This window comes from Faunimonas sp. B44 (assembly GCF_052655945.1).
Genome location: NZ_JBQYEX010000003.1, coordinates 280,236 through 335,075, shown reverse-complemented (window position 1 = coordinate 335,075; position 54,840 = coordinate 280,236). Strand labels below are relative to the sequence as shown.

54 protein-coding genes, 1 pseudogene and 1 riboswitch (2 of these 56 running past the window's edge) are annotated in these 54,840 nt (G+C 70.1%); of the genes and pseudogenes, 26 read left to right on the top strand and 29 right to left on the bottom strand.

The genetic code is table 11. The annotated features are described in order from the left end of the window. Nucleotides 1–200 carry the 3' end of a ribonuclease HI gene (gene rnhA, locus ACUN0C_RS07715; RefSeq protein ID WP_445465751.1) on the top strand. It extends 277 nt beyond the left edge of the window, so only the last 200 of its 477 coding nucleotides appear in the window; its start codon lies off the left edge, out of view; its stop codon occupies nt 198–200. A gap of 4 nt (nt 201–204) precedes the next feature. Here rnhA and ACUN0C_RS07710 read toward each other — a convergent pair whose 3' ends face one another. Together ACUN0C_RS07710 and ACUN0C_RS07705 are read right to left on the bottom strand one after the other, a co-directional pair. After that, nucleotides 205–690: a peroxiredoxin gene (locus ACUN0C_RS07710; RefSeq protein WP_445465750.1), complete on the bottom strand. Its 486-nt coding sequence runs from the start codon at nt 688–690 to the stop codon at nt 205–207. A gap of 73 nt (nt 691–763) precedes the next feature. After that, complete coding sequence (locus tag ACUN0C_RS07705; RefSeq protein WP_445465749.1) at nt 764–1,570, bottom strand: protein-disulfide reductase DsbD domain-containing protein; 807 nt, start codon at nt 1,568–1,570, stop codon at nt 764–766. Nucleotides 1,571–1,677: 107 nt separating this feature from the next. On the opposite strand from ACUN0C_RS07705, the gene ACUN0C_RS07700 reads away from it, so the two are divergent. Beyond that, the gene (locus ACUN0C_RS07700; RefSeq protein WP_445465748.1) at nt 1,678–2,277 is read left to right on the top strand and encodes a YqgE/AlgH family protein; all 600 of its coding nucleotides are present in this window, start codon (nt 1,678–1,680) and stop codon (nt 2,275–2,277) included. Here the strand turns inward: ACUN0C_RS07700 and ACUN0C_RS07695 are convergent, their stop codons facing one another. From ACUN0C_RS07695 to thrC, 4 genes are all read right to left on the bottom strand, one after another. Continuing rightward, complete coding sequence (locus tag ACUN0C_RS07695) at nt 2,278–5,154, bottom strand: EAL domain-containing protein (protein ID WP_445465747.1); 2,877 nt, start codon at nt 5,152–5,154, stop codon at nt 2,278–2,280. 91 nt (nt 5,155–5,245) lie between these two features. Continuing rightward, nucleotides 5,246–5,842 carry a GNAT family N-acetyltransferase gene (locus ACUN0C_RS07690; RefSeq protein ID WP_445465746.1) on the bottom strand — a complete coding sequence of 199 codons (597 nt, stop codon included), beginning with the start codon at nt 5,840–5,842 and terminating at the stop codon, nt 5,246–5,248. 4 nt (nt 5,843–5,846) lie between these two features. Beyond that, a complete protein-coding gene (locus tag ACUN0C_RS07685; RefSeq protein WP_445465745.1) occupies nt 5,847–7,115 on the bottom strand; it encodes a M16 family metallopeptidase in 1,269 nt (422 codons plus the stop codon). Between the two features lie 6 nt (nt 7,116–7,121). Next, complete coding sequence (gene thrC, locus ACUN0C_RS07680; RefSeq protein WP_445465744.1) at nt 7,122–8,528, bottom strand: threonine synthase; 1,407 nt, start codon at nt 8,526–8,528, stop codon at nt 7,122–7,124. Between the two features lie 194 nt (nt 8,529–8,722). On the opposite strand from thrC, the gene ACUN0C_RS07675 reads away from it, so the two are divergent. The 3 genes from ACUN0C_RS07675 (at nt 8,723) to ACUN0C_RS07665 (ending at nt 10,818) form a co-directional block, all read left to right on the top strand. Then, nucleotides 8,723–9,403: an HAD family hydrolase gene (locus tag ACUN0C_RS07675; RefSeq protein WP_445465743.1), complete on the top strand. Its 681-nt coding sequence runs from the start codon at nt 8,723–8,725 to the stop codon at nt 9,401–9,403. Beyond that, entirely contained in the window at nt 9,382–9,912 is a 531-nt protein-coding gene (locus ACUN0C_RS07670) for a 2'-5' RNA ligase family protein (RefSeq protein WP_445465742.1), read from the top strand. Before ACUN0C_RS07675 ends, ACUN0C_RS07670 begins: the two co-directional genes overlap by 22 nt. A gap of 72 nt (nt 9,913–9,984) precedes the next feature. Continuing rightward, the gene (locus ACUN0C_RS07665; RefSeq protein WP_445465741.1) at nt 9,985–10,818 is read left to right on the top strand and encodes a hypothetical protein; all 834 of its coding nucleotides are present in this window, start codon (nt 9,985–9,987) and stop codon (nt 10,816–10,818) included. Nucleotides 10,819–10,875: 57 nt separating this feature from the next. Here ACUN0C_RS07665 and ACUN0C_RS07660 read toward each other — a convergent pair whose 3' ends face one another. From ACUN0C_RS07660 to ACUN0C_RS07630, 7 genes are all read right to left on the bottom strand, one after another. Further along, the gene (locus tag ACUN0C_RS07660; protein WP_445465740.1) at nt 10,876–11,097 is read right to left on the bottom strand and encodes a hypothetical protein; all 222 of its coding nucleotides are present in this window, start codon (nt 11,095–11,097) and stop codon (nt 10,876–10,878) included. An 8-nt stretch (nt 11,098–11,105) separates the two neighbouring features. Continuing rightward, nucleotides 11,106–12,677 (bottom strand): aminomethyl-transferring glycine dehydrogenase subunit GcvPB, encoded by a 1,572-nt coding sequence (gcvPB, locus tag ACUN0C_RS07655; RefSeq protein WP_445465739.1) that lies wholly within the window; start codon nt 12,675–12,677, stop codon nt 11,106–11,108. Between the two features lie 2 nt (nt 12,678–12,679). Continuing rightward, nucleotides 12,680–14,023, bottom strand: coding sequence for an aminomethyl-transferring glycine dehydrogenase subunit GcvPA (gene gcvPA / locus ACUN0C_RS07650; protein WP_445465738.1), 1,344 nt, complete (start codon nt 14,021–14,023; stop codon nt 12,680–12,682). Nucleotide 14,024: 1 nt separating this feature from the next. After that, complete coding sequence (locus ACUN0C_RS07645) at nt 14,025–14,507, bottom strand: OsmC family protein (protein ID WP_445465737.1); 483 nt, start codon at nt 14,505–14,507, stop codon at nt 14,025–14,027. Between the two features lie 7 nt (nt 14,508–14,514). Further along, nucleotides 14,515–14,883, bottom strand: coding sequence for a glycine cleavage system protein GcvH (gene gcvH, locus ACUN0C_RS07640; protein WP_445465979.1), 369 nt, complete (start codon nt 14,881–14,883; stop codon nt 14,515–14,517). A 17-nt stretch (nt 14,884–14,900) separates the two neighbouring features. Next, entirely contained in the window at nt 14,901–16,025 is a 1,125-nt protein-coding gene (gcvT, locus tag ACUN0C_RS07635; protein ID WP_445465736.1) for a glycine cleavage system aminomethyltransferase GcvT, read from the bottom strand. Nucleotides 16,026–16,179: 154 nt separating this feature from the next. After that, a riboswitch (glycine riboswitch) is annotated at nt 16,180–16,279 on the bottom strand. 79 nt (nt 16,280–16,358) lie between these two features. After that, a complete protein-coding gene (locus ACUN0C_RS07630) occupies nt 16,359–16,913 on the bottom strand; it encodes a hypothetical protein (RefSeq protein ID WP_445465735.1) in 555 nt (184 codons plus the stop codon). A gap of 180 nt (nt 16,914–17,093) precedes the next feature. On the opposite strand from ACUN0C_RS07630, the gene ACUN0C_RS07625 reads away from it, so the two are divergent. Next, on the top strand, nt 17,094–18,221 hold the full coding sequence (locus tag ACUN0C_RS07625; RefSeq protein WP_445465734.1) for a site-specific DNA-methyltransferase: 1,128 nt from the start codon (nt 17,094–17,096) through the stop codon (nt 18,219–18,221). 18 nt (nt 18,222–18,239) lie between these two features. Here ACUN0C_RS07625 and ACUN0C_RS07620 read toward each other — a convergent pair whose 3' ends face one another. Genes ACUN0C_RS07620 through mutY form a run of 3 tightly spaced genes read right to left on the bottom strand, consistent with a single transcriptional unit; the run spans nt 18,240 to nt 20,406 of the window. After that, on the bottom strand, nt 18,240–18,560 hold the full coding sequence (locus ACUN0C_RS07620) for a DUF718 domain-containing protein (RefSeq protein WP_445465733.1): 321 nt from the start codon (nt 18,558–18,560) through the stop codon (nt 18,240–18,242). A gap of 59 nt (nt 18,561–18,619) precedes the next feature. Continuing rightward, nucleotides 18,620–19,291: an HAD family hydrolase gene (locus ACUN0C_RS07615; RefSeq protein ID WP_445465732.1), complete on the bottom strand. Its 672-nt coding sequence runs from the start codon at nt 19,289–19,291 to the stop codon at nt 18,620–18,622. Next, nucleotides 19,288–20,406, bottom strand: coding sequence for an A/G-specific adenine glycosylase (mutY, locus tag ACUN0C_RS07610; protein WP_445465731.1), 1,119 nt, complete (start codon nt 20,404–20,406; stop codon nt 19,288–19,290). The genes ACUN0C_RS07615 and mutY overlap by 4 nt, the downstream gene beginning before the upstream one ends. A 55-nt stretch (nt 20,407–20,461) precedes the next feature. On the opposite strand from mutY, the gene ACUN0C_RS07605 reads away from it, so the two are divergent. The 8 genes from ACUN0C_RS07605 (at nt 20,462) to ACUN0C_RS07570 (ending at nt 28,004) form a co-directional block, all read left to right on the top strand. Beyond that, a complete protein-coding gene (locus tag ACUN0C_RS07605; protein WP_445465730.1) occupies nt 20,462–20,929 on the top strand; it encodes a DUF721 domain-containing protein in 468 nt (155 codons plus the stop codon). A gap of 90 nt (nt 20,930–21,019) precedes the next feature. After that, nucleotides 21,020–21,679: a DsbA family protein gene (locus ACUN0C_RS07600; RefSeq protein ID WP_445465729.1), complete on the top strand. Its 660-nt coding sequence runs from the start codon at nt 21,020–21,022 to the stop codon at nt 21,677–21,679. Nucleotides 21,680–21,715: 36 nt separating this feature from the next. Then, nucleotides 21,716–25,174, top strand: a complete 3,459-nt coding sequence (gene smc / locus ACUN0C_RS07595) for a chromosome segregation protein SMC (protein ID WP_445465728.1) — start codon at nt 21,716–21,718, stop codon at nt 25,172–25,174. Between the two features lie 208 nt (nt 25,175–25,382). Then, a complete protein-coding gene (locus ACUN0C_RS07590) occupies nt 25,383–25,772 on the top strand; it encodes an AtpZ/AtpI family protein (RefSeq protein ID WP_445465727.1) in 390 nt (129 codons plus the stop codon). Nucleotides 25,773–25,805: 33 nt separating this feature from the next. Further along, nucleotides 25,806–26,579, top strand: a complete 774-nt coding sequence (locus ACUN0C_RS07585) for a F0F1 ATP synthase subunit A (RefSeq protein WP_445465726.1) — start codon at nt 25,806–25,808, stop codon at nt 26,577–26,579. Between the two features lie 56 nt (nt 26,580–26,635). After that, on the top strand, nt 26,636–26,863 hold the full coding sequence (locus tag ACUN0C_RS07580; protein WP_161140049.1) for a F0F1 ATP synthase subunit C: 228 nt from the start codon (nt 26,636–26,638) through the stop codon (nt 26,861–26,863). Nucleotides 26,864–26,928: 65 nt separating this feature from the next. Beyond that, nucleotides 26,929–27,510 (top strand): F0F1 ATP synthase subunit B, encoded by a 582-nt coding sequence (locus ACUN0C_RS07575; protein ID WP_445465725.1) that lies wholly within the window; start codon nt 26,929–26,931, stop codon nt 27,508–27,510. A gap of 2 nt (nt 27,511–27,512) precedes the next feature. Then, a complete protein-coding gene (locus ACUN0C_RS07570) occupies nt 27,513–28,004 on the top strand; it encodes a F0F1 ATP synthase subunit B family protein (protein WP_445465724.1) in 492 nt (163 codons plus the stop codon). 85 nt (nt 28,005–28,089) lie between these two features. On the opposite strand, the gene ACUN0C_RS07565 is transcribed toward ACUN0C_RS07570, so the two are convergent. Both ACUN0C_RS07565 and ACUN0C_RS07560 read right to left on the bottom strand, forming a co-directional pair. Next, entirely contained in the window at nt 28,090–28,728 is a 639-nt protein-coding gene (locus ACUN0C_RS07565) for a ribonuclease HII (protein ID WP_445465723.1), read from the bottom strand. A gap of 43 nt (nt 28,729–28,771) precedes the next feature. Beyond that, nucleotides 28,772–29,911 (bottom strand): PA0069 family radical SAM protein, encoded by a 1,140-nt coding sequence (locus ACUN0C_RS07560; RefSeq protein ID WP_445465978.1) that lies wholly within the window; start codon nt 29,909–29,911, stop codon nt 28,772–28,774. Between the two features lie 108 nt (nt 29,912–30,019). On the opposite strand from ACUN0C_RS07560, the gene ACUN0C_RS07555 reads away from it, so the two are divergent. Then, nucleotides 30,020–30,514: a glycosyl transferase family 2 gene (locus ACUN0C_RS07555; RefSeq protein WP_445465722.1), complete on the top strand. Its 495-nt coding sequence runs from the start codon at nt 30,020–30,022 to the stop codon at nt 30,512–30,514. 1 nt (nt 30,515) lies between these two features. Here the strand turns inward: ACUN0C_RS07555 and moaB are convergent, their stop codons facing one another. Both moaB and ACUN0C_RS07545 read right to left on the bottom strand, forming a co-directional pair. Beyond that, entirely contained in the window at nt 30,516–31,070 is a 555-nt protein-coding gene (gene moaB / locus ACUN0C_RS07550) for a molybdenum cofactor biosynthesis protein B (protein ID WP_445465721.1), read from the bottom strand. A 48-nt stretch (nt 31,071–31,118) separates the two neighbouring features. Beyond that, nucleotides 31,119–31,991: a uracil-DNA glycosylase family protein gene (locus ACUN0C_RS07545; protein ID WP_445465977.1), complete on the bottom strand. Its 873-nt coding sequence runs from the start codon at nt 31,989–31,991 to the stop codon at nt 31,119–31,121. Nucleotides 31,992–32,154: 163 nt separating this feature from the next. Between ACUN0C_RS07545 and ACUN0C_RS07540 the strand changes: the two genes are divergently transcribed. Then, complete coding sequence (locus ACUN0C_RS07540; RefSeq protein WP_445465720.1) at nt 32,155–33,816, top strand: 4Fe-4S dicluster domain-containing protein; 1,662 nt, start codon at nt 32,155–32,157, stop codon at nt 33,814–33,816. A 10-nt stretch (nt 33,817–33,826) separates the two neighbouring features. On the opposite strand, the gene ACUN0C_RS07535 is transcribed toward ACUN0C_RS07540, so the two are convergent. The 5 genes from ACUN0C_RS07535 to ACUN0C_RS07515 all read right to left on the bottom strand — a co-directional run bounded on the left by ACUN0C_RS07535 (nt 33,827) and on the right by ACUN0C_RS07515 (nt 38,752). Continuing rightward, nucleotides 33,827–36,343 (bottom strand): glycogen/starch/alpha-glucan phosphorylase, encoded by a 2,517-nt coding sequence (locus ACUN0C_RS07535; protein ID WP_445465719.1) that lies wholly within the window; start codon nt 36,341–36,343, stop codon nt 33,827–33,829. Nucleotides 36,344–36,625: 282 nt separating this feature from the next. Continuing rightward, nucleotides 36,626–36,808 (bottom strand): hypothetical protein, encoded by a 183-nt coding sequence (locus ACUN0C_RS07530; RefSeq protein ID WP_445465718.1) that lies wholly within the window; start codon nt 36,806–36,808, stop codon nt 36,626–36,628. 10 nt (nt 36,809–36,818) lie between these two features. Then, nucleotides 36,819–37,661, bottom strand: a complete 843-nt coding sequence (locus tag ACUN0C_RS07525; RefSeq protein WP_445465717.1) for a S49 family peptidase — start codon at nt 37,659–37,661, stop codon at nt 36,819–36,821. An 87-nt stretch (nt 37,662–37,748) separates the two neighbouring features. Continuing rightward, on the bottom strand, nt 37,749–38,525 hold the full coding sequence (locus tag ACUN0C_RS07520) for a tRNA1(Val) (adenine(37)-N6)-methyltransferase (RefSeq protein ID WP_445465716.1): 777 nt from the start codon (nt 38,523–38,525) through the stop codon (nt 37,749–37,751). Continuing rightward, the gene (locus ACUN0C_RS07515) at nt 38,522–38,752 is read right to left on the bottom strand and encodes a putative signal transducing protein (RefSeq protein WP_445465715.1); all 231 of its coding nucleotides are present in this window, start codon (nt 38,750–38,752) and stop codon (nt 38,522–38,524) included. Before ACUN0C_RS07515 ends, ACUN0C_RS07520 begins: the two co-directional genes overlap by 4 nt. Before the next feature lie 136 nt (nt 38,753–38,888). Here ACUN0C_RS07515 and ACUN0C_RS07510 point away from each other — a divergent pair, with 136 nt between their 5' ends. From ACUN0C_RS07510 to ACUN0C_RS07470, 9 genes are all read left to right on the top strand, one after another. After that, nucleotides 38,889–39,905, top strand: a complete 1,017-nt coding sequence (locus ACUN0C_RS07510) for a polyprenyl synthetase family protein (protein WP_445465714.1) — start codon at nt 38,889–38,891, stop codon at nt 39,903–39,905. 76 nt (nt 39,906–39,981) lie between these two features. Next, a complete protein-coding gene (locus tag ACUN0C_RS07505) occupies nt 39,982–41,922 on the top strand; it encodes a tetratricopeptide repeat protein (protein ID WP_445465713.1) in 1,941 nt (646 codons plus the stop codon). Between the two features lie 7 nt (nt 41,923–41,929). After that, nucleotides 41,930–42,805, top strand: coding sequence for a 4-(cytidine 5'-diphospho)-2-C-methyl-D-erythritol kinase (locus ACUN0C_RS07500; protein ID WP_445465712.1), 876 nt, complete (start codon nt 41,930–41,932; stop codon nt 42,803–42,805). Nucleotides 42,806–42,929: 124 nt separating this feature from the next. Further along, complete coding sequence (locus tag ACUN0C_RS07495; RefSeq protein ID WP_445465711.1) at nt 42,930–43,829, top strand: glycine--tRNA ligase subunit alpha; 900 nt, start codon at nt 42,930–42,932, stop codon at nt 43,827–43,829. A 95-nt stretch (nt 43,830–43,924) separates the two neighbouring features. Beyond that, the gene (locus tag ACUN0C_RS07490) at nt 43,925–44,476 is read left to right on the top strand and encodes a LemA family protein (RefSeq protein WP_445465710.1); all 552 of its coding nucleotides are present in this window, start codon (nt 43,925–43,927) and stop codon (nt 44,474–44,476) included. A gap of 14 nt (nt 44,477–44,490) precedes the next feature. Beyond that, nucleotides 44,491–46,443 carry a DUF2207 domain-containing protein gene (locus ACUN0C_RS07485; protein WP_445465709.1) on the top strand — a complete coding sequence of 651 codons (1,953 nt, stop codon included), beginning with the start codon at nt 44,491–44,493 and terminating at the stop codon, nt 46,441–46,443. A gap of 108 nt (nt 46,444–46,551) precedes the next feature. Beyond that, nucleotides 46,552–48,795, top strand: a complete 2,244-nt coding sequence (gene glyS, locus ACUN0C_RS07480; protein WP_445465708.1) for a glycine--tRNA ligase subunit beta — start codon at nt 46,552–46,554, stop codon at nt 48,793–48,795. A gap of 771 nt (nt 48,796–49,566) precedes the next feature. Further along, nucleotides 49,567–50,232, top strand: coding sequence for a dienelactone hydrolase family protein (locus ACUN0C_RS07475; protein WP_445465707.1), 666 nt, complete (start codon nt 49,567–49,569; stop codon nt 50,230–50,232). Beyond that, nucleotides 50,229–50,909: a phosphoribosyltransferase gene (locus tag ACUN0C_RS07470; RefSeq protein WP_445465706.1), complete on the top strand. Its 681-nt coding sequence runs from the start codon at nt 50,229–50,231 to the stop codon at nt 50,907–50,909. The genes ACUN0C_RS07475 and ACUN0C_RS07470 overlap by 4 nt, the downstream gene beginning before the upstream one ends. 7 nt (nt 50,910–50,916) lie before the next feature. Here ACUN0C_RS07470 and ppa read toward each other — a convergent pair whose 3' ends face one another. Beyond that, entirely contained in the window at nt 50,917–51,453 is a 537-nt protein-coding gene (gene ppa / locus ACUN0C_RS07465) for an inorganic diphosphatase (RefSeq protein ID WP_445465705.1), read from the bottom strand. Between the two features lie 66 nt (nt 51,454–51,519). Here ppa and ACUN0C_RS07460 point away from each other — a divergent pair. Further along, nucleotides 51,520–52,521: pseudogene (locus ACUN0C_RS07460) on the top strand (LLM class flavin-dependent oxidoreductase); the annotation flags it as partial. Between the two features lie 42 nt (nt 52,522–52,563). Here the strand turns inward: ACUN0C_RS07460 and ACUN0C_RS07455 are convergent. The 3 genes from ACUN0C_RS07455 to ACUN0C_RS07445 form a co-directional block, all read right to left on the bottom strand. Further along, entirely contained in the window at nt 52,564–52,806 is a 243-nt protein-coding gene (locus ACUN0C_RS07455; RefSeq protein WP_445465976.1) for a DUF1127 domain-containing protein, read from the bottom strand. A 395-nt stretch (nt 52,807–53,201) separates the two neighbouring features. Then, the gene (locus ACUN0C_RS07450) at nt 53,202–53,711 is read right to left on the bottom strand and encodes a GNAT family N-acetyltransferase (RefSeq protein ID WP_445465704.1); all 510 of its coding nucleotides are present in this window, start codon (nt 53,709–53,711) and stop codon (nt 53,202–53,204) included. A 106-nt stretch (nt 53,712–53,817) separates the two neighbouring features. Further along, nucleotides 53,818–54,840: the 3' portion of a TRAP transporter substrate-binding protein gene (locus tag ACUN0C_RS07445; protein ID WP_445465703.1), read on the bottom strand. Its footprint extends 72 nt past the window's final position; the window shows 1,023 of its 1,095 coding nt (coding positions 73–1,095); its start codon lies beyond the right edge, outside the window; it ends in the stop codon at nt 53,818–53,820.

Sequence of the window (54,840 nt, the reverse complement as noted above, 5' to 3'; positions counted from 1 at the left end):
CGGCGGACCGAAAGCCGGTCAAGAATTCGGACCTCTGGCAGGCGCTCGAGGCGCTGCTCGCCGAGCACGAGGTCAGCTGGCACTGGGTGCGCGGCCATGTCGGCCACGACCTCAACGAGCGCGCCGACGAACTCGCCCGGCGCGGCATGAAGCCGTTCCTGAAGAAGGCCGGCGGGCGCCCGCCCGCGGCGGCGGGCTAAGCTCCTAGAGCTGTTCCAGGATGCGCGCGGCGCTGCTCCTGACCGCCTCGCCGGAATTGTCCTCGACATCGAGGGTGCGCACGACGCCGTCCTCGACGATCATCGCGAACCGCTTCATGCGCGTGCCGCGGCCGACCCCGCTGCTGTCCTGGTCGAGGCCGGTCGCCGTCGCGAAATCGGCATTGCCGTCGGACAGGTAGCGGATGCGGCCCTTGCCGCCGGTGGACTCCGACCAGGCGTCCATCACGTTGGCGTCGTTCACGGCGACGACCACGATCTCGTCGACGCCCTTCTCCAGAATTGCGTCGTGCTGCTCCAGGAAGCCCGGCAGGTGGTTGAGCGAGCAGGTCGGCGTGAAGGCGCCGGGCACGCCGAAGAGAACCACCTTGCGCCCGGCGAAGATCTCGCGGGACGAGATCTTCTGCGGGCGCCCGTTGTTCAGGACGAAGAAATCGGTCTCCGGCAGGCGCTCGCCAACGGCAATCGTCATCGCTTCCTCTCGCTGCAGTGAATCGCACGGGCGTGCAAGGTAAGCGCAATCGCGACGCGGTCCAGAGGAACGGTCAGCGAATCGTTTCGGTCTTCTCGATCGCGCTGCCGGCAGACGTCGCCACGAACCGGATCGTCCGGGCGCCTTCAGCAGTCGGGCGGCCGTTGATGGCGATCGTGTAGCGGAACCGCTCGCCATCCTGAGCCACGCGCTCCGGCTGGCCCAGGAACCAGTCGGACGGGCCATCAACGAACAGTTCGGGATCGGCCCCGGCCGGGGCGATAACCTCGACGGAGATGGCATCCGGGCCGACCGTGATCCCGCCGATGTCGAACTGCCCCGGCTTGGGGCCGCCCGGCACCATCCGTTCGAACAGCGCCAGCTGCGCCTTGGCCACGGGATCTCCGGCCGACTCCGCGGCCAGGGTGACCTCCGCCTCCGCATCCGTCGGAATGCAGATCTCGGCGCAGACGCCCAGCATCGCGGACATCTTCAGTGTGACGGCTCCGGCACGGCGCGGGCTGATCGCGAGCGGAATCACGACGTGGTCCCGGTAGACTGCGGACACGCTGGTGCCGTCGTCGTAGCGCTCCGGCGCCGGGAAGCGGACCTCCACGCGCTCCACGTTTGCCGAGCCGGAGAAGTCGAACTGCGGCGGCACGCCGGCGTCACCGGGATTGCGCCAGTAGGTGTGCCAGCCGGGCTCGAGAGCGATCTCCACGCCGCCCTTCAGCTCGTCGCCCGGGCCGCGCACGAGGAGCAGCCTCAGCTTGCCTTCCGGGATGGGAGTCCAGGCCGATTGCGCGGCCGAAGCCGGCGCCGCCGGCGCCACGGCGAGCATGAGAGCGAATAGAAGCGCGCGATGGATCGTGTTCGACATCATTTCGTTTCCCGGGAAGCGGGCGGGCTGGGAGCGGTCTCGATCATGTCGGCGAGTCCTCATGCGTGCCGCTACCAAAGCAGGCGGATGGTTGATACGATTTCCCCATGGCGAAGCGCAGCGCACCCGAAGGGTTCCTCGACGGCCAGCTCCTGATCGCTATGCCCGGCATGGCGGATCCCAGGTTCGCGCGCTCCGTCGTCTATATGTGTGCACATTCTGCCGACGGCGCCATGGGGATCATCATCAACAAGATCGCGCCGGACATCCAGTTCAGCGATCTGCTCGTGCAGCTCGAGATCATTCCTCCCGGCGAGGAGAGCCAGCTTCCCCGCTCCGCCCAGACCGTTCGCGTGCATCGCGGCGGACCGGTCGAGACCGGGCGCGGATTCGTCCTGCATTCGGCCGACTTCTTCCTCGAGAACGCGAGCCTGCCGATCGCCGACGGCGTCTGCCTGACGGCGACGCTGGAAATCCTGCGGGCGATCGCGGAAGACCGCGGCCCCGGGCGGGCGATGCTCGCGCTCGGCTATGCCGGCTGGGGCGCCGGACAGCTCGAGCAGGAGATTCAGGCCAATGGCTGGCTGAACAGCCCGGCCGACCGGGCGATCCTGTTCGACGAGGATCTCGACAGCAAGTACGAGCGCGCGCTGGCGAAGATCGGCGTCGCTGCCGCCATGCTGTCGGCGGAAGCCGGCCACGCCTGATCAGCTCGCGCGGGCCATCGGCTCCGCCCGGCGCAGGATCTGCTGGACCATCTGGCTCGGCATCGCCCGGCCGTAGAGGAAGCCCTGCGCGAAGTCGCAGCCGATCTCCTTCAGCTCGCGCGATTCCGCCTCGCCTTCCACGCCTTCGGCCACCACGGTCATGTTGAGATCGTGGGCGAGCTGGACGATCGCGCGCAGGATGATCGGCCGCGCCGAGGAGCCGTTCGGCCGCACGAAGGAGCGATCGACCTTCAGCGTGTCGAACGGGAAGCGCTGCAGATAGGCGAGGCTCGAATGGCCGGTGCCGAAATCGTCGAGGGCGAGGCTCGCGCCGAGGTCCCTGATGCGGCCGAGCACCTTCGCTGCGAATTCCGGGTTCTGCATGACCAGCGATTCGGTGATCTCCAGCTTCAGCGTCTCCGGCGCGATGCCGGTGCGCGTGAGGACCGCCTTGATGTCGTTGATGAGATCGTGCCGGAAGAGCTGCCGGCTGGAGACGTTGATCGAGACGAAGGGCGACGCCGCCGGATCCATGCCGCTCTGCCAGCCGGCGAGTTCTCTCGCCGCACGGTCGAGCGCGAAGACGCCGAGCTGGACGATGAGGCCCGTTTCCTCGGCGATCGGGATGAAGTCCTGGGGCGGAATCGGGCCGAGCTTGGGGTGTTCCCAACGCATCAGCGCCTCGAAGCCGGCGACCGAGCCGTCCGACAGGCGGATCACGGGCTGGTAGTGGAGCTCGATCTCGCCGCCGTCGAGCGCTCGCCTGAGATCCGCGGCAAGATCGGAACGCGGCTCTCTGGCCATCGTGCCTGGGACGAGGCGGTGCAGCCGGTCGCCGCCTTCGCGCTTGGCCTCGTAGACGGCGGCCTCGGCCTCGCGCAAAAGGTCGGCCGCGGTGCCGCCCGAACCGGTCGCCAGGCCGGCCGAAGCAGTGACGAGCGCCTCGCTGTCGCCGATCGTGATCGGGGCCTTCACGACCGACACGAATTCCTCGGCCAGGTGCTCGACCCGATCCGGTTCGAGCTCCGAAAGGATGATGGCGGCAAACGAGTCCCCCTGCAGCCGTGCCAGGGTGTCCTGTTCGCGAAGGAGGCGGGAGAGGCGGCGGGCAATGGCAAGCAGTGCCGAATCGCCGACCGAATATCCGAAGGCTTCGTTCACCCCCTTGAAATGGTCGAGGTCGAGGACGAGCACGCTCGGAAGAGCGAGCTGGTCGATCCGGCTGCGCGTCAGCGCCGCGTTGAGGCGGTCGAGGAACAGCTCGCGGTTGGGCAGCCCGGTGAGATTGTCGTAGACGGCGTCCTGGAGAAGCCGCTCCTCCGCGACCTTCTCGTCCGTGATGTCGGTGACGGTGCCGGTGCAGCGCATCACCTCGCCGTCGGTGCCGATGATCGGGCGCGCCACCAGCTCGAACCACAGGAAGTGACCGTCGGCTGCCCGCATCCGGAACGTCTGGTGAATGCGCCCGCGGCGGTTCCGGGTGACGGTCTCGAGCACGGCCTCGAACCGTGGGCGATCTGCAGGATGCATCGCGTCGAGCCAGGTCCGGACCGGACCTTCGAGCGCGCCGCGTTTGCAGCCGAGGAGCCGGTCCACCTCGCGTCCGGTCTCGACGCGGTCGCGCGCAACCTCCCAGTCCCAGATCGCGTGGCCGGCGCCCACCAGCGCAAGGGCCTTCTGCTCGGCATCGCTGATCAGGCCCTGGGCGAGCGCGCCGCCGGCAAAGGCGTGCTGCATGACCGTGAACGCGACCAGCATGACGATCAGCACGAGGCCGCCGGCGAGCGCGGGCTGGAGGGCGGCGTGGTCGGTCCGCCCGGAGACCGCCAGCCATGCCGCCAGGACCCAGAACAAGAGGACCGCCCAGGTCGGGATCAGCATGATAGCCCGATCGAAGCCGCGGAAGGCGAGCACCAGGATGACCAGCATCCCGACCGCCGCGGTGAGGCCAAGCGAAATGCGGGCGATGCCCGAGGCGAGGCTCGGGTCGAACACGGTAACGCCGGCAAGGATCGCGAGCCCGAACATCCAGCCGATCGCGACGTGGCTGTAGCGGACGTGCCAGCGGTGCAGATGGAGGTAGGTGTAGAGGAAGACGACGAGCGCGCCGGCGAGCACGACCTCCGTGCCGGCACGCCAGTAGGGCTCGCTCGAAACCGCGATCGGGAAGGCGCGGTGCCAGAAGCCGAAATCGATCGAGATGTAGGCGAGGACCGCCCAAGCGAGGGCTGCCGTCGCCGGGAACATGGCCGTGCCCTTCACAACGAAGAGCACGCTCAGGAAAAGCGCGAGCAGGCCCGCAATGCCGAGGACGATGCCGCGGTAGAGCGTGTAGCTGTTGACCGTCTCCTCGTGCGCGTCCGGCTCCCACAGATGAAGCTGCGGGAGGTTGGGCGAGCCCATCTCGGCGACGTAGGTCACGATGGCGCCCGGATCGAGCGTGATCCGGAAGATGTCGGCCTCCGCCGAGGCGATGCGTTCGGGTGCGAAACCCTCGCTCGGCGTCACGGCGGCAATCCGGATCGCGCCGAGATCGGGCCAGATGATCCCGGAACCGACCAGCCGGTAGTGCGGCGCCACGATCAGGCGGTCGATCTGCTCATCCGTCGGGTTCGCGAGGGCGAACACGATCCAGTCGGACGCGCCCGCTCCCGCTTCGGAGCGAACCTCGATCCGGCGGACGATGCCGTCCGGCCCGGGTGCCGTCGAGACCTGCAGCCGCTCGTTGGGGCTCGTGTAGTGCTCGACCGTATCGGACAGGTCGAGCGTCTTCGCCGCGGGCGGCACCGGCACCGCCTCCAGAGCGGAGGCGGGAGCAACGAAGGCCAGCAGTGCGAACGCGACGAAGAGGCGCTTTAGGAACTCGCCCGCGCGCACGGCAGATCCTCCGGATCGGATGTCTAAAGCTTAACCAGTAAAGTTATGCAGCCGGCACCTCAAGCCCGCCAAAGCGGCATCACGATGGCATTCACCCGCCGGCCGGCTTGGGGTCCTCGGCGAGCAGCCCGTACAGCACGTGGTCCTGCCAACGGCCATTGATGCAGACCAGGCCCCGCGCAAGCCCTTCCTCGCGGAAGCCGACCTTTTCGAGGAGATGCCGCGAAGGCTTGTTGTGCGGCAGGCATGCCGCCTCGAGCCGGTGGAGATGAAGGATGCCGAAGGCGAATGGCACGAGTGCGGTCAAGGCCGCGGTCATGTAGCCGCGGTTGGCGTAGCGTTCGCCCATCCAGTAGCCGATGGTGCCGGTCTGCGTCATCCCGCGGGTCACATTGGAGAGCGTGAGTCCGCCGACGAGAATGCCCGAGCCGGCCTGGAAGACGAAGAAGGGATAGGCCCGGTCGTCCCGGATTTCCTGCTGATAGCGCCGAATCCGGCGTCTGAAGGCGGCGCGGGTCAGGTCGTCGGCTGGCCAGGTCGGCTCCCAGGGCGTGAGGAAGCTGCGGCTTTCGCCTCTGAGGCTCGCCCAGTCCGAATAGTCGGCATGGGCCGGGCTCCTGAGGAACACGCCTCGCCCGGCAATGACCGGCGCGGGATCGTAGGCGGACGTGCTGCGCAGGAACGCCATCGCGTCAGGCTCCCAGCCTGGCGAGCTGGTCGGCGATCGCGGCGGCGCCGGGCAGCGGCCTGATCGGGCCGATGCCGGCGAGCGTCGGCGGCGATTTCAGCATCGCCTCGGCCGCCTCGCCGATCTCCGCCGGCGTCACCCTGTCGATGGCCGCCACGATCTCGGCGAGCTCGAGCGGCCGGCCATGGATGAGCACGTGTCGCGCCATCTGTCCGGCGCGCGCGAGCGGGCTTTCCAGTGCCATCAGGAGGCCCGCCCGCATCTGCGCCTTCGCCCGGTCGAGCTCGGCCTGCATGATGCTGTCGCCGAGCCGCGCCGTCTCGCTCAGGATGACCTGGACGAGCGCCTCGATGTCCGCCTCCGACGTAGCGGCCTGGATGCCGAAGATCCCGGTGTCGATGAAGGGCCAGTGAAAGGAGTAGATCGAGTAGCAGAGCCCGCGCTTCTCCCGCGCCTCCTGGAACAGGCGGGAGGCCATGCCGCCACCGAGGACCGACGACAGGAGCATGGCCGCGTGGTAGCGCGGGTGGCGGAATGAAGGCGCCTCGAAGCCGAGCAGGATCTGCGCCTCTTGCAGCTTCTTCCGCTTCAGCCACTGGCCGCCGCGATAGGTGCCCGGCTCCTCCGCGGGTCCCGAGGCCGCCGGTACGGAGGCGAGGCTGCGCTCCGCCGCAGCGACCAGGCCGTCGTGGTCGATCGCGCCGGCGGCGGAAACCACCATGCCCGGTCCGCGGTAATGCATCCCCAGGAAGCGCGTGAGGTCGGCGGGGCCGAGCGCCTTCACGGAAGCGGGCGTGCCGAGGATGCTCCGGCCGATCGCCTGCCCCGGATAGGCCGCTTCCTGGAAATAGTCGAAGACGATGTCCTCGGGCGTGTCGAGGGCGGCTCCGATCTCCTGCGCGATGACGTGCTGCTCGCGCGTGAGTTCCTCCGCATCGAACAGGGAATCCGTGAGGATGTCGGCGAGAACGTCAAGACCGAGCAGAACGTCCTCTTTCAGCACGCGGACGTAATAGACCGTGTGATCGACGCTCGTCTCGGCGTTCATCTCGCCGCCGACGGCCTCGATCGTCTCCGCGATCTCGCGCGCGGAGCGCCGCCGCGTGCCCTTGAAGGCCATGTGCTCGAGGAGGTGGGACACGCCGTGCTCGTGAACGGCCTCCGAGCGCGCGCCGGCGCCGACCCATACGCCGAGCGCCACGCTCTCCAGCTGCGGCATGCGGTGGCTGACGACCGTGATGCCGTTGGCGAGCCGTGAGACTTCGATCGTCATGCGCCGTCAGACCGCCATGCGCGCGGCGCGGGAATGCTGCTCGACGGCCGCCTCGACCCGCGCCAGGTCCGCCGGGAGAACCTCATAGCGCTCGCGCCTGGTCAGGATCGGCCTCGCCCACTCGGGCAGCTCCGGATGGATCCCGGTGGCGAGTTCCACCGCCTCCGGGAACTTGGCCGGATGCGCGGTGGCGAGCGTCACCATCGGCACGTGCTGGTCCAGATTGTGCTCGGCGACCGCGATGGCGACGGCGGTGTGCGGATCGACCAGCATCCCCGTCTCCCGCAGCGTGCGCCGGATCGTCGCCGCGGTTTCCGGCTCGCCGCAGGCGCCGGAGGTGAAGAGCGGGCGGATGGCCTCGCGCGCACGCGGCTCGAGCGTGAAGGCCCCGGACTGCGACAGCCCCGACATCAGCCGCTGCACATCGCCGGGCTCGCGGTCCTCGGCATCGAAGATGAGCCGCTCGAAATTCGACGAGACCTGGATGTCCATCGAAGGCGAGGAGCTCGGCGTCACCCCCCGCACCTCGTAGCGCCCGGTCCGGATCGTGCGGTCGAGGATGTCGTTGACGTTCGTCGCGACGACCAGCTTCGCGATCGGCAGCCCCATCCTGTGCGCCACGTAGCCGGCGAAGACGTTGCCGAAATTCCCCGTCGGCACGGTGAAGGCGACCGGCCGGTGCGGCGCGCCGAGGGCGACGCCGGCGTAGAAATAGTAGACGGCCTGCGCGACGATCCGCCCCCAATTGATGGAGTTCACGGCGGCAAGCGACACGCGGTCGCGGAACGCGAAGTCGTTGAACATCGCCTTCACGAGCGCCTGGGCATCGTCGAACGTGCCCTTGACTGCGATCGCGCGGACATTGTCGTCGTCGGCGGTCGTCATCTGCCGGCGCTGGACCGGCGAGACGCGGCCGTCGGGGAAGAGGATGGCGATGTCGATGCGCTCCCGGCCGCGGAACGCCTCGATCGCCGCGCCGCCGGTATCGCCCGACGTCGCGGCGACAATGGTCGCGCGCGAGCCGCGCTCGGCGAGGCAATGGTCCATCAGGCGCGCGAGCACCTGCATGGCGACGTCCTTGAACGCCAGCGTGGGGCCGTGGAAGAGCTCGAGCACGAAATGGTTCGGAGCGATCTGCACGAGCGGCGTCACGGCCTTGTGCCGGAACGTGCCGTAGGCCTCCTCGAGGATCCGCCGCAGCGTGCCGTCGTCGATCTCGCCGCCCGTGAACCGGCCGATGATCCGGGCGGCGACCTCCGCATAGGGCAGGCCGGCGAGATCGGCGATCTCCTCGGGGGCGAGCCGGGGCCAGGTCTCGGGCACGTAGAGCCCGCCGTCCCGCGCCAGGCCCGTCAGCACGACGTCGCGGAATCCGAGAACGGGCGCTTCCCCGCGCGTGGAAACGTAGCGCAACAATTCGCTCCTTGATCCGAAGGGGCGGACACTATCCCCCGGCCCGCCCACCGGCAAGCGCGCGCATGTCGCGCGGGCGGCATGAAGGAAGCGCCGGGTGACACGCGGCGGGGCGGGAGGTCACGGGAACGCGGCGGCGCCGCTTCGCGCGCCCGCCGCTTGTGCCACATCCCCCGGGGCCCTAAGTGGCGCGGATGCTCGTCATATTCGATTGCGACGGTGTTCTCGTCGATTCCGAGATCATCGCCGCCCGCGTCGACGCTGAGATCCTCACCGAGGCCGGCTATCCGATCACGGCCGAGGAGGTGGCCCACCGCTTCGCCGGCCTGACGACCGAACGCATCTTCGAGATCGCCGCCGAGGAACTCGGGCGCGGCATTCCGGATGCGCTCGTCCGGCGCGCCGAGGAGGAAACGGACAGCCGTCTCGAGCGCGAGGCCGTCCCCGTCCGGGGCGCCGACGCGATGCTCGACCGGCTCGACTGGCCGCGCTGCATCTGCTCCAACTCCCGGCCGGAACGGCTGCGCATGACGCTCGAAGTGGCCGGCCTCTACGAGCGGTTCCGCCCGTACGTGTTCTCGGCGCGGGACGTGGGCGACGGCCGCGGCAAGCCGGCTCCCGACGTCTTCCTGCATGCGGCCGCCGTGCTCGAGACCGATCCGGCCGACGCGATCGTCGTCGAGGATTCCGTGTCCGGTGTTGCCGGCGCGGTCGCCGCAGGCATGCGCGTCATCGGCTTTGTCGGTGCCTCGCACAGCTGGCCGGGGCACTCCGAGGCTCTGATGGACGCGGGCGCGCTGACCGTCGTCCGCCGGCTGTCGGAGCTTCCGGCCACCGTCGAAGCGCTCAGCGAATGGTCGCCGGACCTGGTCTGAACGGCACCCGGCCGTTCGTCCTCACCCTCGAGATGGACGGCGAGTCCTTCGCCCGGCTCGATGCGCTCCGGCGCCGGCATTATCCGCCGGACCGCAACCAGGTGCCGGCGCACGTCACGCTGTTCCATCAGCTGCCGGGCGATCGCGCCCGCGAGATCAAGGGGCTCCTCCAGGCCTGCGCGCGCGGACAGCGCCCGTTCGAGCTCCGCGCCGTCTCCGTGAAGTCGATCGGGACGGGCGTCGCCTATTTTCTGGAGTCGCCGCAGCTCTCCGCGCTGCGCAACGGTCTGGCCGCCGAATGGTCCCACTGGCTCGTCGACCAGGACCGCATGGGCTTCCGCCCGCACGTCACGATCCAGAACAAGGTGACGCCGAAGGAGGCGGAACGCCTTCAGCGGGAACTCGCAGCCGGGTTCCGGGCCTTCTCCGTCAGGGGTGTCGGCCTCCATCTCTGGCGCTACCAAGGCGGGCCGTGGGAAAGCGTGCAGCTGTTCCGGTTTGGGGCCTGAACAAATGCAACCTGGAGTTACTTCGCGGAGTACGGTAAACTATTACTTGTCCTAAGATGTTGGGGGCAAGCCATGACACATGTTCCTGTCGACGACCCGGATGGAGGAATTCCGCTGCCGGGCGACCCTGCAGAAGCCCATCCCATTCCGCTTCTCGTCTTCGTGGCTCTCATCGGAGGAGCCGCGCCTTTCCTCGTCCGTATCGCCTCGCAACTGGCGACGGCGGGGCTGGATGGCAAGGAGGCGGCCATTCCCGCGCTGGGGGTCTGGATGGGCGTTGGAATTTTTGCGGTGCTGGGGCTCGCGACTTCCGTCGCCACCGCCGATCGGAATGCAAGACAGTACTTCATCGCCGCGATGATGGCCCCTGCCTTGATCGCGAATGTCTCAATCGGTGTGCAAGCAGGGCAGAAGACCAGGAGTGCCGCCGAACCGGAGGCGGCTTCGCGGGCTGACCCGACCGGGCTGTTCGCGAGCACGGCCTTCGCCCAAGCCGCGATCGCGCCGGCTGCCGCGACGGATCCGGATCGTCCGAGCAGTGCGCCTACGGGTGCGGGCACCGAGATCCAGGTGATGATCGACGTTCGGAACGCTGCTGCGATCAGCGGCGGGGGCGACCTGAATATCCAGGCGGCTGGCGCGGAAGGGGCGAATGTGCAGGCGGCCTGTCCGATCGTCTCCGGGACGAACTGCTCGATCTGGGTACCGAGCGATACCGAACTCGTGACCTTGAATGCCGCCGGCCGCTCCGCCGAAATCCGGCTGGAGCCTGACACGAAGGCTATTGGAGTGGCGATTGAAACCGCTCCGACCGTCACCCAGCAGTTCTACTGGGCGCTCGGTGGCACCTTGCGCGGCAACGTCTCGGGGCTGACTGCGGAGGCGTTCTCGTCAGCGGCGCGATAGAGCCGGCGCAACGGTCGTCCGAGCTTCCACCAGGCGGATCACGACGGAACCCCGACCCTAGTCCCCCGCGCCTTCCTCCTGCAGCCGGATCAGCATGAGGACAGCGGCGCGGGAGAGGGCGCGGTCGCGGGCGTCGCCGAGGTCCTCCTCGAAGCGCCGGCAAAGCTTCAGATAGAGCGCGTGGAGGCGGCGCACCTCGGGGTCCGGATGGTCCTCGAACGCGCCTTCCAGCCGGGCGATCGTCGCGAGGATCTCGGATGTCTCCGGGATTCCGTCCATCGGGTCTCCTATTCCGCCGCCTCCCCGATCGGCTCGGGCGGCGACCATTTGAGAACAGGCTGGCGCGCCGCCCGGGTCTCGTCGAGCCGCCGGCGTGGCGCGTAGCGGGGCGCGTCCTTGAAGCGATCAGTGTCGCCCCGCTTTGCGGCCATCACGAGGTCGCGCAACGTCGCGACGAAAAGATCGAGGCTCGCCCGCGATTCCGATTCGGTCGGCTCCACGAGCATCGCGCCATGCACGACGAGCGGGAAGTAGACCGTCATCGGGTGGAAACCCTCGTCGATCATCGCCTTGGCGAAATCGAGCGTCGTGACGCCCGTGCCGTCCAGGAAACGGTCGTCGAAGAGCGCCTCGTGCATGGCCGGATGATCGGGGAAGGACACGCTCATCAGATCGTCGAGCCGCGCCCGTATGTAGTTCGCGTTGAGGACTGCGTCCTCCGCGGCCTGCCGCATCCCGTCGGAACCGTGCGAGAGCATCCAGGCATAGGCGCGCACGAACATGCCCATCTGGCCGTGGAAGGCGGTCATGCGCCCGAAGGGGCGAAGAGCCGCTTCGTCGCCGGAATCCTCCACGAGCCGGTACCCCTCTGCCTTCCTCACGATCGCCGGCAGCGGGGCGAAGGGGGCGAGCGCCTCCGACAGCACGACCGGACCGGCGCCCGGCCCGCCGCCGCCATGTGGGGTGGAAAAGGTCTTGTGCAGGTTGATGTGCATGGCGTCGACGCCGAGCGCTCCCGCCTTCACCTTGCCGAGAATCGCGTTGAGGTTCGCCCCGTCGCAATAGAAATAGCCGCCGGCCGCATGGACGGCCTCCGCGATCTCGCACACCTCCGGCTCGAAGATGCCGCAGGTGTTCGGGTTCGTCAGCATGATCGCCGCAACGTGGCCCTCATGCTCGGATGCGAGCCGGCGCACCTCCGCGGCCGCAACCGTGCCATCCTGGCGCGCCGGCACGTTGACGACCGTGAAGCCGAGGAGGGCGGCAGTGGCCGGGTTCGTGCCGTGCGCCGATTCCGGCACGAGCACGATCGTGCGGTCCTCGCCGCGGGCGCGGATCGCCGCCTTGATCGCCATCATGCCGCAGAGCTCGCCATGCGCCCCCGCCTTGGGGCTCATGGCGACGGAGTGCATGCCGGTGATCTCGATCAGCCAGCGGCCGAGCTCGTGGACGAGCTCCAGCGCGCCCTGCACCAGGGGCTGCGGTGCGAGCGGGTGGAGATCGGCAAAGCCCGGCAGCCGCGCGACCGATTCATTGAGCCGCGGATTGTGCTTCATCGTGCAGGAGCCGAGCGGATAGAGGCCCGCGTCGATGGCGTAGTTCTTCTGGCTGAGGCGGACGTAGTGGCGCACCGCCTCCGGCTCAGAGAGCGCGGGGAGGCCGATCGGGGCCTTGCGGCGGTGCTTGCCGAGCCGGTCGCCGGAATGGTCCGGCACGTCGATGTCGACGCCGGTGATGTCCGTCCGGCCGATCTCGAAGAGAAGCGGCTCCTCGATCTGCAGCGCGCAGTTGCCCGTGAAGGTTTCGCGCTTGCGCTCGACCGGCGCGGCGCGGGTGGGGCGGTCGTCCCTGTTCAGCATGATCAGAGCGCCTCCTCGAGCGCCTCGGCGAAACGGGCCACGTCCTCGTCGATCGCCGTCTCCGTGGCGGCGACGAGGAGGAGGTTCGCGAGTTCGGGCCGGGCCGGCTCCAGCCGCGAGACGGGCAGGCCGGCGACGATGCCGCGGGCCGCGAGCGCGTCGACGACCGGCGCCGCCGGCTTCGGCAGCCGCACCGTGAATTCGTTGAAGAAGCTCTCGTTCAGCACCTCGACGCCCGGGATCCGCGCGAGCGCGTCGGCCGTGCGGCAGGCGCGGACGTGGTTGGCGGTCGCGAGCTCCCTCAGCCCCTTCTCGCCGAGCAGCGTCATGTGGATGGTGAAGGCGAGCGCGCAGAGGCCGGAATTGGTGCAGATGTTGGATGTCGCCTTGTCGCGACGGATGTGCTGCTCGCGCGTGGAGAGGGTGAGGACGAAGCCGCGCCGGCCTTCCGCGTCGACCGTCTCGCCGGACAGCCGGCCCGGCATCTGCCGGACGAATTTCGAGCGGGTGGCGAAGAGCCCGACATAGGGGCCGCCAAAGCCGAGCGGGTTGCCGAGCCCCTGGCCCTCGCCGACGGCGATGTCCGCCCCTTGCGCGCCCGGCGGCTCGACGAGCCCGAGCGAGACCACCTCGGTGAAGACGGCGACAAGCAGCGCGCCGTGCCGGTGCGCCGCTTCCGCGATCGGCGCGAGGTCGATCAGCTGTCCGTAGAAGGAGGGCGACTGCACGACGACGCAGGACGTCTCGCCGTCGATCGCCGCGACGATGTCCTCGGTCCCGCCCGGGTCGGGCGGCAGGGCCGTGACCTCGTCCTCGGCGAGATCGGAAAGGGTGGCGATCACCTCCCGGTAGTGCGGGTGGAGACCGCCGGAGACGACCGCCTTCCCTCGCCTGGTGATGCGGTGCGCCATCAGCACCGCCTCGCCGGCCGCCGTCGAGCCGTCGTACATGGAGGCGTTCGCCACCTCCATCCCGGTGAGGTTCGCCACCTGGGTCTGGAACTCGAAGAGATATTGCAGCGTGCCCTGGGCGATCTCCGGCTGGTACGGCGTGTAGGAGGTCAGGAACTCGGAGCGCTGGATCAGGTGGTCGACCGCGGCAGGCACGCTGTGGCGGTACGCGCCGGCGCCGAGGAAGAACGGCCCGTCGGCGGCGGCGTGGTTCTTCCGGGAGATGGCGCGGAGCGTGCGCGTGACCTCGAGTTCGGTCTTGCGCTTCGGCAGATCGAGGAGCCGGTCGAGGAGCTTGTCCTCCGGCACGTCGCGGAACAGCGCGTCGATCCGGGCGGCGCCGATGGCCGCCAGCATGTCGGCGCGATCCTCTTCGGTGTGGGGCAGGTAGCGCATGTCAGTGCGCTCCCGCCGGTGCGGGCACGCCCTCGACCGTGACCTCCGCCTTCACGGAGTTCGAGATGTAGCAGGTGTCGTGGGCGCGGTGATGGAGGTCGGCGAGCGCCGCGGCGTCCGGCTCGGCGTCGAACACGATCTTCGGCCGGAGCACGACGCGGGTGACCGCCATCTTGCCGGGCGCGATCCGCTCCATGGTGCCGACCGCCTCGTCCTCGTAGGAGCGGACGACGAGCCCGGCGCGGCGGGCGAGATCGAGGAAGGTCAGCATGTGGCAGCTCGAGAGCGCCGCCACGAAGGCCTCCTCCGGATCGACCGCGTCCTCGCGCGAGAGCGGCAGGTGCACGACGGAGGGCGAGGCGGAGGCGGGCACGGTGACGCCGCCGTCGAAGCGCCATTCGTGGCCGCGGCTGTAGCGGCCCTTGGCGAAATCCCCGCCGTCGTGCCGCCAGACGATCGTGGCGCGGTATTCGTGTGCGGACATGGTCGGCCTACAGAGTCTCGGTGAAGGCGCCGTAGCCCTCGTCGTCCAGCAGGGCGTCGAGCTCGGCGGGGTTGGAGAGGCGGAGCTTCATGAACCAGCCGCCCGTCTCGGGCGCCTCGTTGACGCGCTGCGGCGCGTCGCCGAGCTCGGCATTCACCTCGACCACCTCGCCGGAGACAGGCGCGTAGATGTCGCTCGCCGCCTTCACCGATTCCACCGTCGCGGCGGACTCGCCCTTCTTCACCTTCAGCCCGACCTCCGGCAGCTCCACGTAGACGACGTCGCCGAGCTGGTCGGCGGCGTAGGCCGTGATGCCGACCGTGGCGATGTCGCCCTCGGTCCTGACCCATTCGTGGTCCTTGGTGTAGCGCAGCACCATGGTCTCTCTCCTGATCATCTGACGTAGCGGGGTGGCACGAAGGGCAGGGCGATGATCTCCGCCGGCTCCGGGCCGCGGCGCCCGCTCACCTGGATCGCGGTGCCCGGGGCGGCGTAGGCGGCGGCGACGTAGCCCATCGCGACCGGGGCATTGATTGTCGGGCCGAAGCCGCCCGAGGTGACTTCGCCGATGCGGGTCCCGCCCGGGCCGAGGATCTCGGCCCCCTCCCGGACGGGGGCGCGGCCGGCGGGACGGATGCCGACACGCAGGCGCCGCGGGCCGTCCGCAAGCTCGTGCAGGATCCTGTCCGAGCCCGGGAACCCGCCCGTCTCCCGCCGCGCCTTGGCGACGGCGAAGGCGAGCCCGGCCTCCACCGGGGAAGTCGTCTCGTCGAGGTCGTGGCCGTAGAGCGGGAGCCCGGCTTCCAGGCGGAGCGAATCGCGCGCGCCGAGGCCGACGGGCTTGACCTCGGGCTCGGCGAGGAGCGCGCGGGCGACCTTCTCCGCCTCCGCGGCCGGGATCGAGATCTCGAAGCCGTCCTCGCCGGTATAGCCGGAGCGCGAGACGAGGCAGTGCGTGCCGTCGAAGGTCGTCTCCGTCGCGTTCATGAATTTCAAGCCGGCGACGTCCGGGCAGTGGCGGGCGAGGGCGTCGACCGCCTTCGGTCCCTGCAAAGCGAGCAGCGCGCGATCCTCCTCGCTGCGCAACCCGATGCCTGCGGGCAGGTGCTCGCCGAAATAGGCGTCGTCGATCTCTTTCCGTCCTGCGTTGAAGACGAGGAGGAGCCTGCCGTCGGCCCCGGCGGGGCGGGTGACCATCAGGTCGTCGATGATGCCGCCGGTCTCGGACAGGAGCAGCGTGTAGCGCATCCGCCCCTCGCCGAGAGCGGCGAACGCGCCCGGCGTGAGCGCCTCGAGCGCTGCGGCCACGCCGGAATGTTCGGCGCCGGCGAGCACGCGCTGGCCCATGTGCGACACGTCGAACAGCCCGGCGCTCTCGCGCGTCCAGCGGTGCTCGGCGAGGATGCCCTCGTACTGGACCGGCATCGAATAGCCGGCGAACGGGACCATGCGGCCGCCGAGCTCGCGGTGGAGGTCGAAGAGCGGTGTCGTTCGGAGATCGCCTGGTGCTTCGGTCATTCCGGCTCCTGCCTAAGGTGAACGCACGTCGGCCTTCGCCGTTCGTGCCCCCCTCTGTCGCAGGACCTGAGAGATTCCCGGGTCTGGCCCGGTTACTCCTTCGGTGAGCCGGCCGGAATCCTGACGGTTCCGCCGGCTGCTTTCCAGAGCGCCGCTCGCCTTCACGGTCCTTGGGCCTGAGAGTTTCCGGGGCGGTTGCTCCTTCGGCGCCCCGCCGGCCTCGCGATCGGCGGGAACTCTCCCGTAAAGGCGTATTTCACGCGGGCCGTGGCGTGACCCGCGGGCGCGAGACTTGCCGAGCCGGTCGCGCCTGTCAATCGCTGCGTTGCGGAATCAGCCCTTGGCCTGTTCGTCGAAGCCGAGATAGATCAGGTAGTCCCGGTGGTTGCCCGGCGAGGGCACGGTGATCTCGTAGACCTCGGTGAAGACCGTCGAGAGTTCCGGCGGGATCGTGACGCTCAGGCGATAGAGATTGGAGCTGACGACCGATTCGCCGGCGCGCGTGACGGCGATCCGCAGCGGCACCGGGACCGTCGCCGGCCCGCCCCTCGGACCTGCCACGACCCGGCCCGAGACGCCGACGCGGATCAGCAGGTTGCCCTGTCCGTCATAGAGGCATTCCCGCGCGGTGTTCCCGATCGACGCCTGCCAGATCACGGCCGACTGGTCGTTCTCGCGGCCGCGGTCGAACCGGCGCAGCACTTCCGTGCCCTGGCGGACACGGAGCGGCGGACAATAATCGGGGCCGATGAAGCGCCGGACGTCGAGCGGCTGCGCTTCCGTCGCGGGGGCGCTTCCCCCCGAGCCGCCGCCGAAGCCCTGGCAGGCGGCGAGGGCGAGCGCGAGCAGCGGTCCCGTCGCGAGCCGCAAAACCTTGGAAAGCCCCATCTTCCGATCCCGATCCCGAGGTACAGCGCCGGCTCTATAGCAGCCCCGGCAGCACGCCGGAACCGGCTGGATGGCGTTTACCCGGCGTTTACCGTGCTTCCTAACTACCCGTTCACCGTGTTTCCTAACCCCGGCTTCACCGTGCTGGGCGAGTCTCTCCCGAGGAGTTCGGGAGTTCTCATGCGTAGCGAAGCAGCGGTCGCCGTTCCCTCTGCCGGGGCGTCCTACCTCGACACCATCATCCGCGGCGATTGCGTGAGCGCGCTGGAGAGGCTGCCGGCGGCCAGCGTCGACCTGGTCTTCGCCGACCCGCCCTACAATCTGCAGCTCGCCGGCGACCTCCACCGGCCCGACCAGTCCAAGGTCGACGCCGTCGACGACGATTGGGACCGCTTCTCGGATTTCGCCGCATACGACGCGTTCACGCGGGCCTGGCTGCTCGCCTGCCGGCGCGTGCTGAAGCCGACCGGCGCGATCTGGGTGATCGGCTCCTACCACAACATCTTCCGGGTGGGGGCGATCCTGCAGGACCTCGGCTTCTGGATCCTCAACGACGTGGTCTGGCGGAAGACCAACCCGATGCCGAACTTCCGCGGGCGGCGCTTCCAGAACGCCCACGAGACGCTGATCTGGGCGTCGCGCGCGCAGGACGCGAAGGGCTACACGTTCAATTACGACGCGCTGAAGGCCTTCAACGAGGACCTCCAGATGCGCTCCGACTGGGTCATTCCGATCTGCACGGGGGAGGAGCGGCTGAAGGACGGGTCGGGGCGCAAGGTCCATCCGACGCAGAAGCCGGAGGCGCTGCTCTATCGGGTGCTCCTTTCCACCACGCGGCCCGGGCAGGTCGTCCTCGATCCCTTCTTCGGCACCGGCACGACCGGGGCTGTCGCCAAGCGCCTCGGGCGCCATTTCGTCGGCGTCGAGCGCGATCCGGACTATATCGCCGCCGCCGAGCGCAGGATCGCGACGGTGGAGCCGGCTGCGGGCGCCGATCTCAAGGTGGTCGAGGGCAAGCGCGCCGCGCCGCGCATCCCGTTCGGCAACCTGCTGGAGACCGGATTGCTTTCCGCCGGCGCGACGCTGACCGACAGCCGCAGGCGCTTCGCGGCCACGGTGCGCGCCGACGGCTCGTTGCTGTGCCGCGCCGGCGGCCGCACGCACGAGGGTTCCATCCACCGCGTCGGCGCAGCCGTGCAGGGGCTGGAAGCCTGCAACGGCTGGACCTTCTGGCACCATCCAAGGGCCGGCCGGCTGGAGCCGATCGATGCCTTGCGCGAGGAGCTCAGGCGCGTGGTATGGGCCTGAGAGCCGCGCCCCCGAGCGTCAGGCGACCCTGCGCTCGGCGGTGCCGGCGATGTCCACGACGGCCGTTCCCGACACGGGATCGGTGACGCCGAGCCCGCTCCCGAGATCCTCCAGCGTGTCGCGGAAGGTGTCGAGGATGCCGATCATCCAGCTCCGCGCAGCGGCGATGTTCTCGAACGCATCCCATTCCCCGATGAAGCAATAGGCGTGTTCGCCGGTCTGCACGACGGTGGCGCGGCGGAATCCCGTCGGCTCATCGCGGATGTTCCGGTGGGGCTCCAGGAACTCCTCCTCCCGCCCCGGCTTCACGCGGAAGCGCACCACATTGAATGCCGACATGACGTTTCCTCCCGGCTGCGAGCGCGGGAAAGATCATACGCCAGGCCGGCGGCCTCGGCTCAGGGAAACGCCTGAGTGCTCCCCGAGCCGGAAGTCAAATTTGCGCTACTCTCCTCATGCGTGAGCGGAATCCCGTAGCGGGCGAGATCCTCCGCCATGCGGCCGGCACCGGTGAACAGCTCCGCGTGCCAGCCGGCTTCCCGCGCCGCCGCCACGTTCGGCGGCGAATCGTCGAAGAAGAGCGTCGCGGCGGGCGCGAGCGCGCAGCTTTCCGCGTGGCGGGCGTAGATCGCCGGATCCGGCTTGGTGAGGCGCACCGCGCCGGAGACGGTCACGCCGCGAAACCATCCCAGGAACGGGAAGGCGGGGACCGTGATCGCATAGAGGTCCTGATTGAAATTGGTGAGCGCCGTCACGTCGTGGCCTGAACCGATCAGTTCGGAGAGGATTGCCACCACCTCCTCGTCGGCCCCCTCGAACATGTCGAGCCACCCGGTCCGGTAGGCGCGGATGAGATCGGCCTGTTCCGGATGCCGTTCGGCGAGCGCCGCGATCGCCGCCTCGACCGGCTCGCCCGCATCGAGGGTCAGGTGCCATTCCATGCTGCAGACCTCGCGCAGGAAGCGCTCGCGCTCACCCGCGTCGGGAATGAGCGTTCGGAACGGCCGGTCGCGGTGCCAGGGCAGGAGCACGTTGCCGATGTCGAACACGATGTGCCGGATCGGCGTCATGGCTTCCTCTGGACGAAGAGGGCATCCGGGCATGCGGCGGCGATCGCCTTCCGCATGACCGAGGGGAGGGCCTCGCCGTTCACCTCATGGCGGCCGCTCCACCAGCACCCCGCCGGCGGCGCCGAGTGGTCGGGCAGGTCCGCCTGCATGATCGTGAGGCGGAGCTCGAAATGCGTGAAGACATGGGTGATCGAGCGGTCCGCGATCCGCCACGCTGCGTCGAGCGGCGGTTCGGTCGGCGCGTGCGGATCGTCGCCCCACGGCCCGCCGGGCACTTCCGCCATTCCGCCGAGGAGGCCCTTCGGGGGGCGGCGCCGGAGGAGGATCGCCCCGTCGCCCCGCACGGCGACGAAGGCGGTGCCGTGCCGGACTGGCCGCGGCGGCTTCCGTGCCTTCACCGGAAACGCCGCCTGCGTGCCGGCGGCAAGTGCACGGCAGCCATCGCGCCAGGGACAGAGCGCGCAGGCCGGACGCTTGGGCGTGCAGATGGTCGCGCCGAGATCCATCAGCGCCTCGGCGAATTCTCCCGGACGATCGGCCGGCACGAGCGGCGCGAGCCGATCGCGGATCTCCGCCTTGGCGCGCGGGAGCGGCGTCGCGATCGCAAAGGCGCGCGCGATCACGCGCTCGACGTTTCCGTCCACGACGGGCGCCGGCTCCCCGAATGCGATCGAGGCGATCGCCGCCGAGGTGTAGGCGCCGATCCCCGGCAAAGCGGCGAGCCCGGCGGCGGTCTCCGGAAAGCGTCCCGCGGCGGCGATTGCGCGGGCCGCCGCGATGAGGTTGCGGGCGCGCGAATAGTAGCCGAGCCCCGCCCAGGCCGCCATCACCTCCGTCTCCGGGGCGGCGGCCAGATCCGCGACCGTCGGCCAGCGCGCGAGAAAGCTGTGGAAATAGGGGGCGACCGCCGTGACCGTCGTCTGCTGCAGCATGATCTCCGAAAGCCAGACCGCATACGCATCCGGCCGCAGCCCGCGCCGCCTCTCCGCCGGCCCGACGCGCCAGGGCAGGCGGCGGGCGTGCCGGTCGTACCAGGCGAGCAGCGAGGCCGCATCGACGGCCGATGGGTCCTCCTGCTTCCCGGCGAACGCGCCATCGTCTAATGCTCGAGACATCGCCCCACTGTGCAGCCGGATCGGCGGCGCGCAAGCCGGGAAGGAGTGGCAGCAGATGTCGCAGCCGGGCTGGACGTCGGCAAAGCCGGTCGGCGATCTCGTCGCCGGGACGCTCGATCCGGTGCTGCGCAAGCGCGGCCTCGCGCGGATGGAGATCGTGGCCTGGTGGCCGGAGATCGTGGGCGAGGCCTATGCGGCGCTGACCATTCCCGAGCGCATCCGCTGGCCGCGCGACGGCCGTGCCGCGACGCTCGTCGTCCGCTGCGACCCCTCCGTCGCGCTCCAGCTCTCTTACGAACTGGAGCCGGTGCGGCAGCGGGTGAACGGCTATTTCGGCCATTCCGCCGTCGGTGCGATCAAGATCGTGCAGCATCCGGTGGGGGCGGCCCGACGCTCCGCCCCGACGCCCCGGGAGCCCGACCCGGCGAAGATGGACGGACTGGAGCGCCGGCTCGACCACGCCGACGAAGGGTTGCGTGCTTCGCTCCTGGAACTCGGCAGGGCGGTCCTCGCGCGATCGTGACCCGTCCCGCCGCCGGTCACGCCGCCGAAGTGACGGCCCGGCATTGCATGCCGCAATTCAGGCCCTATTCAGGGCGAGACGGCGACAACAGTGAAAACTAGCCTCAAGGGAATCCAGATGCTGCTCGATCGGAGAACATTCGTGCTCGGCGCCGCAGCCGTCGGGCTCGTCATGGCCGTGCCGGGGCTCGCGCTCGCGCAGGAGGCGGTCGACACGAACCTCCTCCATGCCGCGCCGCCGCTCGGCGACAAGGTGCTGGGCGATTCCGCTGCGCCGGTGACGGTGGTGGAATACGCCTCCATGACCTGTCCGCACTGCGCGAGCTTCCACAACAACACGCTCGACGCCTTCAAGGAGAAGTACGTCGACACCGGCAAGGTCCGCTACATCTTCCGCGAGTTCCCGCTGGATGCCGCCGCGTTCGGCATCGCGATGCTCGCCCGCTGCGCCCCTGCCGACCAGTATTTCAACGTGGTCGACGTCTATTTCGAGCAGCAGCAGAACTGGGGGCGCTCGCAGCAGCCCTACGATGCGATCCTCGACATCGCCAGGCAGTTCGGCTTCTCGAAGGAAAGCTTTGACGCCTGCCTCTCGAATCAGGCCATGTTCGAAGGCCTGAATGCCGAGAAGGAGCGGGCGGCGAACCAGTTCCGCGTCGAAGCCACCCCGACCTTCTTCATCAACGGCAAGAAGATGTCCGGAGCGCTGTCGCTTGAGGAGTTGGACAAGGAGATCGAACCGCTCCTCTGAGGAAGCGCCCCGCCCCGGGCTCGGTCTGGCCCGGGCATGAAGTTCACGCGTCTCCGGATCACGGGCTTCAAGTCCTTCGTCGAGCCGGTCGACGTGCCGATCGAGCCCGGCCTGACCGGCGTGATCGGGCCGAACGGGTGCGGAAAGTCCAACCTCGTCGAGGCGCTCCGCTTCGTGATGGGCGAGAGCTCGCACAAGGCGCTGCGCGGCGGCGGCATGGAAGACGTCATCTTCGCCGGCACGAACGCCCGTCCGGCGCGCAGCTGGGCCGAGGTCAGGCTGTCGGTCACGACGCCTGCGGGCAGGGCGCTCCCGACCGGCGTTCCCGGCGGCGAGCAGATCGAGGTCGCCCGCCGCATCGAGCGCGATCTCGGCTCCGTCTACCGGGTCAACGGCCGCGAGGCGCGCGCCCGGGACGTCCAGCTCCTGTTCGCGGACGCAGCGACGGGCGCCCGCTCGGCGGCGCTCGTCCGGCAGGGGCAGGTCAGCGAACTGATCGCGGCAAAGCCCGTCCAGCGCCGCGGCATCCTGGAGGACGCAGCCGGCATCGGCGGGCTGCACGCGCGGCGGCACGAGGCCGAGCTGAAGCTCGGACAGGCCGAGCAGAACCTCGCGCGCCTCGACGACGTCACCGCCGAAATCTCCGCGCAACTCGAATCGCTCCGGCGCCAGGCGCGCCAGGCGTCGCGCTACCGCAACCTCTCCGGCGAGATCCGCAAGGCCGAGGCGGCCTTGTCGCTCGTGCGCTGGCACGCCGCGGTGGAGCGCCTCGCCGAAGCGGAGCGCGCCCACGGGAGCGCGCTTGCGGCGCTCGCCGACGCGATGGCGGCACAAGGCCAGGCGGCGCGGGACGAGGCGGTCGCCGGCGATTGCCTGCCGCGGCTGCGGAACGAGGCGGCCGCCGCTTCCGCCGCCCTGGACCGGCTCAGGATTGCCGCCGCCGAGATCGAGCGCGAAGCCGAGCGGATGTCCGCACGCCGCCGCGAACTCTCCGATCGGGTGGTCCAGACCCGGACGGACCTTCGGCGCGAGCAGGAGATCGCGCAGGAGGCGAAGGGGCAGATCGCGACGCTGGAGGCCGAGGACGAGCGCCTGCGGCGGGATTGCGACGGCGAGGCGTCGGCCGTGGAGGCGGCACGCCGAAGGGCCGAAGCCCTGTTCGCCGACGCCGTGCGGGCGCAGCAGACCTTGACCGGCGCATCGGAAGCGCTTGCCGCAGCGACCGCCGAGCGCTCCGCCGCCGAACGGGTCGTCCGCGACTGCGACGCCCGTCTCGAGCGGGTGCGCGCCGACCTCGCACGGGCAACGGCGGAGAGGGACGCGGCCGCTCGGCCGGATGTAGAGGCCGGGTGCGGCGATGCCGCTTCGGCCCTGGAGGCCGCGCTGTCTCGCCTGAGGGATGCGGAGGCGGCTCTCCAGTCCGCCGAGGCCGATTTCGCTGGGGCCGGTGAGGCCGAGCGCGTCGCCGGGCCGCCGCGGGACCAGGCGGAGCGCGCCTTGAGCGCGCTGCAGGCCGAAGCGAAGACGCTGGCGCGCGTTCTGGAGATCGACGGCGGCAGGCGGCATTCGCCGGTCATCGACGCGATCCGCGCCGCCCCGGGCTACGAACAGGCCCTCGTGGCTGCGCTCGGTGAGGACCTCGACGCGCCGCTCGATCCCGAGGCACCCGGGCATTGGGGTGGCGCCGATGCCGTAGATGGAGAGCCGGGCCTTCCCGCCGGCTGCGAGTCGCTCGCGGCACGCGTCGAGGCGCCGGCCGCGCTGGCCCGCCGCCTCGCCCAGGTCGGCATCGTGCCCGAAGGGGAAGCGCTTCCCGCGGCCTCGACGCTCGCCCGCGGCCAGCGCGTCGTGACCCGCGACGGCGCCCTCATGCGCTGGGACGGCTTCACCGTCCGCGCCGGTGCGCCGACGGCCGCGGCGAAGCGCCTGGAGCAGAAGAACCGCCTGGTCGCCCTCGTCGACGAGGTGAAGGCAGCGCAGGACCGCGCGTCCGGGGCGGCCGCGGCCCTGGCTGCGGCCCGCGCGGCGCGGCAGGATTTCGAAGGTCGGCTGGCCCAGGCACGGGCAGCCGCGCGCGACGCGCGCCGCGCGGCCGACTCGGCCCGCAGTTCCGCCGCCGAGGCGGAACGCCGCTTCGCCCGCGAGGCGGAACGCCGGTCGGCCCTTGCGGCGACCGTGGAAAGGCTCGAGGCGGAGCAGATGCGGCTGGCCGGCGATGGCCGGGCCGCAGCCGAAGCGCTGGTGGCGCTCCCGCATGCCGGCGATCTCGCCGCGCGGCGTGACGCGGCCGCTCGCGACGCGGCCGCGGCGCAGCAGGCGGCCCGCGAGGCGCAAACGGCGGCGGAGCAGGCCGCAAGTCGGGCCGCGGGCCGCCGGCGCCGCCAGGAGGCCGTCGCCACGGATCGCGCCCGCTGGGCGGAGCGCGCTGAGCGCGCCGCCGTCCGCATGGCTGAGCTGGACGCGCGGCTTGCCGCGGCGGAGCGGGACCTCCAGCAGGCGGACGAGCTGCCGGACACGCTCGATGCCCGGCGCAGGGCGGTCGTGCGCGAGATTGCCGCTGCCGAAGAGGGCGCTGCCGGCAGCGCGGCGACGCTGGCGGCCGCGGAGGCTTCGCATCGGGACGCCGCCCGCCGCGCGCGTGCCGCGGTCGAAACGCTATCCTCGGCGCGCGAGGCCAAGGCCCGCGAGGAGGAGCGTGTCGCCTCTGCCCGCCAGGCGCGCGACGATCTCGCCCGCCGGATCGGGGAGGTCTTCGCCCGGCGCCCGGATCAGCTCGCCGAGCTTGCCGACGTCAAGGCCGGCGCGCCTCTGCCGGAGCCGATCGCGATCGAGACGCGTCTGGAACGGCTGAAGGCGGAGCGGGAGCGCCTCGGCGGCGTCAATCTGCGCGCCGAGGAGGAGGCGGCCGATCTCGAGGAGCGCCGCGCCACGATGGAGCGCGAGCGCGCCGACGTCGAGGCGGCGATCCGCAGGCTGAGAACGGCGATACAGGGCCTCAACCGGGAGGGGCGGGAGCGTCTGCTCGAAGCCTTCAAGGCCGTGAACGCACATTTCCAGAGCCTCTTCACGCGGCTCTTCGGCGGCGGTTCGGCCGAACTGATGCTGGTCGGCTCCGAGGATCCTCTGGATGCGGGGCTGGAGATCATGGCGAGGCCGCCCGGGAAGAAGCCGCAGCTGATGACGCTTCTTTCGGGCGGCGAGCAGGCGCTGACGGCGATGGCGCTGATCTTTGCGGTCTTCCTCACCAACCCGTCCCCGATCTGCGTTCTCGACGAGATCGACGCCCCGCTCGACGACGCCAATGTCGAGCGCTTCTGCGCGCTCCTCGAGGACATGCGCGGCCAGACCGAGACCCGCTTCCTGGTCGTGACCCACAACCCGATCACCATGGCGCGCATGGACCGCCTGTTCGGCGTGACGATGGCTGAGCGGGGGGTGTCGCAGCTCGTGTCCGTCGATCTGGAGACGGCGGAGCGGATGCGCGAGGCAAGCTGACGCTCCGGATCGGCTCTTGCCGCAAGACGGAATGCCGCACCACCGTCAGGTTCCAGAAAACCTAATCGGATCAGCCACTTATGTTCGTATGCGGTGTCCTTGACACCCTTTGGGGGCAAAACTATGGTGCGCGCGGTTTCGGAGGGGCCTTACCCGCCGGTGCACTTGTGCGGCCGCCCGACGTCGGGTCGATTGGACGGAGATCGACATGACGCAGGACGATCCTGCAGGTGACGGCGGCAGACGGGCCCCGGCTTCCGATGCCGATCTCGCCCGGCGGCTGAACCGCCTGTCCCAGTCGCTGAACGCGGAACGTGCGGAACGCACGCAAGCGGCGCGGCCGACACGAACCGCCGGGACCAATTACGCGCTGGCCTTTCGGCTCGCCAGCGAGTTCGTCGCCGGCATCATCGTCGGCGCGGGGCTCGGTTGGGGTTTCGACAAGCTGGCGGGATCCGCGCCGTGGGGCATGATCGTGTTCCTCATGCTGGGCTTCGCGGCCGGCGTCGCGAACGTCCTGCGCACGGCGGGGAAGATGACGACGAATGCCGGCCGGACCGACGGTCCGGCCAATGGCGGCGGCGAGCCGCGGAGCTGATCTGGCCCGTTCGGGCGAAAGAAGGGTTTTGGCGTGGCGACAGAAGCAGACGCTTCCCGGGTCGATCCGGTCCATCAGTTCGCGATCAACGACATCGTCGATTTCGGCGAGATCGGCGGGCTTGATCTGGCCTTCACGAATTCCGCGCTCTTCATGTTCCTCGTGGTCGGGACGATCGCGAGCTTCCTGATTCTCGCCACCCGCGGGCGCGGCCTGGTGCCCGACCGGATGCAGTCGCTCGCCGAGATGTCCTACGAGTTCATCGCCGGCATGCTGCGCGAAACCTCCGGTTCGGAGGGCATGCGCTTCTTCCCGCTCGTCTTCTCGCTCTTCATGTTCGTGCTGTTCGCGAACCTGTTCGGGATGATCCCCTATTTCTTCACGGTCACGAGCCACATCATCGTGACCTTCGCGCTCGCGCTCCTCGTCATCCTGACGGTCGTCATCTACGGCTTCTACCGGAACGGCACGCGCTTCCTGCACCTCTTCGTGCCGGAGGGCGTTCCGGGCTATCTCGTGCCCCTCGTCGTGCTGATCGAGGTGATCTCGTTCCTGTCCCGCCCGATCAGCCTTTCGGTCCGCCTCTTCGCCAACATGCTGGCCGGCCACATCACGCTGAAGGTCTTCGCCGGCTTCGTGGTCAGCCTCGGCGCGTTCGGTGTGGTGGGCATGGGCGGCGCGATACTGCCGTTCCTGATGGCGATCGCGCTCACCGCGCTCGAGTTCCTGGTGGCATTCCTGCAGGCCTACGTCTTCGCGATCCTCACCTGCATGTACCTGAACGACGCGATCCATCCCTCGCACTGAGGGGCGGTCGCAACCCGCAACCCTGTTTCAATCCGATCGACCAAAGGAGTTTCAACATGGATCCGCAAGCTGCTGCCTTCATCGGTGCCGGTATCGCCTGCCTCGGCATGGGCGGCGCCGGCATCGGCCTCGGCACGATCTTCGGCAACTATCTGGCGGGCGCGCTGCGCAACCCGTCGGCCGCCGACGGCCAGTTCGGCCGGCTGATCTTCGGCTTCGCCGTGACGGAAGCGCTCGGCATTTTCTCGCTGCTGATCGCGCTGCTCCTGATCTTCGCGGTCTGATCTCCGCGACCTGACTGTCTCGGGCCGTCGACCTCGGCGGCCCGCAAGCATTGGAGAAGGCGCGGGTGATCTCACCGGCTTTTGCACAGACGCACGGCGAGACGACCGAAACGGTCGCAGCGACGGAGGCGCACGGGGACGGGGCGCATGGCGCCTTTCCGCCGTTCGATCCCTCGACCTTCGCCTCCCAGCTGTTCTGGCTGATCATCAGCTTCGGCCTGCTCTATTACCTCATGAGCAAGGTCGCGCTGCCGCGGATCGCCACGATCCTGGAGGAGCGGAACGACCGCATCGCCGACGACCTCGCCGAGGCCGAGCGGCTGAAGCGGGAGACGGACGAGGCGATCGCCGCCTACGAGCAGGCGCTCGCGGAGGCCCGCCAGCACGCGCACGCCATCGCCCAGGAGGCCCGGGACGCGGTGAAGGCCGAGCTCGACGCCGAGCGGGCCCGGCTGGAATCCGAACTGGACGAGCGGGTCGCGGCGGCCGAAGGCCGGATTTCCGAAATCAAGTCGGGCGCGCTCCGCGACGTCGACGCGATCGCCAAGGATGCGGCGGAGGCGATCGTCGAGGTGCTGATCGGCCCCGAGGTCGGTCGCGGCGAGATCGAGAACGCGGTCAACGCCGCCATGTCCGAGAGGAGCTGATTATGGACGCGACAGCGTGGGCCTCGTTCTGGGCCTTCATGGCCCTGATCGCCTTCCTCGGCATCCTCGTCTACCTGAAGGTGCCCGCGATGGCGGCCGACTGGCTCGATTCCCGGGCCGAGCGCATCCGCCGCGACCTCGACGAGGCGAGGCGGCTCCGCGAGGAGGCGCAGGCGCTGCTCGCCGACTACCAGCGCCGCCGCCAGGAAGCCGAGGAGGAGGCCGAGGCGATCGTGGATCAGGCCCGCCGCGAGGCCGAGGCGATCGCGACCGAGGCGCAGCTCCGCATGGGCGAGTACATCGAGCGCCGGACCCGGCTTGTGGAACAGCGCATCGGACAGGCGGAAGTGCAGGCGATCGCGGAAGTGCGCAGCCGCGCCGTCGACGTCGCCGCGGAGGCCGCCACGCGTATCCTTTCCGAACGGGGGAGCGGCGAGACCGGCCAGCGGCTCGTGCGGGATTCGATAGAGCAGGTTCGCAGCAATCTGAACTGATCGAGCGGCACCCGAAGTCTTGAACGGCGGTCCGGCGGGCCGCCGTTTCTGCGTCCGGCCAAGAGCCAGTGTCGGGCGGCCCGCGTCAGACGGCCGGGATCAGGGCCGCGACCGGCGAGAAGCTCCGGCGGTGCAGGCGGCATGGGCCGAGGGCTGCGAGCGCCGCCTGATGGGCCCTCGTCGAGTAGCCCTTGTGGCTCGCCAGCCCATATCCTGAGAACACGTCGTCGCAGCGCGTCATCAGCCGGTCGCGCACGACCTTCGCCACGATCGAGGCCGCTGCGATCGAGAGCGAGAGCGCATCGCCGTCGATGACGGCGCGCGTCTCCACGGGGATCCGCCGCGGCACGTCGCGGCCGTCGATGAGAACGGCATCGGCGGGGCGGCAGAGGCCGAGGAGGGCGTTCCGCATGGCCTGAAGGGTCGCTTCCCGGATGTTGATCCGGTCGACGGTCGCGACACAGGCGAAGGCGAAGGATATCTCGGCGACGCCGCAGATGGCGCCGAAGAGCTCCTCCCGGCGCTTCGCATCGAGCACCTTGGAATCGGCGATGCCTTCGGGGATGCGGTCGGGGTCGAGCACGACGGCGGCCGCGACCACCGGCCCGGCGAGCGGGCCGCGCCCGGCCTCGTCGATCCCGGCCACGCGCCGGAAGCCCGCCGCCAGGAGCTGCCGCTCGAAGCGGAAATCGGCGACGATCGCCGCATTGCCCACTGCACCCATGGACTCGCGATAGCGCCGGAGCGCAGGTCAGGCAATGCGTCCTTCAGATCAGGCTGAGTTGTCCACCGATCGGAACGGGCGGCTTGAAGAGATCCGTCCTCAGGGGCTGCCGCTCGGCGTTGAGCCCGAGCCGCTTCGCGGCGAGCTCGAAGCGGCGGCCGATCTGCCAGGCATAGGGACCCGTGCCGCGCATCCGGGTGCCCCAGTTCGAATCGTAATCCTTGCCGCCGCGCATCGAGCGCATCACCGAGAGGACGTGCCGGTAGCGGTCCGGATGGTTCGCCATCAGCCATTCCTGGAAGATCGGGCTGACTTCGAGCGGCAGCCGCAGGAGCACGTAGCCGGCCTGCCGCGCGCCGGCAGCCGCTCCGGCTTCCAGCAGGCGCTCGATCTCCATGTCCGTGAGGGCAGGGACGATCGGGGCCGTCATGATGGTGACGGGAATGCCCGCCTCGGAGAGCTTCCGGATCGTCTCGAGCCGCTTCGTCGGCGTCGCCGCCCGCGGCTCCATGCTGCGGGCGAGCTTGCGGTCGAGGGTCGTGACCGAGAGCGCCACGCGCGCCAGGCCGCGCTCGGCCATCGGAGCCAGGATATCGATGTCGCGCGCGACGAGCGCCGATTTCGTGACGATCCCGACCGGGTGGTTCGTCCGCGAGAGGACCTCCAGCACCTGCCGCATGATCCGATGCTCGCGCTCGATCGGCTGGTAGGGATCGGTGTTGGTGCCGATGGCGATCGTCCTCGGGACGTAGCCGGGCTCCGCCAGTTCCTTCTCGAGGAGCGCTGCGGCATCCGGCTTGGCGAATAGGCGGGTCTCGAAATCGAGCCCCGGCGACAGGCCCATGTTGGCGTGCGTCGGGCGCGCGAAGCAGTAGGTGCAGCCGTGCTCGCAGCCGCGATAGGGGTTGATGGAGCGGTCGAAGGAGATGTCCGGCGACGCATTGCGCGTGATGATCCGCTTCGCCTTCTCGATCTGCACCTCGGTGCGGATGGGCGGGAGGTCTTCGATGGTCTCCCAGCCGTCGTCGAAGGCGATCCGCTCCTCGCGCTCGTAACGGCCGGAGACGTTCGTTTGCGCGCCGCGGCCGCGACGCCTGTCGGGCAGGATTTCGCATGCGACGGGCGCGCCGGGGGGGCGGCCGCGGCTTGGCTTCGTGCCGGGTACCGTCTGGAGATGCTGCATCTGTGCCATGACGGGACACTAGGTCAGCCGTGAGAATAAAACAAGAACAAAAAGGGTCCGCTTGAGCCTGGTCTGGTGCCCCGGCTGCGCAGCCTCTAAGAGGGCCGGATGATCTCCGCCTTCATCGAGTACCGAGACGACCCGGAGGGGCTCGCGCGGACATTGGCGAGCCTGGTTCCGGCGGCGGTCGAGGGCGTGGTGAAGGACGCATTCGTCTTCGCCCGCGAGAGGAACGGAGACGTTGCGGCGGTGACGGAAGTCTCGGGCGCCGTCCTTCTGGCCGGGCAATCGCCGTCGCAGGCGGCGGAGCACGGGCGGGGCGAATGGCTACTGCTGCTGGAGGCCGGCGCCACGCTCGAGGACGGATGGACCGCCGCGGCTCGGAGCTGGGGCGGAACGCGCGAGGCACCCGCGCGCTTCCGCAGAGTGAAAGGCTCATTCTTCGCAAGGGTTTGGCCGCGCGGGCGGCCGCTCGCCTCGGGCCTTCTCATCCGCCGCGACCGCTTCCGATCCGTCGCCGCTTCCAGCGATTCGCTTGGCGCGGTGGCGTCGGGACGTGCCGCAGGCAAGCTCGATGCGAGGATCGTACCCGCGCGCCCGTAGCTCAGCCTTCGCCGGCGCCGCGCCGGAGGTGCTCGTCGAGGCGCGGCATGATCTCCACGAAGTTGCAGGGCATGTGCCGGTAGTCGAGCTGCGCCTGAAGGATGCCGTCCCACGCGTCGCGGCATGCTCCCGGCGAGCCCGGCAGGACGAAGATATAGGTGGCGCCGGCGACGCCGCCGGTCGCGCGCGACTGGATCGTGGATGTTCCGATCTTGTCGTAGGACAGCCTGTGGAAGACTGTGGAAAACCCGTCCATGCGCTTCTCGAAGAGCGGCTCGACGGCTTCCGGGGTCACGTCGCGGCCGGTGAAGCCGGTACCGCCGGTGGTGATCACGACGTCCACGCCCGGATCTGCGATCCACCGCCGCACCACCGCCCGGATCCGCTCCACGTCGTCCGTGACGATCGCCCGGTCCGCGAGGACGTGGCCGGCGTTCTCGATACGGCCGACCAGGGTGTCTCCCGACCTGTCGTTCGCCATGTCCCGCGAATCCGAGACGGTCAGCACGGCGATCTTCAACGGAATGAAGGGGCGGTTCTCGTCGATGCCCGGCATGGGTGTCCTCTTCGGCTCGTATCGTGCACGGCGGATGCGGCGCAGCGCTCATCCGCCCTTCAACGCCTTCTTCACGTCCAGCAGGTCCCGCCAGGCGAGCCGCTTCTGGAGCGGCTGGCGGAGCAGATAGGCCGGGTGCAGCGTCGCCATAGTGCGAACCGCGCGGCGGCCGGTCTCGTAGGTCCGCCACTTGCCGCGGAGCTTCGTAATGCCTTCGGCCGTCTCCAGGATGACCTTCGCCGAAGCGCCGCCGAGAAGGACCAGCACGTCCGGGTCGACGAGCTCGATCTGGCGCCTGATGAACGGCTTGCAGATCTCTGTCTCCTGCGGGGTCGGCGTACGGTTCCCGGGCGGGCGCCAGGGGATCACGTTGGCGATGTAGACGGAGCCGCGGTCGAGCCCGATGGCGGCGAGCATGCGGTCGAGGAGCTGGCCCGAGCGCCCGACGAAGGGCAGGCCCTGCAGGTCCTCCTCGAGCCCAGGCGCCTCGCCCACCAGCATCAGGCGCGCTTGCGGATTGCCGTCGGCGAAGACGAGGTTCGTCGCCGTCAGGCGGAGGTTGCAGCCTTCGAAACCGCGGAGGATGGCCTCGAGCTCGGCGAGCGAGCCGGCGCTCGAGGCCGCTTCCCGCGCGAGCATCGCCGTGCGTTCCGAAGGCATCGCGACCGCCGGCTGCGCAAGCCGCTGGCCGGCCGGGGGGCGGGCGGGTTCCGGCGCTTGCTGCCGCGCCGATGTAGGCGATTGGGCAGGAGCACCCGCGCGGGGCTCCCGCGGCTCCGCGGGCCGCCGCCGGTTCGCCTGCTCCGCCGCGGACAGCGCGAAGCGGTCGGTTCCCGCCTCGTCCAGGGCGAGATCGACGCCTGCCTCGGCATAGAAGGCGAGCAGCGCCTCGATGGCGCGCGTGTCGACGGTCCCGACCATGGCCTTCCTTGTCACAACGGGAGAAGAGCCGCAAAGCGGATCGTGTCGCGGTCCATGCGCCGTGGGCCGTCGCTCGCGCTCCTTGACCGGTGGACAGCCGCCGGGCCGCTGTCTATCCAGACTTTCGTGCCATCGGCGCCGCTGATGCGGGTGAGGAGCCATCATGAGCGACCAGGACGCGCTGCCCGAGCGCGAGAGCATGGAATACGACGTCGTGGTGGTCGGCGCCGGGCCCGCGGGGTTGTCGGCGGCAATCCGCCTCAAGCAGATCGCGCCCGAACTCTCCGTCGTCGTCCTGGAGAAGGGCTCGGAGGTCGGCGCGCACATCCTCTCCGGCGCGGTCATCGACCCGATCGGCCTCGACCGCCTGCTGCCCGACTGGCGCAGCGAGGAGACGCCCGTCCGCACCCCGGTGACGGAGGACCGCTTCCTCTATCTCGGCCCGTCCGGCGCGATCCGCCTGCCGAACTTCATGATGCCGCGGCTGATGGACAATCACGGCAACTTCATCGTCTCGCTCGGGAGCGTGTGCCGCTGGCTCGGCGAGAAGGCCGAGGCGCTCGGCGTCGAGATCTATCCGGGCTTCGCGGCCGCCGAGATCCTGACGGACGACCGGGGCCGCGTGGTCGGCGTGGCGACCGGCGACATGGGCGTCGGCCGCGACGGCAAGCCGGGGCCGAACTACCAGCGCGGCATGGCGCTCTTCGGCAAGTACACGCTCGTCGCCGAGGGCGCGCGGGGCTCGCTCGCCAAGGACCTCATCCGTCGTTTCGCGCTCGACGAGGGGCGCGACCCGCCGAAGTTCGGGATCGGCCTGAAGGAGCTCTGGGAGGTCGCGCCGGACCGTCACCGGCCGGGCCTCGTTCAGCACAGCTTCGGCTGGCCGCTCGACCAGCGCACCGGCGGCGGCTCGTTCCTCTATCATTTCGAGGAAAACCTGGTCGCCGTCGGGTTCGTGGTCCACCTCAACTATCGCAACCCGCATCTCTCCCCGTTCGAGGAGTTCCAGCGCTTCAAGACGCACGAGGCGATCCGTGACGTCTTCGAGGGCGGCCGGCGCCTCTCCTACGGCGCGCGCGCGATCACCGAGGGCGGCTGGCAGAGCGTGCCGCGGACCGTCTTCCCGGGCGGTGCGCTGATCGGCTGTTCGGCCGGCTTCCTCAACGTGCCGCGGATCAAGGGCAGCCACAACGCGATGCTGTCCGGCATCCAGGCGGCCGAGCACGCCGCCGCCGCGATCGCCGACGGCCGCGCGCATGACGAACTCTCCGGGTTCGAGGCGGGCTGGCGCGACTCGGAGATCGGCCGCGACCTCCGCCGCGTCCGCAACGTCAAGCCGCTCTGGTCGAGATACGGCACGCTGGGCGGCGTGGTGCTGGGCGGCGTCGACATGTGGGCGAACGAGCTCACAGGGCTTTCGCCCTTTGGCACGCTGAGCCACGGCAAGCCCGACAGCGCGACCCTCCTGCCGGCGACGCAGGCGAAGCCGATCGAATACCCGAAGCCCGACGGCGTTCTCACCTTCGACCGCCTGTCCTCGGTGTTCCTGTCGAACACCAACCACGAGGAGGATCAGCCGGTGCACCTGCGCGTCGCCGACCCGGTGCTGCAGAAGGCGAGCGAGCACGACGTCTTTGCCGGCCCGTCGGCCCGCTACTGCCCGGCCGGCGTCTACGAATGGGTGGAGGAGGGCGGCGAGCCACGCTTCGTCATCAACGCGCAGAACTGCGTGCACTGCAAGACGTGCGACATCAAGGACCCGAACGGCAACATCACCTGGGTGCCGCCGCAGGGCGGCGAGGGGCCGGTCTACCTGAAGATGTGAGGCTGCGGGCTCAGCCGGCCGCCGCCGTCCCCCTCGCGGGCACCTGCCAGATTTCCTCGGCATACTGGCGGATCGTGCGGTCGGACGAGAACCAGCCCATGTTCGCCGTGTTGAGCACGCTCGACTTCCACCAGCGGCGCGGGTTGCCCCATGCCTCGTCGACGGCGCGCTGCGCGGCGTAATAGCCGTCGAAATCGGCCGCCACCAGGAAGCGGTCGTGATGCTTCACGATGTCGACCAGATGGCCGTAGCGGTCGCGGTCGCCGGCGGAGAACGCGCCGCCCGCCACCGCCTCGAGCACCTCGGCGAGCATCGGGGAATTGCGGATGTCGGCCATCGCGTCGAGGCCGGTGCGATGACGCTCGGCCACCTCGTGTGCCCTCAGGCCGAAGATGAAGATGTTGTCGTCGCCGACGCGCTCGCGGATCTCGACATTGGCGCCGTCGAGCGTGCCGATCGTGAGCGCTCCGTTGAGGGCGAACTTCATGTTGCCGGTGCCGGACGCCTCCATGCCGGCCGTGGAGATCTGCTCCGAAAGGTCGGCGGCGGGGATGATCGTCTCCGCGAGGCTAACATTGTAGTTCGGCAGGAACACCACCTTGAGGAGGTCCCGCACGGCCGGGTCGTCGTTCACCACCGAGGCGACGTCGTGGGCGAGGCGAATGATCGTCTTCGCCTCGTGATAGCTCGCCGCCGCCTTGCCGGCGAAGATCTTCACACGCGGGTACCAGTTCCGCGTCGGCTGGTTCCTGATCGCGTCGTAGAGGGCGATCGTCTCCAGGATGTTGAGGAGCTGCCGCTTGTACTCGTGGATCCGTTTCACCTGCACGTCGAAGAGGGCGTGCGGGTTGACGCGGATGTCGAGCCGGTCGCGGATCGTCCTGGCGAGCGCGACCTTGTTGGCGAGCCGCACCTCGGAGAGACGGTCATGGAAGCCGGAATCGGCCGCGAAGGCGGCCACGCGCGCGACCGCCTCCGGGTCGTCCATGACGGCCTCGCCGCAGGTCTCCCGCAGCAGCGCCGTCAGGCCCGGATTGGCCTGGTGCAGCCAGCGGCGGAAGGTGATGCCGTTGGTCTTGTTCACGATGCGCTCGGGGAAGAGCGCGTGCAGGTCCCCGAAGACCGTCTCCTTCATGAGCGCGGTGTGGAGCGCCGAAACGCCGTTCACCCGGCGCGAGCCCAGGAAGGCGAGGTGGCCCATCTTCACGCGCCGGCCGTGGTTCTCGTCGATCATGGAGACTGAGGAGAGCAGGCGGTCGTCACCCGGATTCTCCGCGCGCACCGCCTCCAGGTGCTGGGCGTTGATCAGGTAGATGATCTGCATGTGCCGGGGCAGAAGCCGTTCGAAGAGCGGGATCGGCCAGGTCTCGAGCGCCTCCGGCAGCAGCGTGTGGTTGGTGTAGGAGAAGGTCGCCCGGGTGATCTCCCAGGCTTCGTCCCAGGTGAGATGGTGCACGTCGAGGAGGAGTCGCATCAGCTCCGCGACGGCGACGCTCGGATGTGTGTCGTTGAGCTGGATGGCGGCCTTCTCCGGGAGCGAGCGGATGTCGCCGTAGATCCGGATGTGCCGGCGGACGAGGTCCTGCAGCGAAGCGGAGACGAAGAAATATTCCTGCCGGAGCCGCAATTCCTGCCCGGCCGGCGTCGCGTCGCTCGGATAGAGCACCTTCGATATGGCCTCGGCGCGGACCTGCTCGGTCAGCGCCCCGACATGGTCGCCGCTGTTGAAGCAGTCGAGGCGCAGGGGATCGACGGCGCGGGCCGACCAGAGCCGCAGCGGGTTCACATGCTCGCCGCGCCAGCCGACGACGGGACTGTCGTAGGCGACCGCCTCGACCGTCTCGGCCGGCTGCCAGACCGCGCGCGGCGTGCGCTCCGATCCGCCGGCAGGCTGCACCGTTCCGCCGAAGCCGATGTCGTAGATGACTTCCGGCCGCTCGAACTCCCAGGGATTGCCGAACGAGAGCCAGGTTTCCGGGTATTCCTGCTGGACGCCGTTCTTGATCACCTGCCGGAACAGGCCGTGGTCGTAGCGGATGCCGTAGCCGCAGGCGGGGACGGCGAGCGTCGCCATGCTCTCGACGAAGCAGGCGGCGAGCCGCCCGAGGCCGCCATTGCCGAGGGCGGCATCCGGTTCCGCCTGGCGCAGCTGGTCGAGGTCCATGCCGAGGTCCCCGAGGGCGGCGCGGAATGCCTCGGTCAGGCCGAGATTGTTGAGGACGTCGCCCAGCATCCGGCCGAGCAGGAACTCGAGCGAGAGATAATAGACCCGCTTGCTGTTCGCCTTGCGCACCCGCCGGTTCGATTCGATCCAGCGGTGCACGATCCGGTCGCGGGCGGCGAGCGAGGCCGCGACGTACCAGTCCCGCGGGCTGGCGGTCGCGGGATTCTTGCCGACGGCGAGCGTGAGCTTGGCGAGAATCGCCTCCTTGAGCGGCTCGATCTCGTCTTCCCGAACCGGCGGGCGAAGCGCCGGCTTTGGAAGGACGATGGTGTGCGGACCGATCTCTGCGTCGCGCTTGAGCATGGTGCCAACTCTCGAGGTTCGGATCCCGACAACCCCCGGTGGGGATCATCCGTCAGGATCGATTCCCGTCCAGGTGCCCTGAACCATGGATGAACGCCCGTTGCGGGAGCTCTGAACAGTGCTCAGGGGACACAGTCATGGAATTGTTAGGATTGTAGGCGCCGCGGCGGCTCGCAGAATCAACAGGATTTTGCGTCTTTAGTTAAATTGTCGGCGCTCGCGCCGGCGCCGCCACCCGGCCCGAGGGCGGCCGCGTGCAGCGGAGACGCCGGCTGCGAAGCGTCAGGAATCCTTCTTCAGCCGATACTTCTGCGTGTCCGGATCGTATTCCAGCGTCTCGCTCGGCTTTGCCGTCGAGCGGGCCTTCTCCACGTCCCGGCCGACGCGGCCGATCTCCTTCTTCACCGACTTCCACAGATACCAGCCGCCATAGGCGGCGAGGCCGAGGACCACGAGCTGTACCACGGCGGTCCTCCTACAGTCCGAATCGCGAGCGGAGGGCGCGTTCCTCCAGCTCGGCGAGCAGGTGGTCGGCAGCCTCCTCCGCCATCGAGCCGAGGCTCAGGCGGCGCGGGAAGAGCGCGCGCTCCCCGCTCAGGAGCTTCGTCCTGACCTTGCTGCCGAACATCTCGCGCAGGACCGTGCGCAGCTCGCCGGTGCGATCGGCGAGACCCAGCCCGACGGCGGTCTTGCCCGACCAGAACATGCCCGAGAAGATGTCCTCGCTGTGCTTCAGGACGTCGCCGCGGCGGGTGCGCACGATGTCGATGAAATGGTCGTGCACCTCCTCCTGGATCGCCTTGAGGCGCGCGATGTCGTCCGGCTTCTCCGGCTGGAAGGGGTCGAGGATCACCTTGGCATGGCCGGCCGTGTAGACGCGGCGCTCCACGCCGACCTTCCGCATCGCCTCCACGAAGCCGAACCCGGCAGAGACAACCCCGATCGACCCGACGATCGAGGCGGGATCGACAACGATCTCGTCGCCGGCGCAGGCGATCATGTACCCGCCGGAGGCGCAGACGTCCTCCACGAAGACGATGACGCGCTTGTCCTTCTCCTCCGCGAGGCTCCTGATGCGCTTGTAGATGAGGTGCGACTGGACGGGAGAGCCGCCGGGCGAATCGATGATGAGGGCGACCGCGGGCGCGGCCTTGACGTCGAATGCCTTCTTGAGGAGGCCGGCGGTCGAGGCGAGCGTGAGGCCGGTGCGAAGCCGTGTCACGCGGCCGATCGTGCCGCTGAGGCGCACCACCGGGACGACCGGTGCATCGCCGCCGGGAAGCATGCGGCGCAGGCTCTGGAACAGCGATTCTGCCACGGTTCTCCCTTTCTTGCTCGCCCGGTCTCAACATGGACTCGGCCTGCCGTTTCCGCCAGCCCCGGCCTGTCGCATCAGGCCTGTCGCTCAGGTACGGATCGCGGAACGGCCCCTGAGCACCGCATCGGCCTCTGCCGTCCAAGAGCCGTCCGGGTCGTGCAGGACGAGCGCCGGGCACAATTGGAGCGGCTTGCCGCTTGCCCTCGTGGCGGCCATCAGGACGCGGTTGGCGCAGTCCTCCCGCCGCGGGTGGACCGGTATCACCGCCACCGCGCCGAATCCTCTTCCAAGCGCCGCGAGGAGGTCGGGAAGCGCCTCCGCACGGTGGATGACGAAGAGCCGCCCGCGCGGCTTGAGAAGACCCGAAGCGGTGCGGATCCAGGCCTGGAGGTCGCCCGCCGCGGCGACATGCGCGCTGCGGCGGCGTTCGACGGGCGAGGCGCTCACCGTGCCGTCCAGAGCGAACGGCGGGTTCATCAGCACGAAGTCCGCGCTCGAATCCTGCAGGCCGGCGCTCTCCCGCTCCGGGCGGCGAGCGGTGACGTCGGCGGCGACGACCGTCACGCGCGAAGCAAAGCGGCCGTTCTGCGGCAGCCGGAGCGCTCTGCGCGCGAGGGCGGCGAGCCCCTCGTCCCGTTCCACGGCCACGACCGAAAGGCCGGGCGCGCGTGCCGCGACGGAGAAGGCGACGGCGCCGGCGCCCGTCCCGAGCTCGACGGCCCATCCGGTCGCGTCCGACGGCACGAGGGCCTGTAGGAGCGCGGCGTCGAGGCCGGCCCGGTGGCCGCGCGCCGCCTGGAGAAGCCTGACCGTGCCGCCGAGAAAGTCATCTTCGGTGGCCGCCGGTTCGTCTTCGGCGCTCATCGAGGCGGGTCGGGGAGTTCCGAGGTGAGCCCCGCCTCATCGAGGAGCCGGCGGGCGGCCGCGAGGTGGCGGCTCGGCACGAGGATGCGGCGCGGCAGAATGCCGATCGACCCCTCGATCACGCTCATGTTGAGGTCGGCGAGGGTATGGACGATGCCGGCCTCGTTGAGGAGGGCTTGCACGTAGGAGAGAAGGACGGGGTCGTTGCTGCGCAGGAGCTCGTTCACGGGGCGCAGCCTAACGGCAATCCGCCCGCGCGCGAAGCGTTCCCGCGTGGCACGCGGCCCGCGAGGCTTTATGTCGTACCGCATAGGCTTTATGGGCAACGGGCCGGCCATTAGTCTCGACCGGAAGGAGTATGCCGTGGGCGTCGTTTTACCCTTCGATGACAGCCAGCCGAAAGGCGAGTCGATCGAGCCGCTCGTCCGGGTGACGGCGGCCGGCATGGAGCGGGTGAACCAGGTGATCCTGGAGAGGACCGGCTCGCAGGTCGCGCTCATCCCGGAGGTGGCCCGCTATCTGATCGATTCCGGGGGCAAGCGCCTGCGCCCGATGGTGACGCTCGCCGCGGCGCTTGCGTGCGGCTATCGCGGGAGCGGCGATGTGAAGCTCGCCGCGAGCGTGGAATTCATGCACACCGCCACGCTCTTCCACGACGACGTCGTGGACGAGAGCGATACGCGGCGCGGCAAGCGGACGGCGCGGCTCGTCTGGGGCAACCAGGAGAGCGTGCTCGTCGGCGATTTCCTGCTCGGCCAGGCGTTCCGCATGATGGTGGAGGTCGGCTCGCTGGAGGCGCTCGACGTTCTGGCGGTGGCGGCCGCAACCATCGCCGAAGGCGAGGTGATGCAGCTCGGCACGGCCAAGAACACCGAGACGACCGAGGACGAGTACATCGACGTCGTCCGCGCCAAGACGGCGGCGCTGTTCTCGGCGGCGGCGGAGGTCGGTCCCATCATCGCGGGCGCCGACAAGGCCACCCGCGCGGCATTCCGGTCCTACGGTAACAATCTCGGCATCGCCTTCCAGCTGATCGACGACGTGCTCGACTATGGCGGCGCCTCCGCGACGCTCGGCAAGAACGTCGGAGACGACTTCCGCGAGGGCAAGGTGACGCTGCCGGTCGTGCTCGCCTATCGCCGCGGCACCGACGAGGACCGCGCCTTCTGGCGCGAGGGGCTCGTCGAGGGGGCGACCTCCGAGGCAGCCCTGCACAGGGCGATCGGGCTTTTGGCACGGACCGAGGCGCTGACCGACACGGTGGAGCGTGCCCGCCACTACGCGGCGCGCGCGATCGACGCGCTAGCGCCGCTGCCGGCGACCCCGGCCAAGGCGGCGCTCCTGGAGGCCGTCGCCTTCTCGATCCGGCGCGCCTCCTGACCCGCGGCCGTCGGCGCGATTGCTCCGTTTGCCCGACGGGGGTATTCCGAAGGCAAGCCAAGCAACGGAGCGCAGCATGAACGCGCACAGGATTCACGCCGGAGCGCGCCGGCTCGCACTGTCGGCACTGCTGGCGGCAGGGCTCGCGCAGCCCGCGTTCGCCGCGGCCAATCCGACCGGGGGCGCGTCCCTGAACAGCCTGTCGGGGATCTACCTGGCGGCCCGCGTCGCCGATTCGCAGAAGGACATCAAGGGCGCCGCCGCCTTCTACCGTGAAGCCTATGCGCGCGATCCCTCCAGCCTGTTCCTGCTCGAGCGCGCCATGGTGCTCACCGCCGCCGACGGGCAGGTGAAGGACGCGCTCCGGCTCGCCAGGGACCTGGCGGCCAAGGCGCCCGACAGCCTGGCGGCGCGCCTCGTCCTGGCCGTCGAGCAGATCCGGGGGAAGCGCTATCCGGAGGCGATGGGCGAGCTCGCGAAGAGCAGCAAGGGCGCCCTCGCCGACCTGACGAACGCGTTGCTGCGCGCCTGGTCGCAGTTCGGGAGGGGCGAGGTCGGCCAGGCGCTCGCCACCATCCGCGAGGTCGAGGGCGAGGAGTGGTACCGCCCCTTCAAGCTGCTCCACACCGGCTATATCGCGACGCTTGCGGGACGGTCCGACGAGGCGCTGGAGGCGCTGCGTGTCGCCCAGGAATCCGATCGCGGCGCCGTCCGGATCACCGAGGCCTATGCCCGTGCGCTATCCCGGGCCGGCCGCCCGGCGGAAGCCGAGAAGCTGCTCGCCGAGTTTCTCGACCGCTTCCCCGACAATGCGCTCGCCACCCAGGCGCTGGCGGATCTGAAGGGCGGCAAGACGCTTGCGCCGGCGGTGGCGAGCCCGGTCGAAGGCGCAGCGGAGGCGCTCGGCGGCCTCGGCGCGGCCATCGGTCAGGAAGGGGGCCTGGAGCTCTCGGTGCTCTATCTGCGCCTCGCGCTCCACCTTGCGCCGAACGGCGCCGGCGGGCTTGCGGCGCTGTCGCTCGGCAACATCCTCGATGCCGGCGGCCAGAGCGAGGCTGCGATCGAGGTCCTGGAAGGCATCGACCCCAAGGCGCCGTTCCGCGCCCTCGCGCTGCTACGGGCGGCCATGGCGCTCGACCGTCTCGACCGCACCGAGGAGGCGGAGAAGGCCTTCAAGGAGTCGATCCAGCGCAACCCGAAGGATCTGCAGGCGCACATCGCCTACGGCAACATGCTGCGCGGCCGGGAACGCTTCGCCGAGGCCGCTAGCGCCTATTCGCGCGCGATGGACCTGATGACGAGCCCGGCGCGCGGCGACTGGACCGTCTATTACTTCCGCGGCATCGCCTACGAGCGGACCAAGCAATGGCCGAAGGCCGAGGCCGACTTCCGGCGTGCGCTCGAGCTCTTCCCGGACCAGCCGCTCGTCCTGAACTATCTAGGCTATTCCTGGGTCGACATGGGCGTCAACCTCGAGGAGGGGCTCGATCTCGTCCGCAAGGCGGTGGAGCTCCGCCCGAACGACGGCTACATCGTCGACAGCCTCGGCTGGGCCTATTACCGGCTGGGCCGCTTCGACGACGCGGTGACGGAGCTCGAGCGCGCCGTCGCGCTGATGCCGCACGATCCCGTCATCAATGATCACCTCGGCGACGCTTACTGGCGGGTCGGGCGCACGCTGGAGGCGCAGTTCCAGTGGCGGCACGCCCGCGACCTCGGCGCGAAGGAACCCGAGCTGCCGATCATCCTGAAGAAGATCGCGGAGGGCCGCCTGGTCGAGAAGGCAGCGGAGGCGGAGCCGATGGTCCAGCAGGCGGCCCTGAACCAGACCTCGACGGACGCCCAGCCGGAGGAACGCCTGCACGTCGTGCAGCGCGGGGAGTCGCTCTGGGACATTGCGGCGAAGCATCTCGGCAGCGGCAGCCGCTATCCGCAGATCCTCGACGCCAACCGCGACCAGCTGCCGAGCGCGGCTGCGCTCCGTCCCGGCATGCGCCTGCGCCTGCCCGCGCAGTGACCGGCCGTTGAAGGGCGAATCGGGGCCGGAGCGCATCCGCCTAGCGCCGGCCAAGGTCAACCTTGCGCTCCATGTCACGGCCCGGCGACCGGACGGCTATCACGAGCTCGATACGCTCGTCGTGTTCGGCGACGAGGGCGACCGCCTCGCCGTCGAAGCGGACGACCGGCTTTCGATCGTCGTCACGGGCCCTTTTGCCGGTCATGTGCCGGCCGGGCCGGACAACCTCGTGCTGCGGGCGGCCGAGGCGCTCGCCGCCGCCGCCGGCCGGCAGCCGGGTGCGGCCATCCGGCTCGAGAAGCGGCTCCCGGCCGGCGCGGGTTTCGGTGGCGGGTCGGCCGACGCCGCCGCGACGCTCCTCGCCTTGAACGACCTCTGGGGGCTCGACTTCCCGCCGTCGCGGCTGGCCGAGATCGGCAGGGAAATCGGTGCGGACGTTCCGATGTGCCTGCACGGCCGTGGACTGCGGGCGGGCGGCATCGGCGAACGGATCGAGCCGGTCGAAGGTCTGCCGCCGCTCCCTCTGGTCCTCGTCTGGCCGGACAGGCCCGTGGCGACCGGGCCGGTGTTCCAGCGGCTGCCGCAGGAGGAGCGCGGCGGCCTGCCCGACTTGCCGAAGCGTGCGGGATCGCCGTCGGACGTCTCGAGTTGGCTGATCGCCACCCGCAACGATCTCGAACGGCCGGCGCTCGCGATCGAGCCGGCGATCGGCGACGCACTCGGCCTGCTGCGCGCCGACGGCGCCTGCCTGCTTGCGCGGATGTCGGGGTCGGGCTCCGGCTGCTTCGGCCTTTATGCCGGCCAGAGCGATGCCAGGGCTGCGGCGGAGCGGATCGGCAGCGCGCGCCCCGGCTGGTGGGTCGCGCCCATGCTCGCGCGCTGACGCGGGCGAATGCTTGACCCTGCCCGTGGCCCGTGGCAGGCAGCCCGTCGACCTTTCACCGGCCGGGCAGCATCCCTTGAGCGCAGAGAACGCCGCGACCCCATCCGACACGCCCGCGCCCCACATGGCGCCGACGCGTTCGTTCCAGGGGCTGATCCTGACGCTGCAGCGCTACTGGGCGGACAAGGGCTGCGTCATCCTCCAGCCCTACGACATGGAAGTGGGCGCCGGCACCTTCCACCCCGCGACGACGCTGCGCTCGCTCGGGCCGCGGCCGTGGAACGCCGCTTATGTTCAGCCGTCCCGCCGGCCAACGGACGGCCGCTACGGCGAGAACCCGAACCGCCTGCAGCACTACTACCAGTACCAGGTGATCCTGAAGCCGTCGCCGCCCGACCTCCAGGAGCTCTATCTCGGTTCGCTGCGCGCGATCGGGATCGACCCGAACCTGCACGACATCCGCTTCGTGGAGGACGACTGGGAGAGCCCGACGCTCGGCGCCTGGGGGCTCGGCTGGGAGTGCTGGTGCGACGGCATGGAGGTGTCCCAGTTCACCTATTTCCAGCAGGTCGCGGGCTTCGAATGCGCGCCGGTTTCCGGCGAGCTCACCTACGGCCTGGAGCGCCTGGCGATGTACGTGCAGGGCGTCGACAACGTCTACGACCTTAACTTCAACGGCCGCGACGGCGCGGAGCGCGTGAGCTACGGCGACGTTTTCCTGCAGGCCGAGCAGGAATACTCGCGCTTCAATTTCGAGCACGCCGACACCGAGCTGCTGTTCCGCCACTTCGAGGATGCCGAACGCGAATGCAACGCGCTCCTCGCGGCCGGTGAGTCCGACGAACGGCACAGGCTCGCTCTGCCCGCCTACGACCAGTGCATCAAGGCGAGCCACGTCTTCAACCTGCTGGACGCCCGCGGCGTGATCTCCGTCACCGAGCGGCAGAGCTACATCCTGCGCGTCAGGGCCCTGGCGCGCGCATGCGGCGCGGCCTGGCTGAAGACGGCGGGCGGCGGGGCATAGCGGCCGCCGCCCTATTGCCTGGAGCGTACGGCGGCGCGTCGGGCGGCGAGATGGAGCGGCGGCGGGCATTCCGGGCCGCCAGGGGGAGTTCGGCGATGTGGGTGATCCTTGCGGTCGCGGCGGCGCTCGTCGCCTACGGCATCTATCTCTACAACCGGCTCGTCGCGACGCGGCAGATGGCGGACGAGGCGTGGAGCGGCATCGACGTGCAGCTGAAGCGGCGCGCCGACCTCATCCCGAACCTGGTCGAGACGGTAAAGGGCTACCTCACCCACGAGCGCGGCGTGCTGGAACGGGTGACGGAACTGCGCAACGCTGCGGCGGCGATCCCGCGCGGCGACGTGCAGGCGCGGGCGCAGGCGGAAACGCTCCTTTCCGGCGCGCTCGGCCGGCTGCTCGCCGTCGCCGAGGCCTATCCGGACCTCAAGGCGAGCGCCAATTTCCTGCAGCTCCAGGGCGAGCTCTCGGGCATCGAGGGCGACATCCAGATGGCGCGGCGCTACTACAATGGCGCGGTGCGCAACCTGAACACGATGATCGAGACGGTGCCGAGCAACATCGTCGCGAACGCCTTCGGCTTCGCGAAGCGCGACTATTTCGAGATCGAGAACGCCGCGGACCGGGCCGTGCCGACCGTCGCCTTCTGACCGGGGCACAGGCCTTGCGCGCCTTTGCCAAGTTCCTGATCCCGCTCCTCTTTCTGCTAGCCGCGGGCGGCGCGCGGGCGGCCGAGCAGATCGAGCGGTTCGACAGCCGGATCGAGGTGGCGGCGGACGGGGTGCTGAGGGTCACGGAGACCATCCGGGTCCGGGCGGAGGGGAGGGACATCCGACGCGGCATCTACCGCGACTTTCCGCTCGCCTTCGAGGATGCGGAAGGCCGCCGGCGGGAAGTCACGTTCGAGATCAACTCCGTCCGGCGCGACAACGGCCCAGAAGAATACCGCACCGAGCGCAGAGGAGACGCCATCCGCATCTATGCAGGCCGGAGCGACGTCCTGCTCCAGCCGGGCGAATACACTTACATCTTCAGCTACACGACCGGGCGCCAGGTGCGATGGCCGGACGGCAAGCCTGAACTCTACTGGAACGTCACGGGAAACTTCTGGTCGTTCCCGATCCTGAAGGCGGCGGTGAGGGTGGTCGCGGCGGCGGCGCCGACGCGCTGGACGGCCTATACCGGGCCGCTTCGGGCGCGCGGCACCGCATTCGCCGGCGCAGTCGCCGTCGACGGCGCATTGTCGGTGGAGACCACCCGCCGGCTCGGCCCGGGCGAGGGGCTCACCATCGTCGCCGAATATCCGGAAGGCACGGTGGCGGAGCCGACCGGCCGCCAGCGCGCGCTGTTCTTCCTGCTCGACCATCGCGCGTTCATCATCGGCGGGGTCGGCATGGCGGCGGTGCTCGCCTATTACCTCGCCGCCTGGAACGCGGTCGGCCGCGACCCCAAGGGCGGCCCCGTCATCCCGCTCTTCGGACCGCCCGAAGAGGTTTCGCCGGCGCTCGCCAACTACATCCACAACTGGGGCTTCACCGAATCCGGCTGGCGCGCCTTCACGGCGGCCGCGCTCTCGCTCGCCGTGCGCGGCCTCGTCCTCTTCGACCAGGCCGGCGACACGCTCGTCCTGCGGCGGACGCCGAAGGCGGCCGACCTTCTCGCGCTGCCGCCGGGCGAGCGCGCCGTCCTCGGCTGGGTGGAGCAGGAGGGCGGGACCGGGCGGATCGAGAAGGCGAACGGGGAGGCCGTGGTGGAGGCCGGCAAACGCTTCCGCCGCAGCATCGAGGGCGAGAACAGGTACCGCTTCTTCCGCCACAACATCCCCTATTTCCTCGTCGGCCTCGGCCTCTCGATCGCCACCGGCGCGCTCGTCGTGCTTTACGGCGGGCTCGGGCCGGGCGATTTCGCGGTGCTTGCGCCGCTCGCCTTCCTCTCCGTCGCGGCCGGGTTCGTGCTCGTCCCGATGATGCGCACGATCCTCACGGCGAGCTCGACGCGGGTGCTGATCCGGACCGGGCTGGCGCTCGCCGCACTCTTCGCCTTCCTCGTGATGCAGGCGGCGGAGGCGCTCGGGAGCCGCGCGGGCGGCACAGGCGTCGGCGGGTTCATCCTCGCCACCCTGCGCGACCATCCGGTCCCGATCGCCCTCTTCATGGCCTTTGCGCTCGTCAACGGCCTCTTCTTCTACCTGCTACGGGCGCCGACCAGCGCCGGGCGCAAGGTGATGGACGAGCTGGAAGGCTTCCGCCTCTACCTCACCACCGCCGAGCAGCCCCGGCTCGACATGCATCCGCCCGAGATCGACGCGGAGCGCTTCGAGGCGCTGCTGCCCTATGCGGTCGCGCTCGGCGCCGAGCGGCAATGGGCGTCGGCCTTCGAGGCGGCGCTCCGGCGCGCCCATCCCGACGATCCCGACCCGGTCGGCTCCTACCGCCCGGACTGGCGGACGGGGAGCTGGTCCGGCCGCAGCTTCTCGCGCGCGGTCGCCTCGTCGGTCGGCGCGGCGACGGCGAGCTTCGCGGGCGCCATGCCGCGCGCCTCCTCCGGCTCGTCCGGCTTCGGCGGCGGGGGCGGATCGGGCGGCGGCGGCGGCGGCGGGGGCGGCGGCGGCTGGTGAGGCGCGGCGGCGGCCGGGCGGCGCGAGCGGCCGGGTGACAAGGCGCGCGCGCCTTGCTAGGCAGGCCGCGCCCGATCGCGGGCCATTCCCGAGACAGCGCGACACCCGATGCCCGACCTTCTGCTCGAACTCTTCTCGGAAGAGATCCCGGCCCGCATGCAGGCGCAGGCCGCCGAGGACCTCCGGCGCCTGGTGACCGGCGGCATGGTCGATGCCGGCCTCACCTACGAGGGGGCGAAGGCGTTCGCGACGCCGCGCCGGCTGGCGCTCACCGTCCACGGCGTGACCGCACGCTCGCGCGACGTGAGGGAGGAGCGCAAGGGCCCGCGTGTCGGCGCGCCGGAGAAGGCGCTCGAAGGGTTCCTGCGCGCCGCCGGCCTCGCCTCGATCGAGCAGGCGAATGTCCAGTCCGACCCGAAGAAGGGCGATTTCTACGTCGCGATCGTGGAGAAGCCCGGCCGGCCGGCGGAGGAGATCATCGCCGAGCTCGTGCCGGAGGTGATCCGCAGCTTCCCCTGGCCGAAATCGATGCGCTGGGGGGCGCGCTCCGCGCCGCAGGGCACGCTTCATTCCCCGCCGGAGGCGGAGGGCACCGCGAGCCTCCGCTGGGTGCGGCCGCTCCGCTCCATCCTCTGCACGTTCGGCCCGGAGACGGAGGAGACGACCGTGATCCCGGTCGAGATCGCGGGCGTGACGGCCGGCAACCTCACCTACGGCCACCGCTTCATGAGCGACGGCGCGCCGATCCGCGTCCGCCGCTTCGACGATTACGTGCCGGCGCTGGAAGCCGCGAAGGTCGTGCTCGACTCCGAGCGGCGGAAGGCCATCATCGAGACGGAGGCGAAGAACCTCGCCTTCGCGCAAGGGCTCGACGTGGTCGAGGATCCCGGCCTCCTCGACGAGGTGGCCGGCCTCGTCGAATGGCCGGTGGTGCTGATGGGCCGCTTCGACGAGCGCTTCCTGGCGATCCCCGACGAGGTGATCCGGCTCACCATCCGCGCCAACCAGAAATGCTTCGTGCTGCGCGATCCCGCGACCGGCGCGCTCACCAACCGCTTCCTGCTCGTCGCCAACATCGAGGCGTCCGACGGCGGCAAGGCGATCGCCGCCGGCAACGAGCGCGTCATCGCCGCCCGCCTCTCCGACGCGCGCTTCTTCTGGGAGCAGGACCAGGCGCGGCGGCTGGAGGACTGGGCGGAGAAGCTCAAGAGCGTCACCTTCCACGAGAAGCTCGGCACCCAAGCGGAGCGGGTGGAGCGCATCGCCCGCCTCGCGCGCGAACTCGCGCCGCTGGTCCACGCCGACCCGGGCGATGCCGAGCGCGCCGCCCGCCTCGCCAAGGCGGACCTGCCGACCGCGATGGTCGGCGAGTTCCCCGAGCTGCAGGGCGTGATGGGGCGCTATTACGCGCTCGCGCAGGGCGAGAAGCCGGAGGTCGCCAACGCCATCCGCGACCATTACAGGCCGCAGGGGCCGGGCGACCTCGTCCCGGCCGAGCCGGTGGCGATCGCCGTCGCGCTCGCCGACAAGCTCGACACGCTCGTCGGCTTCTGGGCGATCGACGAGAAGCCGACGGGCTCGAAGGACCCTTACGCGCTGCGCCGCGCGGCGCTCGGCGTGATCCGGCTGGTGCTGGCGAACGAGCTGCGCGTTTCCTTGCGGCCCTTGCTGCACGACATGTTCAGTGCGTTCGGAGATCGCTTGTCGATTACGCCCGGTACACTTGAGGCCGGAGCAGTCGCCATCGCTGGCATGCCGGGGAAGGAGGAGGCGGACCTCCCCACCATCAAGTCCTTCAGTTTGTTCGATTTCTTCGTGAACTTGCTTGATTTCTTCGCCGACCGCCTCAAGGTGCATCTGCGCGACGAGGGCGCGCGCCACGATCTGATCGACGCCGTGTTCGCGTTGCCGGGGCAGGACGACCTGCTGATGATCGTGCGCCGGGTCGCGGCGCTCGGGCGCTTCCTGGAGACCGAGGACGGCGCGAACCTCCTCGTCGGCTACCGCCGCGCCGCGAACATCCTGCGCGCCGAGGAGCGGAAGGACGGCGAGGGCGCCTTCGACGGCCCGCCCGACCACCGCCTGATCGTGGAGAGGGGCGTGGCCGAGGAGCGCGCGCTCCTCCACGTCATGGAAGCCGCGGAGCGCCACGCCCGCGAACACGTCGCGGCCGAGGATTTCGAGGGCGCGATGCGGGCGCTCGCCGAGCTCCGCCCGGCCGTCGACGCCTTCTTCGACAAGGTGACCGTGAACGCCGACGACCCGGCGCTCCGCGTGAACCGCCTGAAGCTTCTCAACCGCCTGCGCCAAGCCACCCTCGCCGTCGCCGACTTCTCCCGCATCGCCGGCTGAGGGCGCGCCCGCCCCGTTCTCCGTCCAACCTCCCCCTCGCGGGCAGGTCGAAATTCCGAAGCCGAAGGCGCCCGGGATTTCGGGAGGGGGGCTGGCCGGTGCAGCACGGCGAGCGCCCGATGTTGGACGATGGACGCGCTGACGCTGCTCGCGTCATTGGTCCGACGGCTCCCCCGACGCCGAGGAAGCGGAAGCGCCGCGCCCCCCTCCCGAAAGCGGCTCCGCCGCTTTCGACCTCCCCGCAAGGGGGAGGTTGAGGTTGTGCCGGGTCGCGGGTGCCGGCTGGCGACAGAGAGTGGGGCGGGGCGGCGGAGGGCGGAGGGCGTAGGGCGGTCAGGCGCCGCCCTTCTTCTTTCGCCATGCCCTCACCACTGTCGTCATGCCCGGGCTCGACCCGGGCATCCAGAGGGGGCGTGCCGCGGTGGAGGCGCTACCTGGATCGCCGGATCAAGTCCGGCGATGACGACAGAGTGGGTGGTACAGCCTGGCGATGACGACAGAGAGAGGGGCGGGGGCGGTTCCGAATTGCAGAGCTGGGGGCTCGAACGGGGCCCCGCCCCGCCTCGCCTCCTCCACTGTCGTCATGCCCGGGCCCGACCCGGGCATCCAGAGGGCGCCGGCGGCACCGGCAGTGGATCGTCGGATCAAGTCCGGCGATGACGACAGAGTGGGTGGTACGGTCCGGCGATGATGACAGGGAGAGGGGCGGGGGCGGTGGTGCCGGTGCGGGTGCGTTCCTCCGCGTTTCGCGGCGGGGCGTTCCGGGATAGGATGGCGGACGGCCCGGAGGCGGCGATGCCGGAGCGGCGCGAGGTCAGGATAGGAGCGATGGGACTGCCCGGCACGGTGACCTTGCCGGCGCCGGCGCTCGGCCTGGTCGTCTTCGCGCATGGCAGCGGCTCGGGCCGGCTCAGCCCGCGCAACCGCCTCGTTGCCGACCGGCTGGTCGGCGCGGGCCTCGGCACGCTGCTCTACGACCTGCTGACCGATGCGGAGGCCGCGGACCGCGCCAACGTCTTCGACATCCCGCTGCTCGGGACGAGGGTCGAGGAGGCGATCGACTTCGCCGCCGAGGATCCGGACCTCGCGAGCCTGCCGATCGGCCTCTTCGGCGCGTCGACCGGCGCCGCCGCGGCGCTGATGGCGGCGGCCGAGCGGCCCGGGCGCGTCGCGGCGATCGTCTCGCGCGGCGGCCGGCCCGACCTCGCCGCACCGCGGCTCGGCTGGGTGAAGGCGCCGACGCTCCTCATCGTCGGCGGCCTCGACGACGTGGTGATCGACCTCAACCGCGAGGCCTTCGCCATGCTCGCCTGCGAGCGCCATCTCGCGATCGTGCCCGGCGCGACGCATCTCTTCGAGGAGCCGGGCACGCTCGACACCGTCTGCGACCTCGCGATCGACTGGTTCGGCCGGCATCTCGGCGGGAGGGCAGCATGAGGCGGCAAGACCATTTCAGGGACCGCGTCGCGGCCGGCGCCGAGCTCGCGGAGCGGCTCATCGACCGGCACTATGCCGACCCGGTGGTGCTGGCGCTGCCGCGGGGCGGCGTGCCCGTCGGGCTCGAGATCGCGCGCAGGATCGGCGCGCCGCTCGACCTGCTGCTGGTGCGCAAGATCGGCGTGCCGTGGCAGCCCGAGCTCGCCGCCGCGGCGATCGTGGAGGGCGACCCGCCGGACATCGTGCGCAACGAGGAGGTGATCCGGGCGACCGGCCTCGACGACCGCGCGGTCGCAGAGGGCGCAGCGGCGGAAGCGCGCGAGATCGAGCGCCGCCGTGCCGCCTATGTCGGCGAGCGCGGCCATCTTCCCGTCGAGGGGCGGACGGTCATCGTGGTCGACGACGGCATCGCGACGGGCACGACGGTGAAGGCGGCGCTCGTCGCGCTCCGGCGGCGCGCGCCGAAGACGCTGGTGCTCGCCGTTCCGCTCGCCCCCGCCGACACGCTGCGCGAGCTCCGCCCGCTCGTCGACGAGATCGTCTGCCTGGCTACGCCCGAGCCGTTCTGGGCGATCGGCGCGCATTACGACGACTTCGCCCAGCTCGAGGACGAAGAGGTGATCGCGATGCTGGCCGAGGGCCGGCGGCTCGGCGCCGCCGGCAGGCCGGAAGGCTAGGGGCGCCTCAGGCGGCCTTGCCTTTCGCCCGCTCGATCGATTCCAGCACGATCCGCTTCGCCTCCTCCGCGTTGCCCCAGCGCACGATCTTCACCCACTTGCCGCCCTCGAGATCCTTGTAGTGGGCGAAGAAGTGCTCGATCTGCTCGGTCGTGATCCGCGGCATGTCCTCGTAGCTGCGGATCGATTCGTAGCGCCTCGTGAGCTTGGGCGAGGGGACGGCGATCACCTTCTCGTCGGTGCCCGCCTCGTCCTCCATGATGAGGACGCCGATCGGGCGGCAATTGATGACGCAGCCCGGCACCAGGCCGCGCGTGGAGGCGCACAGCACGTCGAGCGGATCGCCGTCGCCGCACAGAGTGTGCGGCACGAAGCCGTAATTCCCCGGATAGCGCATCGGGGTGTAGAGGAAGCGGTCGACGAAGAGCGTGCCGGCATCCTTGTCCATCTCGTATTTGATGGGCTCGCCGCCGACCGGCACCTCGATGATGACGTTCACGTCCTCGGGCGGGTTGGTGCCGATCGGGATCGCATCGATGCGCATGCGGACTCCTACTTTCGCGTCTCGACCCCAGATGGCAGGCGAGGAAGGCGCAAGCAAGGTAGCCGAATGAACGAGGACAGTGCAGGCAAGGCTCCGCTCCGGCTGAGCGTGCTCGACCAGTCGCCGGTCTCCGAGGGCTCGAGCGGCCCGGAGGCGCTCCGCAATTCCGTGGATCTCGCGCGCCTTGCCGACCGGCTCGGCTATCACCGCTACTGGATCGCCGAGCACCACGGCACGCCGATGCTCGCCTCGCCGAGCCCGGAGGCGCTGATCGGGCCGATCGCGGCGGCGACGGAGGCGATCCGGGTCGGCAGCGGCGGCGTCATGCTGCCGCATTACAGCCCCGTGAAGGTGGCGGAGACCTTCTCGATGTTCGCCGGCCTCTTCCCCGGGCGGATCGACCTCGGCCTCGGCCGCGCGCCGGGCTCCGACCAGCGCACCGCCTACGCGCTGCAGCGCGACCGCCGCCACGCCGCGCCGGACGATTTCCCGGAGCAGCTCGTCGAGCTCCTCGGCTATCTGGCGGGCACGATCCCGCCCGACCATCCCTTCGCGGCTCTGGCCGAGCTGCCCGGCCGGCCGCACGCGCCGGAGCCCCATCTGCTCGGCTCGTCGCTGCAGAGCGCGCTCTGGGCCGGCCAGCTCGACCTGCCCTACGTCTTCGCCGACTTCATCAATGCCGAGGGCGCGCCGATCGCGGCGCGCTACCGCGCCGAGCTCGCCGAGCGCCATCCCGGCGCGAAGCCGCGCATCATCGTCGCGGTCTGGGCGATTGCGGCGGAGACGGACGCGGCGGCCGAGCGGCTCGCCGCGAGCCACCGCATGGCGATGACGCTGTTCCGCCGCGGCCGGCTCATCCGCATCCCGCCGGTCGAGGCCGCGCTCGAGTTCCTCGCCGGCGAGGGCGAGACGGCGGTGCCGTTCGGCCCGGGCCGGCGGCGCGTGGTCGGCTCGCCCGAGCGCGTGAAGGCGGGGCTCGAGGCGGTCGCCGCCGAGTACGGCGCGGACGAGGTGATGGTCGTCACCATCACGCACGAGCATGCCGCGCGGCGGCGCTCCTACGAACTCATCGCAGAGGCGTTCGGGCTCGCCGCGCCCGGCCGAGGGCGCTCAGACGCCCCGCCGCCGCGCGAGGATCCAGTCCGGCAGGCCGGCCGGCCCGCGGGCCAGGTCGGAGGGCTCCAGGCCGATGTCGCGCAGCACGTGGTCCGGCAGGCGGACGAGCGTCGCATAGGTCTGCCGCCGCGCCCGCCGTGCTTGCCAGCGCGAGAGGCAGGACTGGAACGCGTCGCCGAGGAGGGCGAACCCGCCGAGCCGTGCCTCGTCGATGCGCGCAGTGGTGATGTCCGACATGGTCGGCTCCTTCGAAAGGCTTCTTCCGGCCGCGTCCGGCCGTCCGGGCCGGGCGTGGCGAGGCGCGGTCGATAGGGCGGGCGCGTTTCCGAACTGTTTCGCGGCGAAGGAAAGCGGTTTCGGGAACGGCTCGATCGCCGGCTGGACCGGGCGACCTGAACCAGCGCCTTCGTGGCGGCGAGGCGCACTGGATGCCCGGATCAAGTCCGGGCAGGACGACAGTGGAGAGGCGGGGCCGTGCCGGATGCCCGGATCAAGTCCGGGCAGGACGACAGTGGAGAGGCGGGGCCGTGCCGGATGCCCGGATCAGGCCCGGGCAGGACGACAGCGGGAGAGGAGGGGCCGTGCTGGATGCCGGGGTCAAGCCCTCGCAGGACGACGACGGGCGGCCGGGATCAGACCTTGAACTCGAACCAGAGGCAGGGGAGCGCGCGACCGCCGAGCGTCTCCTCGCTGCGCGCGACGAGGCGGCCGCCGCGACGCTCGTAGAAGCGGGTGGCGCGGTCGTTGTCGGCGAGCGCGCGGATCACCAGGCGCGGGTAGCCCTGCGCGCGGATGATCTTCACGGCCCCGGCGAAGAGGCGGGAGCCGAGCCCGATCCCCTGATATTCCGGCGCGAGGTAGAACTCCTGGATCTCGGCGACCGTGGCGCGGCTGCGGGTGCGGGCCGCGCCGAAGGTGGTGTAGCCCGCGACCTTGCCGCCGACGTCGAGCACGAGGAGGCCGTTGCCCTTCTTCGCCACCTCGGCCCACCAGGGCGCGGCGCGCCGCACGATCATGCGCTCCAGCGCGAGCGCCGGTATGACCCCCGAATAGGCCTCGCGCCAAGCGGCCGCATGGACGTCCGCGATGCTGCCGGCATCGGAGGGTCGGCCCTTGCGAACGTCGATGACGAGCGCGGTCATGATGCGGATGCTACGCCGCTTCGGGCCGGCCTGAGAAGGGGAAAAATGCGCGGCGTGGCAGCCGTGCCGGCGCGCCGGAACGGCGCGCGCCGGTGCCCCGCGCGCGCTATTTCAGCCGGCTCGCGATCATGTAGCTGTCGAAGGCGTATTCGTTGACCTGCCACCAGAGATAATTCTCCTTGCGGAAGGCGAGCATCGATTCGAGCGAGCGCCGGAAGAGGTCGTCCTGCGCGGCCTTCTCCCGGTAGAGCTCGTGGGCGGCCGCCCAGGCCGCGTCGAGCACCGGATTGGGGAAGATCTTCACCTCCGTGCCGCCGGCGACCAGCCGCATCAGCGCCGGCCCGTTCGAGGAATCGTACTTGGCGAGCATGGCGTTCATCGCCGAATCGCCGGCCTGTCGCAGGATCGCCTGGTAGTGCTTCGGCAGCTCGTTCCAGCGCTGTTCGTTGACCACCATGTGGAGGACGGCGCCGCCCTCCCAGAAGCCCGGCGCGTAATAGTATTTCGCAACCCGCGCGAAGCCGAGCTTCTCGTCGTCGTAGGGGCTCACGAACTCCGCCGCGTCGATCGTGCCGCGCTCCAGCGCGGCATAGATGTCGCCGCCGCCGATCTGCTGCGGCACGACGCCGAGCTTGGCGAGCACCTCGCCGCCGAGCCCGCCGATCCGCATCTTCAGGCCCTGCCAGTCGGACGGCTGGTTGATTTCCTTGCGGAACCAGCCGCCCATCTGGGTGCCCGACTGCCCGCACGGGAAGCCGACGACGCCGAACGTGGCGAGCGCCTCGTCCATCAGCGCGTTGCCGCCGCCATTCGTCAGCCAGGCATATTGCAGGCGGGAATTGAACGAAAACGGCACGCCGGTGCCGAAGGCGAGCGACGGCTGCTTGCCGATGTAGAAGTAGATCGGCGTGTGGGCACAATCGACCGAGCCGTTCGCGACGACGTCCATCGCCTGCAGCGCCGGCGCGATCTCGCCCGGTCCGAAACACTGGATCTGGAAGCGGTTGTCGGTCGCCTCGGCGACATATCGCGCGAAGGTGAGGGCATTGCCGAAGAGCGCGTCGAGCGGCTTCGGGAAACTCGACGTGAGCCGCCAGCGCACCTCCGGCATGGACTGGGCGATCGCCGG

Bases quoted from the DNA above. Each gene is read 5' to 3' on its own strand.
- ACUN0C_RS07700 (WP_445465748.1), top strand. From the start codon at position 1,678: ATGGCGAAGCGCAGCGCACCCGAAGGGTTCCTCGACGGCCAGCTCCTG.
- ACUN0C_RS07520 (WP_445465716.1), bottom strand. From the start codon at position 38,525: ATGAGCGCCGAAGACGAACCGGCGGCCACCGAAGATGACTTTCTCGGC.
- ACUN0C_RS07495 (WP_445465711.1), top strand. From the start codon at position 42,930: ATGGCGCCGACGCGTTCGTTCCAGGGGCTGATCCTGACGCTGCAGCGC.
- ACUN0C_RS07560 (WP_445465978.1), bottom strand. From the start codon at position 29,911: ATGCAGCATCTCCAGACGGTACCCGGCACGAAGCCAAGCCGCGGCCGC.
- ACUN0C_RS07670 (WP_445465742.1), top strand. From the start codon at position 9,382: ATGGTCGCCGGACCTGGTCTGAACGGCACCCGGCCGTTCGTCCTCACC.
- ACUN0C_RS07490 (WP_445465710.1), top strand. From the start codon at position 43,925: ATGTGGGTGATCCTTGCGGTCGCGGCGGCGCTCGTCGCCTACGGCATC.
- ACUN0C_RS07705 (WP_445465749.1), bottom strand. From the start codon at position 1,570: ATGTCGAACACGATCCATCGCGCGCTTCTATTCGCTCTCATGCTCGCC.
- ACUN0C_RS07455 (WP_445465976.1), bottom strand. From the start codon at position 52,806: ATGTCGGACATCACCACTGCGCGCATCGACGAGGCACGGCTCGGCGGG.
- ACUN0C_RS07645 (WP_445465737.1), bottom strand. From the start codon at position 14,507: ATGTCCGCACACGAATACCGCGCCACGATCGTCTGGCGGCACGACGGC.
- ACUN0C_RS07545 (WP_445465977.1), bottom strand. From the start codon at position 31,991: ATGGTCGGGACCGTCGACACGCGCGCCATCGAGGCGCTGCTCGCCTTC.
- ACUN0C_RS07590 (WP_445465727.1), top strand. From the start codon at position 25,383: ATGACGCAGGACGATCCTGCAGGTGACGGCGGCAGACGGGCCCCGGCT.
- ACUN0C_RS07665 (WP_445465741.1), top strand. From the start codon at position 9,985: ATGACACATGTTCCTGTCGACGACCCGGATGGAGGAATTCCGCTGCCG.
- ACUN0C_RS07475 (WP_445465707.1), top strand. From the start codon at position 49,567: ATGGCGGACGGCCCGGAGGCGGCGATGCCGGAGCGGCGCGAGGTCAGG.
- ACUN0C_RS07580 (WP_161140049.1), top strand. From the start codon at position 26,636: ATGGATCCGCAAGCTGCTGCCTTCATCGGTGCCGGTATCGCCTGCCTC.
- ACUN0C_RS07570 (WP_445465724.1), top strand. From the start codon at position 27,513: ATGGACGCGACAGCGTGGGCCTCGTTCTGGGCCTTCATGGCCCTGATC.
- ACUN0C_RS07565 (WP_445465723.1), bottom strand. From the start codon at position 28,728: ATGGGTGCAGTGGGCAATGCGGCGATCGTCGCCGATTTCCGCTTCGAG.
- ACUN0C_RS07675 (WP_445465743.1), top strand. From the start codon at position 8,723: ATGCTCGTCATATTCGATTGCGACGGTGTTCTCGTCGATTCCGAGATC.
- ACUN0C_RS07505 (WP_445465713.1), top strand. From the start codon at position 39,982: ATGAACGCGCACAGGATTCACGCCGGAGCGCGCCGGCTCGCACTGTCG.
- ACUN0C_RS07685 (WP_445465745.1), bottom strand. From the start codon at position 7,115: ATGACGATCGAAGTCTCACGGCTCGCCAACGGCATCACGGTCGTCAGC.
- glyS (WP_445465708.1), top strand. From the start codon at position 46,552: ATGCCCGACCTTCTGCTCGAACTCTTCTCGGAAGAGATCCCGGCCCGC.
- ACUN0C_RS07535 (WP_445465719.1), bottom strand. From the start codon at position 36,343: ATGCTCAAGCGCGACGCAGAGATCGGTCCGCACACCATCGTCCTTCCA.
- ACUN0C_RS07540 (WP_445465720.1), top strand. From the start codon at position 32,155: ATGAGCGACCAGGACGCGCTGCCCGAGCGCGAGAGCATGGAATACGAC.
- gcvT (WP_445465736.1), bottom strand. From the start codon at position 16,025: ATGACCGAAGCACCAGGCGATCTCCGAACGACACCGCTCTTCGACCTC.
- ACUN0C_RS07450 (WP_445465704.1), bottom strand. From the start codon at position 53,711: ATGACCGCGCTCGTCATCGACGTTCGCAAGGGCCGACCCTCCGATGCC.
- gcvPA (WP_445465738.1), bottom strand. From the start codon at position 14,023: ATGCGCTACCTGCCCCACACCGAAGAGGATCGCGCCGACATGCTGGCG.
- ACUN0C_RS07555 (WP_445465722.1), top strand. From the start codon at position 30,020: ATGATCTCCGCCTTCATCGAGTACCGAGACGACCCGGAGGGGCTCGCG.
- ACUN0C_RS07605 (WP_445465730.1), top strand. From the start codon at position 20,462: ATGTCGCAGCCGGGCTGGACGTCGGCAAAGCCGGTCGGCGATCTCGTC.
- ppa (WP_445465705.1), bottom strand. From the start codon at position 51,453: ATGCGCATCGATGCGATCCCGATCGGCACCAACCCGCCCGAGGACGTG.
- ACUN0C_RS07625 (WP_445465734.1), top strand. From the start codon at position 17,094: ATGCGTAGCGAAGCAGCGGTCGCCGTTCCCTCTGCCGGGGCGTCCTAC.
- ACUN0C_RS07660 (WP_445465740.1), bottom strand. From the start codon at position 11,097: ATGGACGGAATCCCGGAGACATCCGAGATCCTCGCGACGATCGCCCGG.
- ACUN0C_RS07690 (WP_445465746.1), bottom strand. From the start codon at position 5,842: ATGGCGTTCCTGCGCAGCACGTCCGCCTACGATCCCGCGCCGGTCATT.
- ACUN0C_RS07620 (WP_445465733.1), bottom strand. From the start codon at position 18,560: ATGTCGGCATTCAATGTGGTGCGCTTCCGCGTGAAGCCGGGGCGGGAG.
- ACUN0C_RS07630 (WP_445465735.1), bottom strand. From the start codon at position 16,913: ATGGGGCTTTCCAAGGTTTTGCGGCTCGCGACGGGACCGCTGCTCGCG.
- mutY (WP_445465731.1), bottom strand. From the start codon at position 20,406: ATGTCTCGAGCATTAGACGATGGCGCGTTCGCCGGGAAGCAGGAGGAC.
- smc (WP_445465728.1), top strand. From the start codon at position 21,716: ATGAAGTTCACGCGTCTCCGGATCACGGGCTTCAAGTCCTTCGTCGAG.
- ACUN0C_RS07470 (WP_445465706.1), top strand. From the start codon at position 50,229: ATGAGGCGGCAAGACCATTTCAGGGACCGCGTCGCGGCCGGCGCCGAG.
- ACUN0C_RS07710 (WP_445465750.1), bottom strand. From the start codon at position 690: ATGACGATTGCCGTTGGCGAGCGCCTGCCGGAGACCGATTTCTTCGTC.
- moaB (WP_445465721.1), bottom strand. From the start codon at position 31,070: ATGCCGGGCATCGACGAGAACCGCCCCTTCATTCCGTTGAAGATCGCC.
- ACUN0C_RS07615 (WP_445465732.1), bottom strand. From the start codon at position 19,291: ATGACGCCGATCCGGCACATCGTGTTCGACATCGGCAACGTGCTCCTG.
- gcvPB (WP_445465739.1), bottom strand. From the start codon at position 12,677: ATGCTGAACAGGGACGACCGCCCCACCCGCGCCGCGCCGGTCGAGCGC.